42 protein-coding genes, 1 other RNA gene and 1 pseudogene (1 of these 44 running past the window's edge) are annotated in these 49,719 nt (G+C 55.8%); 15 read left to right on the plus strand and 29 right to left on the minus strand.

Annotation, left to right across the window (positions count from 1 at the left end; genetic code table 11):
- From carA to grpE, 5 genes are all read right to left on the minus strand, one after another.
- Nucleotides 1–162, minus strand: the 5' portion of a protein-coding gene (gene carA / locus JFV30_RS03485) for a glutamine-hydrolyzing carbamoyl-phosphate synthase small subunit (protein WP_010174309.1). Its footprint begins 975 nt before the window's first position; only the first 162 of its 1,137 coding nucleotides appear in the window; the start codon lies at nucleotides 160–162; its stop codon lies off the left edge, out of view.
- Between the two features lie 259 nt (nucleotides 163–421).
- Entirely contained in the window at nucleotides 422–1,228 is an 807-nt protein-coding gene (gene dapB / locus JFV30_RS03490; protein WP_010174307.1) for a 4-hydroxy-tetrahydrodipicolinate reductase, read from the minus strand.
- Between the two features lie 10 nt (nucleotides 1,229–1,238).
- The gene (dnaJ, locus tag JFV30_RS03495; protein WP_010174305.1) at nucleotides 1,239–2,363 is read right to left on the minus strand and encodes a molecular chaperone DnaJ; all 1,125 of its coding nucleotides are present in this window, start codon (nucleotides 2,361–2,363) and stop codon (nucleotides 1,239–1,241) included.
- A gap of 316 nt (nucleotides 2,364–2,679) precedes the next feature.
- Nucleotides 2,680–4,596: a molecular chaperone DnaK gene (gene dnaK / locus JFV30_RS03500; protein WP_003212222.1), complete on the minus strand. Its 1,917-nt coding sequence runs from the start codon at nucleotides 4,594–4,596 to the stop codon at nucleotides 2,680–2,682.
- A gap of 102 nt (nucleotides 4,597–4,698) precedes the next feature.
- Nucleotides 4,699–5,259 carry a nucleotide exchange factor GrpE gene (grpE, locus tag JFV30_RS03505; RefSeq protein ID WP_003212224.1) on the minus strand — a complete coding sequence of 187 codons (561 nt, stop codon included), beginning with the start codon at nucleotides 5,257–5,259 and terminating at the stop codon, nucleotides 4,699–4,701.
- 252 nt (nucleotides 5,260–5,511) lie between these two features.
- Here grpE and recN point away from each other — a divergent pair, with 252 nt between their 5' ends.
- A complete protein-coding gene (gene recN, locus JFV30_RS03510) occupies nucleotides 5,512–7,185 on the plus strand; it encodes a DNA repair protein RecN (RefSeq protein ID WP_201121908.1) in 1,674 nt (557 codons plus the stop codon).
- A 98-nt stretch (nucleotides 7,186–7,283) separates the two neighbouring features.
- On the opposite strand, the gene fur is transcribed toward recN, so the two are convergent.
- Nucleotides 7,284–7,688: a ferric iron uptake transcriptional regulator gene (gene fur, locus JFV30_RS03515; RefSeq protein WP_010174299.1), complete on the minus strand. Its 405-nt coding sequence runs from the start codon at nucleotides 7,686–7,688 to the stop codon at nucleotides 7,284–7,286.
- A 98-nt stretch (nucleotides 7,689–7,786) separates the two neighbouring features.
- On the opposite strand from fur, the gene JFV30_RS03520 reads away from it, so the two are divergent.
- Entirely contained in the window at nucleotides 7,787–8,314 is a 528-nt protein-coding gene (locus JFV30_RS03520; protein WP_201121910.1) for an outer membrane protein assembly factor BamE, read from the plus strand.
- A gap of 62 nt (nucleotides 8,315–8,376) precedes the next feature.
- Here the strand turns inward: JFV30_RS03520 and JFV30_RS03525 are convergent, their stop codons facing one another.
- Nucleotides 8,377–8,691: an RnfH family protein gene (locus JFV30_RS03525; RefSeq protein ID WP_201121912.1), complete on the minus strand. Its 315-nt coding sequence runs from the start codon at nucleotides 8,689–8,691 to the stop codon at nucleotides 8,377–8,379.
- A complete protein-coding gene (locus tag JFV30_RS03530; protein ID WP_003212236.1) occupies nucleotides 8,684–9,118 on the minus strand; it encodes a type II toxin-antitoxin system RatA family toxin in 435 nt (144 codons plus the stop codon). Before JFV30_RS03530 ends, JFV30_RS03525 begins: the two co-directional genes overlap by 8 nt.
- A 168-nt stretch (nucleotides 9,119–9,286) precedes the next feature.
- Between JFV30_RS03530 and smpB the strand changes: the two genes are divergently transcribed.
- Nucleotides 9,287–9,769 (plus strand): SsrA-binding protein SmpB, encoded by a 483-nt coding sequence (smpB, locus tag JFV30_RS03535; protein WP_003212238.1) that lies wholly within the window; start codon nucleotides 9,287–9,289, stop codon nucleotides 9,767–9,769.
- A gap of 55 nt (nucleotides 9,770–9,824) precedes the next feature.
- On the opposite strand, the gene JFV30_RS03540 is transcribed toward smpB, so the two are convergent.
- Nucleotides 9,825–10,592, minus strand: a complete 768-nt coding sequence (locus JFV30_RS03540) for a GntR family transcriptional regulator (protein WP_201121913.1) — start codon at nucleotides 10,590–10,592, stop codon at nucleotides 9,825–9,827.
- A gap of 261 nt (nucleotides 10,593–10,853) precedes the next feature.
- Between JFV30_RS03540 and JFV30_RS03545 the strand changes: the two genes are divergently transcribed.
- From JFV30_RS03545 to JFV30_RS03570, 6 genes are all read left to right on the plus strand, one after another.
- Nucleotides 10,854–12,548, plus strand: coding sequence for a lactate permease LctP family transporter (locus tag JFV30_RS03545; protein ID WP_010174290.1), 1,695 nt, complete (start codon nucleotides 10,854–10,856; stop codon nucleotides 12,546–12,548).
- A gap of 70 nt (nucleotides 12,549–12,618) precedes the next feature.
- A complete protein-coding gene (locus JFV30_RS03550; RefSeq protein WP_201121915.1) occupies nucleotides 12,619–15,429 on the plus strand; it encodes an FAD-binding and (Fe-S)-binding domain-containing protein in 2,811 nt (936 codons plus the stop codon).
- A gap of 186 nt (nucleotides 15,430–15,615) precedes the next feature.
- On the plus strand, nucleotides 15,616–15,897 hold the full coding sequence (locus JFV30_RS03555) for a hypothetical protein (RefSeq protein ID WP_201121917.1): 282 nt from the start codon (nucleotides 15,616–15,618) through the stop codon (nucleotides 15,895–15,897).
- Between the two features lie 102 nt (nucleotides 15,898–15,999).
- Nucleotides 16,000–16,397: a transfer-messenger RNA gene (ssrA, locus tag JFV30_RS03560) on the plus strand.
- Between the two features lie 185 nt (nucleotides 16,398–16,582).
- The gene (locus tag JFV30_RS03565; protein WP_201121919.1) at nucleotides 16,583–17,839 is read left to right on the plus strand and encodes an integrase domain-containing protein; all 1,257 of its coding nucleotides are present in this window, start codon (nucleotides 16,583–16,585) and stop codon (nucleotides 17,837–17,839) included.
- A 217-nt stretch (nucleotides 17,840–18,056) separates the two neighbouring features.
- Nucleotides 18,057–19,121: a toxin-antitoxin system TumE family protein gene (locus JFV30_RS03570; RefSeq protein WP_201121920.1), complete on the plus strand. Its 1,065-nt coding sequence runs from the start codon at nucleotides 18,057–18,059 to the stop codon at nucleotides 19,119–19,121.
- 198 nt (nucleotides 19,122–19,319) lie between these two features.
- Here JFV30_RS03570 and JFV30_RS03575 read toward each other — a convergent pair whose 3' ends face one another.
- The 6 genes from JFV30_RS03575 to JFV30_RS03600 all read right to left on the minus strand — a co-directional run bounded on the left by JFV30_RS03575 (nucleotide 19,320) and on the right by JFV30_RS03600 (nucleotide 29,163).
- Nucleotides 19,320–22,214 carry an ATP-binding protein gene (locus JFV30_RS03575; RefSeq protein ID WP_201121922.1) on the minus strand — a complete coding sequence of 965 codons (2,895 nt, stop codon included), beginning with the start codon at nucleotides 22,212–22,214 and terminating at the stop codon, nucleotides 19,320–19,322.
- A 599-nt stretch (nucleotides 22,215–22,813) separates the two neighbouring features.
- The gene (locus JFV30_RS03580; protein WP_201121924.1) at nucleotides 22,814–24,646 is read right to left on the minus strand and encodes an ABC-three component system protein; all 1,833 of its coding nucleotides are present in this window, start codon (nucleotides 24,644–24,646) and stop codon (nucleotides 22,814–22,816) included.
- A gap of 106 nt (nucleotides 24,647–24,752) precedes the next feature.
- Nucleotides 24,753–25,556 carry a restriction endonuclease gene (locus JFV30_RS03585; RefSeq protein ID WP_201121925.1) on the minus strand — a complete coding sequence of 268 codons (804 nt, stop codon included), beginning with the start codon at nucleotides 25,554–25,556 and terminating at the stop codon, nucleotides 24,753–24,755.
- Between the two features lie 655 nt (nucleotides 25,557–26,211).
- A complete protein-coding gene (locus JFV30_RS03590) occupies nucleotides 26,212–26,898 on the minus strand; it encodes a hypothetical protein (protein ID WP_201121927.1) in 687 nt (228 codons plus the stop codon).
- The gene (locus JFV30_RS03595; protein ID WP_201121929.1) at nucleotides 26,895–28,067 is read right to left on the minus strand and encodes a hypothetical protein; all 1,173 of its coding nucleotides are present in this window, start codon (nucleotides 28,065–28,067) and stop codon (nucleotides 26,895–26,897) included. The genes JFV30_RS03590 and JFV30_RS03595 overlap by 4 nt, the downstream gene beginning before the upstream one ends.
- Before the next feature lie 7 nt (nucleotides 28,068–28,074).
- Nucleotides 28,075–29,163: a hypothetical protein gene (locus JFV30_RS03600; protein ID WP_201121931.1), complete on the minus strand. Its 1,089-nt coding sequence runs from the start codon at nucleotides 29,161–29,163 to the stop codon at nucleotides 28,075–28,077.
- A gap of 356 nt (nucleotides 29,164–29,519) precedes the next feature.
- Here JFV30_RS03600 and JFV30_RS33400 point away from each other — a divergent pair, with 356 nt between their 5' ends.
- The 4 genes from JFV30_RS33400 (at nucleotide 29,520) to JFV30_RS03610 (ending at nucleotide 31,810) form a co-directional block, all read left to right on the plus strand.
- Nucleotides 29,520–29,654, plus strand: a complete 135-nt coding sequence (locus JFV30_RS33400) for a hypothetical protein (RefSeq protein WP_274610265.1) — start codon at nucleotides 29,520–29,522, stop codon at nucleotides 29,652–29,654.
- A 507-nt stretch (nucleotides 29,655–30,161) separates the two neighbouring features.
- Nucleotides 30,162–30,491 carry a hypothetical protein gene (locus JFV30_RS32970; RefSeq protein WP_207201803.1) on the plus strand — a complete coding sequence of 110 codons (330 nt, stop codon included), beginning with the start codon at nucleotides 30,162–30,164 and terminating at the stop codon, nucleotides 30,489–30,491.
- A gap of 91 nt (nucleotides 30,492–30,582) precedes the next feature.
- Entirely contained in the window at nucleotides 30,583–31,551 is a 969-nt protein-coding gene (locus JFV30_RS03605) for a DUF932 domain-containing protein (protein WP_201121933.1), read from the plus strand.
- A 67-nt stretch (nucleotides 31,552–31,618) separates the two neighbouring features.
- The gene (locus tag JFV30_RS03610; RefSeq protein ID WP_155584205.1) at nucleotides 31,619–31,810 is read left to right on the plus strand and encodes a hypothetical protein; all 192 of its coding nucleotides are present in this window, start codon (nucleotides 31,619–31,621) and stop codon (nucleotides 31,808–31,810) included.
- A gap of 29 nt (nucleotides 31,811–31,839) precedes the next feature.
- Here JFV30_RS03610 and JFV30_RS03615 read toward each other — a convergent pair whose 3' ends face one another.
- Nucleotides 31,840–32,148: a helix-turn-helix domain-containing protein gene (locus JFV30_RS03615; protein WP_201121451.1), complete on the minus strand. Its 309-nt coding sequence runs from the start codon at nucleotides 32,146–32,148 to the stop codon at nucleotides 31,840–31,842.
- A gap of 121 nt (nucleotides 32,149–32,269) precedes the next feature.
- On the opposite strand from JFV30_RS03615, the gene JFV30_RS03620 reads away from it, so the two are divergent.
- Both JFV30_RS03620 and JFV30_RS03625 read left to right on the plus strand, forming a co-directional pair.
- Nucleotides 32,270–32,926, plus strand: a complete 657-nt coding sequence (locus JFV30_RS03620) for a hypothetical protein (protein ID WP_201121452.1) — start codon at nucleotides 32,270–32,272, stop codon at nucleotides 32,924–32,926.
- 863 nt (nucleotides 32,927–33,789) lie between these two features.
- Nucleotides 33,790–34,377 (plus strand): EAL domain-containing protein, encoded by a 588-nt coding sequence (locus JFV30_RS03625; RefSeq protein WP_342215024.1) that lies wholly within the window; start codon nucleotides 33,790–33,792, stop codon nucleotides 34,375–34,377.
- A 9-nt stretch (nucleotides 34,378–34,386) separates the two neighbouring features.
- Here JFV30_RS03625 and JFV30_RS03630 read toward each other — a convergent pair whose 3' ends face one another.
- From JFV30_RS03630 to JFV30_RS03685, 13 genes and pseudogenes are all read right to left on the minus strand, one after another.
- Nucleotides 34,387–34,827 (minus strand): response regulator, encoded by a 441-nt coding sequence (locus JFV30_RS03630; RefSeq protein ID WP_446739843.1) that lies wholly within the window; start codon nucleotides 34,825–34,827, stop codon nucleotides 34,387–34,389.
- 14 nt (nucleotides 34,828–34,841) lie between these two features.
- A complete protein-coding gene (locus JFV30_RS03635; protein ID WP_201121454.1) occupies nucleotides 34,842–35,963 on the minus strand; it encodes a fimbrial protein in 1,122 nt (373 codons plus the stop codon).
- The gene (locus JFV30_RS03640) at nucleotides 35,960–38,470 is read right to left on the minus strand and encodes a fimbria/pilus outer membrane usher protein (RefSeq protein ID WP_342215017.1); all 2,511 of its coding nucleotides are present in this window, start codon (nucleotides 38,468–38,470) and stop codon (nucleotides 35,960–35,962) included. The genes JFV30_RS03635 and JFV30_RS03640 overlap by 4 nt, the downstream gene beginning before the upstream one ends.
- A gap of 120 nt (nucleotides 38,471–38,590) precedes the next feature.
- The gene (locus JFV30_RS03645) at nucleotides 38,591–39,337 is read right to left on the minus strand and encodes a fimbrial biogenesis chaperone (protein WP_201121455.1); all 747 of its coding nucleotides are present in this window, start codon (nucleotides 39,335–39,337) and stop codon (nucleotides 38,591–38,593) included.
- 72 nt (nucleotides 39,338–39,409) lie between these two features.
- Nucleotides 39,410–39,958, minus strand: coding sequence for a fimbrial protein (locus tag JFV30_RS03650; protein WP_201121456.1), 549 nt, complete (start codon nucleotides 39,956–39,958; stop codon nucleotides 39,410–39,412).
- Between the two features lie 289 nt (nucleotides 39,959–40,247).
- Nucleotides 40,248–40,847: a response regulator gene (locus JFV30_RS32975; RefSeq protein ID WP_342215018.1), complete on the minus strand. Its 600-nt coding sequence runs from the start codon at nucleotides 40,845–40,847 to the stop codon at nucleotides 40,248–40,250.
- A gap of 5 nt (nucleotides 40,848–40,852) precedes the next feature.
- Nucleotides 40,853–42,553, minus strand: coding sequence for an ATP-binding protein (locus JFV30_RS03655; protein WP_242486999.1), 1,701 nt, complete (start codon nucleotides 42,551–42,553; stop codon nucleotides 40,853–40,855).
- Nucleotides 42,550–44,940: an ATP-binding protein gene (locus tag JFV30_RS03660; protein WP_201121457.1), complete on the minus strand. Its 2,391-nt coding sequence runs from the start codon at nucleotides 44,938–44,940 to the stop codon at nucleotides 42,550–42,552. The genes JFV30_RS03655 and JFV30_RS03660 overlap by 4 nt, the downstream gene beginning before the upstream one ends.
- Entirely contained in the window at nucleotides 44,937–45,602 is a 666-nt protein-coding gene (locus tag JFV30_RS03665; RefSeq protein ID WP_201121458.1) for a response regulator transcription factor, read from the minus strand. Before JFV30_RS03665 ends, JFV30_RS03660 begins: the two co-directional genes overlap by 4 nt.
- A gap of 150 nt (nucleotides 45,603–45,752) precedes the next feature.
- Complete coding sequence (locus JFV30_RS03670; RefSeq protein WP_201121459.1) at nucleotides 45,753–46,418, minus strand: response regulator transcription factor; 666 nt, start codon at nucleotides 46,416–46,418, stop codon at nucleotides 45,753–45,755.
- A 241-nt stretch (nucleotides 46,419–46,659) separates the two neighbouring features.
- Nucleotides 46,660–48,132 (minus strand): EAL domain-containing protein, encoded by a 1,473-nt coding sequence (locus JFV30_RS03675; protein ID WP_201121460.1) that lies wholly within the window; start codon nucleotides 48,130–48,132, stop codon nucleotides 46,660–46,662.
- A 262-nt stretch (nucleotides 48,133–48,394) separates the two neighbouring features.
- A pseudogene (locus tag JFV30_RS03680) lies at nucleotides 48,395–49,070 on the minus strand (inovirus Gp2 family protein).
- Between the two features lie 425 nt (nucleotides 49,071–49,495).
- Nucleotides 49,496–49,684 carry a helix-turn-helix transcriptional regulator gene (locus JFV30_RS03685; RefSeq protein ID WP_133836645.1) on the minus strand — a complete coding sequence of 63 codons (189 nt, stop codon included), beginning with the start codon at nucleotides 49,682–49,684 and terminating at the stop codon, nucleotides 49,496–49,498.
- Between the last annotated feature and the right edge of the window lie 35 nt (nucleotides 49,685–49,719).

Below are 49,719 nucleotides of genomic sequence, written 5' to 3' on the forward strand. Positions count from 1 at the left end.
GGTAACGATCTGTTGGGCGTAGGAAGGATCGGTAAGGATTTCCTGATAGCCGGTCATGGCGGTGTTGAACACCACCTCTCCAACGGTCTGACCGTCGGCTCCAATGGCTTCGCCGCGAAAAATGCTGCCATCAGCAAGGGCGAGTATGGCTGGCTTAGTCAAGAAGACCTCCCGTAAATAAAGCCTGAAAGGGCGATCGCAGGTTGTAAAAAAGCGGAGTGACGTATGGACACGTCACCCCGCTTCTTCACCGAATTATTCTGCGCGCTTTTAGTGGACACACTAAAGCTGTAGCTTACAGAAAAAGGCTTTTTTGGTCCACCGCTAATGAGCCTTAAAGGCAGGGGAATGCGACAGGACGTCGCTTAGCGGGTAAAAACGGGGCCTTAGAATAGTCCTGAGGCCCCGTTTTAGCTACTTCTTAATGCAGATCCAGCACGTCACGCATGTCGTACAGGGCCGGCGTACGACCCTCCAGCCAAAGCGCCGCACGTACGGCACCCTTGGCGAATGTCATGCGGCTCGACGCCTTGTGAGTAATCTCAAGACGCTCGCCCTCGGTTGCGAACAGCACCGTGTGGTCGCCCACCACGTCACCGCCGCGAACAGTGGCAAAGCCGATGGTGTCGTGAGCACGAGCGCCGGTGTGACCTTCACGGCCATACACCGCGACCTTCGACAGATCCCGCCCAAGGGCATCGGCAATCGCCTCGCCCATGCGCAATGCCGTACCCGACGGCGCATCGATCTTGTGCCGGTGATGAGTCTCGATGATCTCGATGTCAGCCTCATCACCCATCACTCGCGCCGCCATGTCGAGCAGCTTCAGCGAGAGGTTGACGCCAACGCTGAAGTTGGCGGCGAACACGATAGGAATATCCTTGCCCGCCTCCACCAGCAGTTGCTTCTGCTCGGCATTCAGGCCGGTCGTACCGATCACCATGGCCTTGCCCGCCTTGCGGCAGAACGCCAGGTTCTTCAGCATCACTTCCGGCAGGGTAAAGTCGATCAGCACGTCGAACTCGTCGGCGACCTGCTCCAGGTTGCCGCACAACGAAACACCGATCCGCCCCAGGGACGCCAACTCACCCGCATCTGCACCAATCAAGGTGCTGCCGGGACGAACAATCGCCGCTGTCAGCCCGGACGCCGGCGAGCGCGCCTGTACGGCCTCCACCAAGGTCTTGCCCATGCGCCCGGCAGCGCCCATCACCGCGATACGTCGCATACTCAATTCCTTACAGGTCGCCGAAGAAGCGCTTCACGCCTTCGAACCAGCCAGTGGTCTTTGGCGAATGAGTATCGTCGCCCGCCAGGGAGCTGCGGAACTCTTCCAACAGTTCGCGCTGACGACGCCCCAGATTCACCGGCGTCTCTACCGCCACACGGCACATCAAGTCGCCAGCACCGCCACCGCGCACCGGCGCAACGCCTTTGCCACGGATACGGAACTGCTTGCCGGTCTGCGTACCCTCAGGAATCTTCAGCTTGACCCGGCCGTCCAGCGTCGGGATTTCAAGCTCGCCACCCAAGGCAGCATCAACAAAGCTGATCGGCACTTCACAGAACAGATGCTTGCCGTCGCGCTGGAAGATCGAGTGCTCACGCACATTGATCACCACGTACAGGTCGCCCGTTGGGCCACCCTGAGTGCCCGCCTCGCCTTCGCCCGACAGACGAATGCGGTCGCCGGTATCAACACCCGCCGGCACCTTCACCGAGAGGGTCTTGTACTCTTCGACACGCCCTTCGCCGTGGCACGAGTCGCACGGGTCGGAGATGATCTTGCCCTGGCCATGGCAACGCGGGCAGGTTTGCTGCACCGAGAAGAAGCCTTGCTGCATGCGCACCTGGCCGATACCGCCGCACGTCGGGCAGGTGATCGGCGAGGAGCCTTTCTTGGCGCCCGAACCATCGCACGGCTTGCAGTTGACCAGCGTCGGAACCCGGATATTAACGCTGGTGCCGCGCACCGCTTCTTCCAGGTTCAACTCCAGGGTATAGCGCAGGTCGCTGCCACGCTGGGCACCGCCACGCTGACCACCGCGGCCGCCGCCAAAGAAGTCGCTGAACACGTCGCCGAAAATATCGGAGAAGTTCTGGCCACCAAACCCGGCACCGCCGCCACCCATGCTCGGGTCGACGCCAGCGTGGCCGTACTGATCGTAAGCGGCTCGCTTGTTTGGATCACACAGGCATTCGTAGGCCTCGTTGGCCTCTTTGAACAGGTCTTCGGATTCTTTGTTATCCGGATTACGGTCCGGGTGGTGCTTCATTGCCAGGCGACGGTAAGCCTTTTTCAGGTCCGCCTCGCTGGAGCCGCGCTCCACACCCAACACTTCGTAATAGTCACGCTTTGCCATAAGTCTTTGCACTCTTAAGGACGTCCGGCAAAACCCTCCTGAGCCTTGCCAAACTCGTTGAGCCCCAATACAGGCCCGGACCCAACTCACGTCAATTCAACGATCCTGGTCGTTACTGCTTTCAGCCGGCAACCGGCCAAAAACGCGGTGAATGTCGTCCGGAAAGCAGGAGCATTCCCGATCACACCGCCAGCATCCGAGCGTTGTCGCATGCTGTAAAAATTCGCGTACCCCAGACACGCCAACGCGGGAGCAAGCTCCCGCGCGGCGACATCCTACCAGTCACCGCTTGTGAGCGGTCAACCGGGCGACCAAGTTACTTCTGGTCTTTAACTTCTTCGAACTCGGCATCGACAACATCGTCGTGCTTGGCTTCAGGTTCTGCCTGGTGTGCAGCACCGTCAGCCGGCTGGCCTTGTTCGGCGTACATCTTCTGAGCGACTGGCGCGGAGACTTTCGACAGTTCTTCAACCTTGGCTTCGATAGCGGCCTTGTCGTCACCTTTAACGGCGGCTTCCAGGGCAACTACTGCGGCTTCGATTGCAGTTTTCTCTTCGGCAGTCACTTTGTCGCCAGCGTCAGCGATCATTTTGCGAGTCGAGTGAACCAGCGCGTCGCCTTGGTTGCGGGCTGCGGCCAGCTCTTCGAACTTGCGGTCTTCGTCGGCGTTGGCTTCAGCATCACGGATCATCTGCTGGATTTCTTCCTCGGACAGACCCGAGTTAGCCTTGATCACGATCGACTGAGTCTTGCCAGTGGCCTTGTCTTTGGCGCCTACGTGCAGAATGCCGTTGGCGTCGATGTCGAAGGTCACTTCAATTTGCGGCACGCCACGTGGTGCTGGTGGAATCTCGGCCAGGTCGAACTTGCCCAGGGACTTGTTCTGACCCGCTTGCTTACGCTCACCTTGCAGCACGTGAATGGTCACGGCGCCCTGGTTGTCGTCGGCAGTCGAGAACACTTGCGATTTCTTGGTAGGAATCGTGGTGTTTTTCTCGATCAGCGCGGTCATCACGCCACCCATGGTTTCGATACCCAGGGTCAGCGGGCTTACGTCCAGCAGCAGAACGTCTTTCACGTCGCCGGCCAATACCGCGCCCTGGATGGCAGCACCCATGGCAACAGCTTCGTCCGGGTTCACGTCTTTACGCGCTTCTTTACCGAAGAACTCGGTAACCAGCTTCTGAACCAGTGGCATACGGGTCTGACCGCCTACCAGGATCACGTCGTTGATCGCGCCAACGTCGATACCCGAGTCTTTCAACGCAATGCGGCAAGGCTCGATGGTGCGTTGAACCAGGTCTTCTACCAGCGCTTCCAGCTTGGCGCGGGAGATTTTCACGTTCAAGTGCTTAGGACCGGTAGCGTCTGCAGTGATGTACGGCAGGTTCACGTCGGTCGAATTGCTCGAAGACAGTTCGATCTTGGCTTTCTCAGCGGCTTCTTTCAGGCGCTGCATGGCCAGCGGGTCACCTTTGAGGTTCATGCCGCTTTCTTTCTTGAATTCGTCAACGAGGTAGTCGATCAGACGAATGTCAAAGTCTTCACCGCCCAGGAACGTGTCACCGTTGGTGGCCAACACTTCAAACTGGTGCTCGCCATCGACTTCAGCGATTTCGATCACGGAAACGTCGAAGGTACCGCCACCCAGGTCGTAGACGATCACGGTGTGGTCGCCCTTGGCCTTGTCCATACCGTAGGCCAGAGCGGCTGCGGTTGGTTCGTTGATGATACGTTTTACGTCCAGGCCAGCAATACGGCCGGCGTCTTTGGTCGCCTGGCGCTGGCTGTCGTTGAAGTAGGCCGGAACGGTGATCACCGCTTCAGTCACTGCTTCACCGAGGTAGTCTTCGGCGGTTTTCTTCATCTTTTTCAAGATTTCAGCCGAGATTTGTGGCGGCGACATTTTCTGGCCGTTCACTTCAACCCAGGCGTCACCGTTGTCAGCCTTGGCGATTTTGTACGGGACCATCTTGATGTCTTTCTGTACGACTTCTTCGTCGAACTTACGACCGATCAGACGCTTCACCGCGTACAGGGTGTTATGCGGATTGGTCACAGCTTGACGCTTGGCGGACTGGCCCACCAGGATTTCGCCGTCGTTGGCATAGGCCACGATGGACGGGGTGGTACGTGCGCCTTCGGCGTTTTCAATAACTTTGGATACGCCGTTTTCCAGCACGGAGACGCAGGAGTTGGTAGTCCCCAGGTCGATACCGATAATTTTGCCCATGATTTACTCTCCCGAAACTTAGATTTTGTTGCCGCAGCAGTGGTGGCTAACTGCGGCAGTACTTAAACGCTTGACTTATAGATGGGGCCGTTACGACTTATTTCAAGCCTGCTCATCAATCGAAGGTGCAACCGGTGCAGGAGCCTTGCTCACCACAACCATTGCCGGGCGCAGAAGGCGACCGTTGAGCTGGTAACCCTTCTGGAACACCTTCAATACGCTGTTCGGCTCAAGATCAGCGTTTTCCTGCATCGCCATCGCTTGATGATGCTCGGCATTGAACGGCTCGCCGCCTTGCGGATCGATGGCTTCCAGCTGATAACGCTTCAGGGTGTCCTGGAACATTTTCAGGGTCAGTTCGATCCCTTCGCGCATTGGGCGGATGTTTTCGTCGTCCGGGTTGGACAGCTCAAGGCCACGCTCCAGGCTGTCGATGATCGGCAACAGATCACCGGCAAATTTTTCCAGGGCGAATTTGTGAGCTTTTTCTACATCCTGCTCGGCGCGGCGGCGGACGTTCTGCAGATCGGCGGCAACACGCAACGATTGATCCTGTGCGCCTGCCAATTGCTCTTCGAGCACTTGCACACGAGCGGCCAGGTCTTCACCTGCTGCCTGGTTGGCGTCTGGATTTTGCGTATCCTGCGTCTGTTCGTCAGCCATAGATTTCTCCTTTCAAAATCATGCGCGAACTCGACTCGCGCTTCTGTTCCGGTATATGGGGCCACAATTTTCAGGTTCAAGGGTTGAGGCGTTACCAAAAGTCTTCACTTGTCCTGGATCAATTCCTGCCGGTCATTCCTCGTCGCACTTAAAAAGACATCCATTCAAGCAAATCGGACTAAGCATCAGGATTGTCACCCTCAAACAAAACACTGTATAAATAACCAGACCTAAAGCCTGGGAGCGGCCGTCATGCTGGTGCACCTGTCCGTACATAACTACGCCATCGTTGAACATCTGGATCTTGAACTGGATCGCGGGATGAGCGTAATCACAGGCGAAACCGGCGCCGGCAAGTCGATCATGCTCGACGCCCTGGGGCTGACCCTCGGCGACCGCGCCGACAGCGGCGTGGTTCGCCCCGGCGCCGACAAGGCCGACATCCTCGCCACCTTTGACCTGGCTGACATCCCGGAAGCCGAAGCCTGGCTTGCCGAGCGCGACCTTAATAATGACGGGCCGTGCATCCTGCGCCGGGTGATCACTGCCGAAGGGCGCTCCCGCGGCTATATAAACGGTACGCCCTGCCCGCTCGGTGATTTGAAAGCCCTGGGCGAGCTGCTGATCGACATCCACAGCCAGCATGAACACCAATCCCTGCTGAAAACCGACACCCATCGCCGGCTGCTCGACGAATACGCGGGCGCCACCGACCTGGCGCGCCAAGTGCAATTGGCCGCCCAGCGCTGGCGCCAAACGCGCCAGGAACTGGAGCGCCTCTCCAATTCCGGCGACGAGCAGCGCGCCCGCCACCAGCTGCTCAGCTATCAACTGGAAGAACTCGAAAGCCTGGGGCTCGGCGAGACCGAACTGGAGCAACTGGAACAGGAACACAAGAACCTGACCAACGCCGAGACCCTGCTGGGTATCTGCCGGCAAGTGGTGGAACAGTGCAGCGAAAGTGATTCCGGGAATGTGCTCAACGCGCTGACTGCTAGCCTGAACCGCCTGTCCAGCGTGAATAACGCCTCAGGCTCGCTGAATGAAGCCACTACGCTGCTGACCAGCGCGCAAATCCAGGTGGAAGAAGCCGTGGGCGAGCTGAACCGTTTTCTTGATCACTTCGATGCCGACCCGGCTCGCCTGCAAGATATAGAAGAGCGCCTGGACACCATCTACACCCTGGCGCGCAAACACCGGATCCAGCCGACCGAAGTCGCGACCATGCAGCAAAAGCTGCTGGATGAGATCGAAACCCTGAACGCGAACGATGAGTCCATCGAGCGGCTGGGTGAAGAGCTGGCCTCCTTTGCTCGCCATTATCATGAGAAGGCCCGGGAGCTGAGCGACCTGCGCCATCAGGCAGCAACCGGCCTGGCCAGCGCAGTGGAACAGGAAATCCAGCGCCTGGGCATGCCCGGCGGGCGCTTCACCATCGAGCTGCACACCAACACCAGCAACGAGCTGCTGCCCAACGGCCTTGAACAGGTAGAACTGCTGGTCAGTGCGAACCCGGGCCAACCCCTCAAGGCATTGGCTAAAGTAGCGTCCGGTGGCGAGCTGTCACGGATCAGCCTCGCGATCCAGGTGATCACCGCGCAGACCTCCCGTGTGCCAACGCTGGTGTTCGATGAAGTGGACGTCGGGATCGGCGGCCCGACTGCCGAGATCGTTGGCCAGCTGTTGCGCCGGCTGGGCGATCGCGGCCAAGTGCTTACCGTCACCCATTTGCCACAAGTGGCCGCCCAAGGGCATCAACACTTGTTCGTGCACAAGGTGCGGGGCAGTGATGCGACCCATACTGCGGTGTCCAAGCTGAACAAGACCGAACGGGTAGAAGAAGTGGCGCGGATGCTGGGAGGCATCGACCTGACCAAGGAATCCCTGGCTCACGCGAAGAAAATGGTAGTGACCGCGAAGGTCTGAAAAGCTCGGCTTACTGACCCTTTTCTTCCTATAGAAAGCACGAAGGCGACCCTAGGGTCGCCTTCGATCGTTTCGCAGAGCGAATCTGCGTAGCTTTCTTACTTTTTCTTACGTATGTACAGAACCAAATTGTGATCCACCAATTCGACTCCGTGCTCTTCGGCGATCGCCTTCTGGAGCTTTTCGATTTCCGGGCTGACGAATTCGACCACTTCGCCAGTTTCCACATCGACCATGTGGTCGTGGTGGCCGCTGTCGGCCAGTTCGAAGACTGCATGACCGCCGTCGAAATTATGACGAACCACCAGTCCTGCTGCTTCAAACTGGGTCAGTACACGGTAAACCGTGGCCAGGCCGACGTCCTCGTTAGACTCCATCAGTGCCTTGTATACATCCTCGGCACTCATGTGGCGCTGCTCAGCAGAATCGAGCATTTGTAGAATCTTGACTCGTGGCAGAGTCACTTTAAGACCGGCTTTGCGTAGTTCGCTATTTTCAACCATGGTTAGCTTTCTCGCGGATGCTGCTTCGCAGCTTCTCTTAATACGGGTATGATCGGCGTTTACGTTGTCCCAGCCAAGATAGTGGAAGTCGCCCACCGATGCAAAACACCAAGCTCTTGCTAACCAGTTTCACCTTTGTGGGACTGCTCGCACTCGCCGGTTGTTCATTCCCCGGGGTTTACAAAATCGACATCCAGCAGGGCAATGTCGTCACGCAGGACATGATAGACCAGTTACGCCCGGGAATGACCCGACGGCAAGTACGGTTTATCATGGGCAATCCCCTGCTGACCGACACATTCCATGCCGATCGCTGGGATTATCTCTATAGCATCCAACCTGGTGGCGGTGAACGTCAGCAGGAGCGGGTCAGCGTCATCTTCAATGGCAATGACCAGCTCGTCAGCCTGTCGGGGGACTTCAAACCGGGCGTAAGCCGCGATGAAGCCTTGCTGGGCAAGGACAACGGCACCACCACGCCTGCGCCCGCGCAGAACGAGGAGAAGCCCCAGTCCGAAGTACCGGCCAAGCCTGGCTCGTTGCTCGATCAGATCCAGAAAGGCGTCGACGGCGTACAAACCGTTCCGGTGCCGACTCCAGAACCTCTGGACGCCAGCCCGCAATAAGTTTGTAAGGCTCGATAAAAAGCCCGGCATGCCGGGCTTTTTGTTGCCTGCCATTTCGCAAGCTAAGAACTCTGCTGTTTTGCCTTGGCAGCCTTGGCCGCACGCAAGCGCCGTATCTCCATCGGATCGGCCAGCAATGGCCGATAGATCTCGATTCGGTCTCCGGCGCGCACAGCACGAACATCCGCATCCGCCATCACTTTGCCGAAGATCCCCAAGGGACAACTCTGCAGGTCCAGCTCCGGAAACTGCGCAGCCATTCCAGAGCCCAACACTGCCGCCCGCAGACTTGAGCCCGGCGCTACCGCCAGGCTCATCAACACCTGACGATCCACCGCGGCGTACACCACCTCAATCTCAACCAATGGCTCAGCCATGCATTTGCTTGGCGCGCTGGCAGAACGCGTCCACCAGGGTATTGGCCGCTTGATTGAACAGCGGGCCCAAGGTGGCACGCACGATAGGGCCCGCATAATCGAACGACAGGTCCAGGCTGATCTTGCACGCCTTCTCGTTCAACGCCTTGAACACCCACACACCGTGCAACTGAGTGAACGGGCCTTCTTCGAGGTTCATCTCGATGGACTGCCCGGGCACCAGCGTGTTGCGCGTGACAAAGTGCTGGCTCAAGCCGCCCTTCGCGACTCCCACGCTGGCGACCATGTGCTCATCACTGCTCTCCAACACCTCGGCAGTTGAACACCAAGGCAGGAACTCCGGGTAACGCGCCACGTCGTTGACCAGGTCATAGAGCGCCTGTGCCGGGTAAGGCAGCAGGGCCGAACGTTGAATATGCGTCGTCATGTGAGCGTTATTTCCACAGCTGAGCGGCAAACATCGCGAAAGGGCAACAGGATTCGCGAAAGAAAAAAATCAAAAATCAGCCTGCATTGTCCGGGATTCACTCAACACGCTCAAGCACGCAGGTTGACCGTAGCCGACGCGCTCGCAACTCCCTATAATGCCGCCCCTATGGCTAAACAAAAGAAACACCCAACAGGGACCATCGCGCAAAATAAAAAGGCGCGACACGATTACTTCATCGAACATCGGTTCGAGGCTGGTCTGGTCCTGGCCGGCTGGGAAGTAAAAAGTCTGCGTGCCAGCAAGCTGCAACTGGTCGACAGTTATGTGCTGCTCAAAGACGGTGAGGCATGGCTGCTCGGCAGTCATATCACGCCGCTGATGACCGCCAGCACCCACGTGATCGCCGACCCGGTACGTACGCGCAAGCTGCTGCTCAATGCCCGCGAGCTGGAAAAGCTCCACGCCGCCGTGCAGCAAAAGGGCTACGCCTGTGTCTGCCTGTCGTGGTACTGGAGCAAGCACCTGGTCAAGTGCGAGATCGCGCTGGGCAAGGGCAAGAAGGAATACGACAAGCGTGACACCGAGCGCGAGCGCGATTCCAACCGGGAATTGCAGCGCGCCGTGCGTAACAAGGGCAAGGAAGACTGACTTTCTTGTGACTTGATGTGGCCGAGGGAGCCCACTCCCTCAGCCACAACCATCGCTACATCCCCTTGCGTCGTTCCGCCCGGGCCATGCGCTGAACCTCCTGACGCACTTCCTCGAGCACTTCCTGCACATACAGCAGGTGACGTGTTGAGACTTCCCGCGCCTGCTCCGCACGCCCCTCGATAATCGCCAGGTACAAATCACGATGCTGATTGATCAGCATGTCCCGAGTCTCCGTACGCTGCTGGTACATGCCGCCAATGTTGGTCACCACGTTGCGCTTGAGCAGGTCGAACAGGCCACGAATGGTGTGCAGCAGTACCGCGTTATGGCTGGCCTCGGCGATGGCCAGGTGAAACTTCGCATCCGCCGCGCCCTCTTCCGCCCGGCTCACTTCATCTGACCGCGTGTAGCAATGCTGCAATTCTTCGAAAGCGGCGGTCAGCCGCTCACGGTCCACTTCAGTGGCGCGCAGGGCAGCGTAATACGCGCACGAGGCTTCCAGAGTCTGGCGAAACTCCAGAAGGTCGCGCTGGGCCTCGGGATTATTTTCCAGCAGATGCAGCAGCGGATCACTGAAGGTTGAACCCAGCGACTCCACCACATAATTGCCGCCACCCTGACGACTGACCAGCAAGCCTTTGGCCGCCAGCTTCTGGATCGCCTCACGCAGCGACGGACGCGACACCCCGAACTGCTCGGCCAGTGCGCGCTCCGCCGGCAAGCGCTCGCCCGACTTCAGCGTGCCCTCAAGGATCATGCCCTCAAGCTGCTCGACGATATCGTCAGACAAACGGCGCTGACGCACCTGATCAAACCCCATAACTCACTCTCCACCATCCCGACCACTCGCCGGGGCCCCTATTCTGGCCTATCGCCGCGCATCCGGCACCTATCAGAACACCCTCGTTTCAGCCAATCAGACCCCGCTCACGCCGACCTACGACCAAAGATTCACAAGCGGCAAATTGACACATCCCCCTGAAGGCTTTTAACCTAGCCAACGGTGATTGTAAATTGGTAATACCAATTGCCCAAATCACCCAAGCAGTGCCTGACCAACAACAATTAGGGGCCACCCCACATGCAAACCTGGCAACAGCTCTACAGCCCGCTCGGCAGCCTCGGCCTGTCCGCACTGGCCGCCGTTATTCCCATCGTATTTTTCTTCCTGGCCCTGGCCGTGTTTCGCCTCAAGGGCCACGTTGCGGGGAGCATCACCTTGGCACTGTCGATCCTGGTGGCGATCTTTGCCTTCCAGATGCCGGTCGACATGGCGCTCGCCGCCGCCGGTTATGGCTTTGCCTACGGTTTGTGGCCAATCGCCTGGATCATCGTCGCCGCCGTATTCCTGTACAAACTGACGGTCAAGAGCGGCCAGTTCGAAATCATCCGCAGCTCTGTGCTGTCGATTACCGATGACCAACGCCTGCAAGTGCTGCTGATCGGCTTCTGCTTCGGCGCGTTCCTCGAAGGTGCCGCCGGTTTCGGAGCACCCGTGGCGATTACTGCTGCACTGCTGGTAGGACTGGGCTTCAACCCGCTGTACGCCGCCGGCCTGTGCCTGATTGCCAACACTGCACCCGTAGCGTTCGGCGCACTGGGGATTCCGATCATCGTGGCCGGCCAGGTGACCGGCATCGACGCATTCAAGATCGGCGCCATGGCCGGTCGCCAACTGCCGCTGCTGTCTTTGTTCGTGCCGTTCTGGCTGGTGTTCATGATGGACGGCCTGCGCGGCGTCAAAGAAACCTGGCCAGCCGCACTGGTCGCGGGCCTGAGCTTTGCCGTCACGCAGTTCTTCACCTCGAACTTCATCGGCCCGGAACTGCCGGACATCACCTCGGCCCTGGCCAGCCTGATTTCCCTGACCCTGTTCCTGAAAGTCTGGCAGCCCAAGCGCAGCGCCAATGCGCAAATCGCTGGCGCAACGTCCGGCACCGCCGTCACTGCCAGCGCCGGTGGTTTCGGCCTGCCTCGCAACACCCTGGCTTCGCCTTACAGCCTGGGGGAAATTTTCAAAGCCTGGTCGCCGTTCCTGATCCTGACAGTGTTGGTCACCATCTGGACCCTCAAGCCCTTCAAGGCGATGTTCGCCGCGGGTGGCGCGATGTACAGCTCGGTGTTCAATTTCGCGATCCCGCACCTGGACCAATTGGTGATCAAGGTTGCGCCAATCGTTGCTGCGCCTACCGCGATCCCGGCGGTGTTCAAGCTTGACCCGATTTCCGCGACCGGCACGGCGATTTTCTTCTCCGCCCTGGTGTCGATGCTGGTGTTGAAGATCGACTTCAAAACTGGTCTGACCACCTTAAAAGAAACCTTCTATGAGCTGCGCTGGCCGATCCTGTCCATCGGCATGGTGCTGGCCTTTGCCTTCGTCACCAACTACTCGGGCATGTCATCGACCATGGCCCTGGTACTGGCGGCTACCGGCGCGGCATTCCCGTTCTTCTCGCCATTCCTCGGCTGGCTCGGGGTTTTTCTGACCGGCTCCGACACCTCATCCAACGCCCTGTTCAGCTCACTGCAAGCGACCACCGCGCACCAGATCGGCGTCAACGACACCTTGCTGGTGGCGGCGAACACCAGCGGCGGCGTAACCGGCAAGATGATCTCGCCGCAGTCGATCGCCGTGGCGTGCGCCGCCACTGGCCTGGTGGGCAAGGAATCCGACCTGTTCCGCTTCACCCTCAAGCACAGCCTGTTTTTCGCGACGATTGTCGGGCTGATCACCTTGGCCCAGGCCTACTGGTTCACCGGCATGCTGGTGCACTGAGTCCCGCGTGTAATAGGGTAAGAACCGACGCCGGACAGCGATTCCGGCGTCTGCTATTTCTGGAGGACCGATGAGCCTGCCTGCTGCTTTTCTGAGCGACGCCGCACAACTGATCCCGAAAGATCGTCGTTTCGACGATCCACTTTCCACCCTCGCCTTCGGCACCGACGCCAGCTTTTACCGACTGATCCCACAGTTGGTGATCCGCGTTGAATCGGAAGATGAAGTCGTGGCGCTGCTGCAACTGGCCCAGCGCGATCGCGTCCCGGTGACCTTTCGCGCGGCGGGCACCAGCCTTTCCGGGCAGGCCATCAGCGACTCGGTATTGATTGTGTTGGGGGACAATTGGAACGGGCGCGAGATTCGCGGCCAGGGCACACAAATCCGTCTGCAACCCGGCGTGATCGGCGCCCAGGCCAACGCCTGGCTGGCGCCTTTCGGGCGCAAGATCGGACCGGACCCGGCATCGATCAACGCCTGCAAGATCGGCGGCATCGTCGCCAACAATGCCAGCGGCATGTGCTGTGGCACGGCCCAGAACACTTATCACACCCTGGCGGGGATTCGCCTGGTACTGGCCGACGGCAGCCGCCTGGACACAGAAGACCCGGCCAGCGTTTCGGCCTTTCGCCAGCGTCACAGCGACCTGCTTGAACGCCTGGCAACACTGGGTCGCGAGACGCGGGCAAATGCCGAATTGGCTGCAAAAATCCGCCACAAATACCGTCTGAAAAACACCACCGGCTTGTCACTCAACGCCCTGGTCGATTTCGACGAGCCGCTGGATATCCTCAGCCACCTGTTGGTGGGCTCCGAAGGCACCCTGGGCTTTATCAGCGCAGTGACCTACGACACGGTGATCGATCACCCGAACAAGGCCTCGGCGCTGATCGTGTTCCCGGATGTAGAAACCTGCTGCAACGCAGTGACTGCACTCAAAACCCAACCTGTCTCGGCGGTGGAGCTGCTGGACCGTCGCAGCATGCGCTCGGTGCAGGACAAACCCGGCATGCCGGCTTTCGTACAACAGCTGTCGGAAAACGCCTGCGCCCTGCTGATCGAATCCCGCGCTGCCTCGCCTTCGTTGCTGCATGAGCAACTGGCGCTGATCATGGCCTCACTGGCCCGCTTCCCGGTGGAGAAACAAGTCGACTTCACCGAAGACCCGGTGGAAAACGCCCGCCTGTGGGCGATCCGCAAAGACACCTTCCCAGCCGTGGGCGCCGTGCGCAAAACCGGCACCACCGTGATCATCGAAGACGTGACCTTCCCGGTGGAACAACTGGCCATCGGCGTCAATCGCCTGATCGAGTTGTTCGACAAACATCACTACGACGAGGCCATCCTTTTCGGACACGCCCTGGAAGGCAATCTGCACTTCGTGTTCACCCAAGGCTTCAACAGCGCGCAAGAAGTCGCACGCTACCAGGCGTTCATGGACGACGTCGCCCAGTTGGTGGCGGTAGAGTTTGGCGGTTCGCTGAAGGCCGAACACGGTACCGGTCGCAACATGGCGCCCTTCGTCGAACTGGAATGGGGCAGCGATGCCTATCAGTTGATGTGGCAACTCAAGCGCCTGCTCGACCCCAACGGCATTCTCAACCCCGACGTGGTGCTCAGCGAAGACCCGCAAATCCACCTCAAACACCTCAAGCCGCTGCCCGCCGCGGACGAGCTTGTGGACAAGTGCATCGAGTGCGGCTTCTGCGAGCCGGTTTGCCCGTCGAAGGGGCTGACCCTGAGCCCACGCCAGCGCATTGTGATCTGGCGCGACATCCAGGCCAAAAAGCGCGCAGGTATCGACACCACCGAACTGGAAGCGGCCTATCAATACCAAGGCATCGACACCTGTGCGGCCACCGGGCTTTGCGCCCAACGCTGCCCGGTAGGAATCAATACCGGCGACCTGGTGAAAAAGCTGCGCAGCCGCGACGCCGACCGTACGAAAACCGCCGAATGGCTGTCGACGCATTTCGCCACCGCCTTGCAAGGGGCGCGCTTCACCCTGCACGTGGCCAACGGTGCGCGCATGCTGCTGGGCGCGCCGCGACTGACGAAGCTCTCGGCCACGGTGACCCGGCTGTCCAAGGGGCAAATCCCCCAGTGGACCAACGCCATGCCGCAACCGGAAAAAGCCATCCGTTTCAGCCCCGCCGTGAGCGATGAACGCCCCCGCGTGGTGTACCTCGCCGCCTGCGTCTCACGCGCGATGGGCCCGGCAGCCGGCGACAACGAACAGATGTCGCTGTACGACAAAACCCGTGGCCTGCTGGAAAAAGCCGGTTACCAGGTCGTCTTTCCCGACAATCAGGACAACCTCTGCTGCGGCCAGCCTTTCGCGTCCAAAGGCTACGCCGAGCAAGCCGAACACAAACGCCAGGAACTGATCGGCGCCCTGCTCCACGCCAGCCGTGGCGGCCTTGACCCGATCTACTGCGACACCAGCCCGTGCACCCTGCGCCTGGTCCAGGACCTGGCCGAAACCCGCCTCGACTTCTACGACCCCGTGCGTTTTATCCGCACCCACCTGATGGACCGCCTCGACTTCACCCCCCAGGAAGCCCCGATCGCCGTGCACGTCACCTGCAGCACCCAGCACCTGGGAGAAAGCCAGGCGCTGATCGACCTGGCCAGGCGTTGCAGCAAAAACGTGGTAATCCCCGAAGGCATTCACTGCTGCGGTTTTGCCGGCGACAAGGGCTTCACCACACCGGAGCTGAACGCCCACTCCCTGCGCAGCCTCAAAGACGCCGTGCAATATTGCAGCGAAGGCATCTCCACCAGCCGTACGTGTGAGATTGGCCTGACACAACACAGTGGAATTGATTACCACGGCCTGGTGTACCTGGTGGATCGAGTAACCCAGGCGCGCGCCCACTAGGGCCGCCCTCTTTGGGTGCAAAACCTAATGATTTCGGGGTTTTTCGACTAATCCAGCGACAAAACAGAACCCCTGCGCGCCGGCGTAGTCATCTGCATAGGCCTCGACAAACGAGGCTCATCAGTGACCTCGCTGGCTGCACGGAAAACCGGCAGCATCGAGCCCTATTTGCACAAGGAGATACCCATGAAGCGTTCCGCTCTTGCTGGTTTGTTCATTACCGCTGCGATGCTGGCCTCCCCCGTGTTTGCCGCCGGTACAGACAATCTGTGCCAAATCAACCTGGACAAAATCAACAACGGTAAAGCATTGCTCGCCACCGACACCAGCGGCAAATCTGGCGAAATTGACACCGCCGTTTCCCAAGCCAAAGCGGCCCATGCGGCAGGCGATGACAAGAAATGCATCGAGATCACCTCCGAAGCGCTGCAAAAGCTGCAGAACAGCGACAAAGGCGGCAATCAGTAACTCGCTGATTGCCCAAGGCCAACCTTCGGTTGGCCTTCTGTGACCGATTGGCGTACACTGCACAGGCTTGTCACTCACTAAGAAACAACGAGTTACAAGCACGGGGCCGTTTAGGATTCGACGCCGGTTGCGAAACTTTAGGTGCATGCCGAGTTGGTAACAGAACTCGTAAATCCACTGTTGCAACTACTTATAGTTGCCAATGACGAAACCTACGGCCAGGAATTCTCTCTCGCTGCGTAAGCAGCTTTAGATCCTGAGCTTCTGGTACCTTCGGGTCCAGCAATCACCAGGGGATGTCTGTAAACCCAAAGTGATTGTCATATAGAACAGAATCGCCGTGCAGTACGTTGTGGACGAAGCGGCTAAAACTTACACAACTCGCCCAAAGCACCCTGCCCTTCGGGTCGCTGAGGGTTAACTTAATAGAAACGGCTACGCATGTAGTACCGACAGCGGAGTACTGGCGGACGGGGGTTCAAATCCCCCCGGCTCCACCAAATTAACATCTAAAGACGTCCACGGACGTCTTTTTTTGTGCCTGAAGCCCAGCAAAATCAAGGCCTTAGGGTCTAATGGCGTCCATAGACGTCCCGCACAATCTATGACATCGGGTATTCCAAGTGGTATTCCAAGCCCTTCAGTGGTAATTTTTGGAATACCAATTGATGTCATGGAACACCTCATGTGCGCCCAAGCCACCCGCCTCTCTGACCGCCAGCTCAAAGCGGTAAAGCCGAAAGACAAAGACTACGTCCTCAGCGATGGAGACGGTTTACAGCTGCGCGTGAGGGTCAATGGTTCGACGCTCTGGAATTTCAACTATCGGCAGCCGATCACCAAGAACCGCATCAATATGGGCCTCGGCACCTATCCAGAGCTCTCACTCGCGCAAGCCAGGAAGAAGACGGTCGAAGCCAGAGAGCTTCTCGCCCAGGGCATCGATCCGAAAGAACAACGTAGTGCACTAGAGCAAACAAAAAGGCAGGCAACCGAGCACACATTCGAGAACGTGGCGTCTGCTTGGTTTGAACTGAAAAAGGATTCTGTGACTCAAGCTTACGCCGAAGACATCTGGCGCTCGCTCGCGCTACATGTCTTTCCGTCACTTGGAACAACACCTATCTCGCAGATCAATGCCCCGAGGGTCATCCAACTGCTGCGTCCTTTGGAAACCAAAGGTAGCCTGGAGACAGTGAAGCGACTGACCCAACGACTTAACGAGATCATGACCTACGGCGTGAACTCGGGAATGATCTTTGCTAATCCACTCACCGACATTCGGGCCGTTTTTAAGAAACCGAAAAAGCAGAACATGGCAGCCCTCCGCCCTGAAGAACTGCCAGAACTGATGGTCGCCATCGCCAACGCGAGCATAAAAAGAACAACGCGCTGCCTGATCGAATGGCAACTTCACACGATGACTCGCCCCACAGAAGCCGCTACGACATCTTGGGCTGACATCGATCTAGAAAAGAAAATCTGGACGATCCCAGCGGAGCGTATGAAGAAGCGACGTGCGCACGTCATACCACTGACCGAAAACGCACTCGCTCTGCTGGAGACGATAAAGCCCTACAGCGGCCACAGAGAATACGTGTTTCCAGCCGACAGAGACCCACGGGATCATTCCAACAGTCAGACGGCAAATATGGCCCTGAAACGTATGGGATTTGACGGTAGATTGGTGAGTCACGGTTTGCGCTCCATGGCCAGTACTATCCTCAACGAACACGGTTGGGAGCCAGAGCTGATCGAGGTAGCGCTTGCCCACGTCGATAAAGACGAGGTTCGCAGCGCCTATAACCGGGCGGATTACATCGAGCGCCGACGCCCGATGATGGCTTGGTGGAGTAACCATATCCAGGAAGCGGCTACAGGCAACCTGTCTGTATCAGCTATCAGAGAAAATCGAGATAAAAAAGTCGTTTCAATACGATAACCCCAAGGCGACTTCCACCCCAAAGCTGTCCTTTACTGAGGGCAGCGATCGCCCCTAAGCAGCAGCCCGTGGCCAACGGCTAACAGCCTGAAGCAGACCTTAGAAAAAGTATAGAAAATCAGAGGCGATTCATGCGCTGTTGATGATAACGGATTGTGACGTCGCGTGACTGGCCCCCTTCTTTAGTGCAAGACAATCACAGGCGTGGAATCTAACGTTGAAGCTCAACGATGTAATTAAAGACTGCATAACCCTCAAGCTCGATGGCCGCGCAACTGATGGCGCAATACAAGTCTTCGGCGGCAATTTCCTTTCCGAACAAAAACCGGTATTGCCGATTGAGATTCGGAGCAAGGAAACGCTGCTGTGGATGATGCAAGGGGCAGACGACGTTCATATTTACGTAGCCTCGGGAGTGTTTCATTTCAACGCCCTCTACAAACCGGCCGACAGGTTTCCTGCGGCGAGAATCTATTACCTAAAGACCGAAAACTTGCTAGACCTCGGCAGCGTTGGCGTATTTCTTGAGAGAAATGGATTAACCCTTAAGCCGATCAACGACGCTGCTTTCTCCAAGCTTATCGACGATCGTGACTATCCTCAGCGCTTCAGCACCTGGCGCCAGGAGCGCGACAGTGAGACCCGCTCATTTGAAGGGCTTTTTAATGGGCGGCGCAAAAATACGGCGGTGGACGGAGCGATCTGGCTTTCATCCAATGGCAAGTGTTTGGTGTGCCGAGCGGAAACAGATCGGGTGTCAACGACCACAGTACAGGGAGGCTCAGGTCTGTTAATCGGATTACAACTTTGCTCGACACATGAAGCCGAGGCGCAAGAGCAATCAACGTTACTGAACTACGTCGCCAAGCATCTGGGTGGGATGCTAATGTTCGACAATTTCCAGCGAGTAAGCGCGAGTGAGGCACTAGAACTGGCGTGCGACGCCCTCAAAACGGAACTCGACTGCACCATTGAGAAAGTGCATGACCAAGCCATCACAGCCAGAAGGCCTTCCGGGGTGGCCGTTATCGTCAGGTACGTATCGCCCATGAATTACGCTTACAACGTTCAAGCGCCCGATGGAACGAACTTGTCGCGAGTCGACTCGGCTAACCACCATAAAGTGCCCTACGGTCCAGACCATCTCCATCCTGACCTGAGAAAGTCCAAGAAGAAGATCGTCGAGTCGAGCTTTACCTATGGGAACGTTGGGATGGATGTGAAGCTGATCAGAAAGATGATCCTGGACGCCGAAACTAAATTGATGGGGTCGAGTGAATGATCTGTACGCTGCCCTAGCGCGCGAATTGAGCACCATCTTGATCGCCGCTCGCTAACGGTCAGCGAATTCGAGCAGACTAGCCATGTGCAGATCAAATGCAACACAACGGTCATCGGAGATGATCTAGCCCCCCCCAACGCAGCCGTGAGCACTCGGGGTGATGTATTGAAGATCGTACCTGCACTAGCAGTTCCACGCCTAACTAACCGCAACAGTCATTCCTTCCAACGGATAAACGGTACTCAGCCGGATCCCGCTTCGACCATTACCGTCTAATTCCAATATTCGAAGAGGCGGCTGCCGCCCACTTGGTGTCTCTACTAGACCTACACCAGCAAACTTTTCTATGAGGTGTCGAGCCAATGCGCGACTAGAGGTGGTAATGACGAGGTTAAGCGCATTACTGCTTTCTAAGACAGCCGCTCGCAAAATGTCGAGAAGACCGACACGATTCAAGTCGTCCAAATGGACGATCGGCTCGTCAAGAAAGAATGTCCCGCCGAGGCTGCGTGCCCGCGCCAAGAATAATGCGAGGGCAAGATCTTGTCGCTGGCCTTGGCTAAAATCTTTGCCCGGATCGAGCTGCTGGTCCCCTGCGTCGGCGAGCCAGTGCAGAAAATCAGTATCCGCACCGAGGTTTATCCGGTCAAAAACACGATTAGCATGCATCCGCGCGAAGAGCGGGTTTACCACTCGGCTCAGGTCTTGAACCTTTTGACGGCTAATCGTGGTGTAGGCCTCATAGAACACTGCACGCGCGCGGTTCGCGGCGTCCAACCTACCCGCCATCACCCTTGATTCATCGATTAAAAGTTGGGTCGCCTGCTGAAGCTCCAACAGACGAGAGCGACGAGATTCGGCTGCCCATGCTGCCCGAGCCGCCGCAATGTGTCCTTCAATTACAGTAAGGCGAACGTTTTCTTTTGTGAGTTCAGACATCAGTGTATCGAGCTCGGCGTTCGACCATTCAATATCTGGCGAAGCTTCTTGCCATGCCGATTGCAAAGAAGCGAGCTCCGCTGACTTTTGCTCTAAGCCCAGACGGCAATCCTTCAAATTTTGCTGCGCCGCGGCATACTTTGCGCGTAGATCGTCACGATTACTGATCGCAGCCTCGATAGACTTCGCAAGCTCAGCAAGCTCAAGCTGTACCACACGATTTCTTGCCTCGAAGACGGTATCCAAATGTTGGTGCAGGTCTGCGACCTGACCCTCCGAAGCGGGCATGCGAAATTCAGAACCGAAAACTGTAGGTAAAATCCCATCGCGGGCTGACAGCAGTACGGAAATAGCGTCGGCTACATCCAGATGCGCAGCGAGAAACTTGAACTCCTCTGCCGTGGCACCTTGGCTGACACCGAGCCTCTCCAGCTCGCGACGCTGAACAGCATTGGCCAATTGCAGATCCGATTGCTCTTTTTCCAGTCCGTGTAGATAGTTTTGCTTTTGCAGAGCAGCATTGAGCTGGGAGTGTGCTAGCGTGGCCGCATCATCGGCTGCGGCAACTCCAGACCTGGCGACTACAACTAACTCTGGGGCGGCGGAAAGCGTCGCATTGATTGCTGATCTTAGATTTTCAGCGTCGTTCCAGTCATGAGAGCAAAGAGGGCATGTTCCAATGTCCACACCATGGTCATGACCTAAAAGCTCCCTAGCAGCAGCTTGTAAGCGAGCCACAGGGCTCGCCACGGCATCTAACAGCTTGGTGGCAGCTTTGGCGTGTGAAACGGTCTCAGCGGCTTTTTCCTGCAAATGCTCCAGCTCCTCACGTGAGGGAGCATCGGAGCGAGCGGCGCTAACTTCGAGGTCCAGTTCCGCTAAGCGCTTGGCCTCATAGGTGGATCCGGCGCTAGATAACTCGAGCCCTTTCAATTCATGACGACGTTGTTGTCGTGCGCTCGCCGGCCATTGGTATTCAGAGTATTTATGCAAAAGTTCTATGACGCTTAGAGAAAGATCATCGGCAAAACCGCCATCCAGAAGTGTGGCGACTACCATTGCACTCAGATGAGTCAGTTCATCCTTAGCCTTCGCGAGTTCTTGCGCCAGCAGATAGGTGGTTTCACGCCGAGAATTAAAATCAGTGAGCTCAGTAGCAGCTTGCCGTCCATCCCTTTCAATCTGGGCTAAGGACTGCGCCAACGCGGCCTCAAGATTGATCCCTTCAGTGACAGCCATTTCTAGGCTGCTACGAATGCTCCACTTCGCCTCGACACGCTTAGCTGCGCGTGAGCGTGCATCGAATAAGTGTTTGTAACGACTGTGCAACGCGGTGAGAGAGGCTAATTGATCGTCGAGGTTGGGCTGCTCTACGAACCACTGAGTATCCTCGGCCGCAAGGAGATTCGCGGCAGTATCCGCCTCGAGACGCGCCGAGCTCGAGTGCGAAGTCCAGGCCGCTTCATCAGGGCCAAGAGCGAGCTCCAGATCAGTAACTTCAGCTGATCTCGACTCAGTCATTTTTGTAAGATTTCGCAGGCGTCTACCGATCTCAACAATGTATTTTTCACACTGCCGCTCGGCATCAAGCAGATGCCGAATTCCGAGCAAATCCGCGAAGACTTGAGTTCGTCGCTCGATAGTTTCTTCGTCGGTATCGACCAAGGCCGCCAGCGCTTCAGAACTCAAAAAGCGCGTTCCTTTAAGCCACCGCTGCCGTAAATTTATAGCCGTTATGGCATGCGCTTCGTCTGCGGCAGCGACCGGAGCCAAGAGAGCCAGAAGTTCGTTGGGACGAAGGGTAACTGCTGCCCCTTCATCGGCACCATATGCTGCAGAAGACTGCGATCCATCAACATCTCTTCGGACAAATTGTTGCGCTCCATCAATATAGAGGCTCGCAGCGGCGGAGGTAGTGGCGTCATTTTGGCTGGGAAACTTCGGACTCAGAACTAGAGCGTCGAATCCATTACCTTCCTTCAACCTTTCTACTTGGCCTGTAAGCAGCCATTCTGCAGCCTCGCACATTGTTGTCTTGCCAGTGCCGTTTGGAGCGTATACCACAGTCAATGGTGAGCTGAAATCAAAGCTGACAGAGTCGTTGAGCCCACGAAAATGAGACACATTGAGAGTGTTAAGTCTAATTCCGCGCATTCGGCGGCCCCTCATGACGTAAAATTGTCCCATTAACGCCAAGCGTTGAAAGCTCGGCCCACAGTGCTTGAGCTTCAGAATCCAGCTCTGGCCATTGGAGCTCATTACCCGAGGGGGCAGCTGAATCTGGCAGTCCCAAGACCGTTATGTCGGCTACTCGTTGCCATAGGCCCGGTTCATAATTGTAATCTACAGGTGATGAAGGCCAAATCATGTGCTTCCGGCACACCTGCGCCGACAACTCCAGTCGGCGAATCTCCTCTCGGGCATCTGCCTCAGGGACCTCGGGGAGGGCGAGCACTAGATAGCCATCTATTGGGCTTCCAGGAGACAACCTTTCGTTCCGGACGAGAACTTCATCAAACCAGGCTTGGCCTTGCGCCGCTGCTCGCTCGATGGAAGTATGGTCACTTCCACTGCAGGGCCATAGTAGGACAAGCGCGTAAGACGAAGACCAAAGCGTTGTTCCCACAGGCGCGGAAATCATTATTCCCGGCGAGGGAAGCTCTGGAGCTTGGTCGAGACCTACTTTGACGCACAGCTCATTAACCTGCTGGCGGGCGGAGTTCCAAAACGCAGAGTCTTCATTCATCGCATCTTTACTCCCTAAAAAAAGAGGCGATCTGACCGAGCAATTCCGCGACTCGCTCGTCATCTTCTGATGCCACGTATTCTGTGTAGACCGCTGCAGCTTTTGACAATCCGAGACCCGCTACTCTGCGCATGCCTCTAAGCCCCCTTATGTCCCCTATCACGGGTGCAAGTGACCCGCCAGCACGAAGATCAGCATTGCCCCTTGGAGTGGTGCTGATGTCATCGCGCCTCTCTGGTGCGATCTCTCCGCTGTCTAGGTCGCCATAGCGAGTTGCTCCTAGAACGATTAAAGGCGGATGTGGACCACCTCTATCCCGCCATTCTCCGAGAGAACGTTTTAGCGCTCTAGGTGACTCGTTATGAGAGCGCCATATTAGTAAATGCCGGTTTTGAGCGCGGACGATGAGTTGACCAGTGGCACCAGGAGAGTCTTGCCAATCTATCCCATCAATCGATTTCAGCGTTGCTAGCGCGTGAAGTCCGGCTCGAAGAGCGCTGATCACTTCAGGATCATAAAATGCGTCAGGATCGACCGGTTTGAGGGAGCTTGTGCCCTCCAAAATGGTGTTGAGCATGGAGCTCGAGCCGGCTGAATGGATAGTGCGCAAATGTTCGCCGATTTCGGCTATGCCTGCATCTAGCCGAGGAGCTGCATTCATGTCAGGGGGATATCTACGTAAAAAGCGCTCAATCTCATAGGTGACCTTGTTAGGAGCAGCCGGCACAGGGAGCATCATCCCTGTGTTCTGAATAGGGCAAACCATATTCCCTCTCCAAATCAGCAAGCTGTTAACAGGGGTGTATGGCGGCCAATACACAATACCTGCAGTTACTGATGGGTGTGTCGCTCGTACCACAGCTCCCACAATGCCCTGAGAACTCAGCGCCCGCGTCGCAGTGAGACTTTTCTGACCGTGAGGCATCTCAGTGAATGATGCAAAAACACCACTGAGACTTCTCCATTTATCGTTCGTCTCATCTGCTACGGGCCTATCGTGAGACACGTTGCATAGGGCGACTACTCCCTGTCGACCCGCAAGAACGTGGTTCAAAAGGGAGTCAATAGCGATTCCCCAATTCTGGTTGTATCCCGTCTGGAGCAAGGAACCTACGATGAGCGCTGGGCGGTCATTGTTCAGGCTCTCGAGTTTGCGGTGGATACGTGCTTGGGGTGAACTCCCATTCTGCCCTGCAGGCATTAGTAAATCAGCACAGATAAGAGGAAATAGGTCCAAGTCGTTGAAACGCAGATGCAAAAGTGTGTCATGGGCCTGCACATCGTCTAACTCGATTGCCTCATAACTTTGCTGGAGAACATTTTTAAGATAAGTGATGCAGTGCGTCTGACCATTTGGCTCGTGAATCCAACACCAACCGCCATTCACACGCATAGCTGGGCTGATGCCATTACGAGCCTGCTCCCAGGCGAGGTGCCTAACCGTACCGTCTTCGGAGGGCGTCCCATACCATTCGAGTACAGCTTCACCCGACGAGACGCCATATCCGCTGACCAAAACGAGTGTTCGATCGACACCTCTGACAAGAGCGTCAACAGCGTTCCAGTCCACTGAGCCCAATGCCCACTCCGGCGCTACAATGAGCACAGGGTCACCACCTGGCGCTATCGTGGACAGGGCGGGTCTCGTCCCATCTGGCCCAGCCTCGAGCAGATTGCGCAGAACATTCAACGCAGTCGTCCGGCTTAGATCTTCTAAGGCCTCATCAATGGATGCAGGCAGCTGCAGCAGGCATAGATTGAGTCCACCTCTGGGGCGAAGCGAACAATTAACTTGAACGCTCGTATAGTTTTCTTGAAACTCAAAATTCAGGTCGGGCACGATAGTGCAGCCATTAGCCTAGGGCATCGAAGGGGGACGGTAGAGCAGCAATTTTGGCGAGTCAATACGCCATCATCTGCAGAAAAGTTACCGCCGGGTGAATGGTTCACTTCGGGTACAGATCGCGAACGCGAATGAAGGGGGAACCGGTCTCTGCCGCGCGGCGGACTTTGATCTTGAGGAGTTCGGATAGCGAAATCTCCCGATCTAACATTTCGTACAGATCTAATCCATCCATGCAAATCACCCGCCTGCCTCGGCCGAAGGCGGCAAGACCATCCTCTGTGAATCCGCTATTGCTTACAAATAGTCCTCGAGTCCAAGCAGCCTTCTGCTCGATCTTCCCATGAAACGTATGCAAGTCGGCGACACCAATGGGTTGGCCGTGCCATTTCGCTTCGAGCAGGTAAACCTCGTTGTCCAGCTCAAAACTACCGTCTATTTGCTCACCTCTAAGCCGAAATGGTTCTCGGGCTGCCAGCTGAAATGCATCGAAGAGGTTTTTGAGAAATACCTCGAAAGCATAGCCACGAGCGTGAGGCAGGAGCGTACCGACTTCTAAAAGGACATTTTTGAATGTGGCGAATTTACACGCTTCAATTACCGGCTCGTCCGGTTTCGCTGCCGTCGATGCTGCCTGCGGTTGGCCCGACAGCCGACTTAACAATGCGTTATACCTCTGCTCTGCATTGGCGATTGGGTCTGGGGATGCAGCTCGAATGAGATGCTCGCTCCGATGCTCCCAAAGGGCAGCGAGTAGCCGAACGGCATCAGGGTCATTGCAGCTCTGTAGAAAGTACTTTAAACGCTTGCCCTTTGAACGACCATTCACCGCAAATTTAGGATCGTCAATATCAACATTCAGCTCCGCCGCGAAAAAAGCCGCAAAACTGATATCCGAAAAGTCCAAGACATAACCAGCACCACGGACAAATTCGACGAGGTCGTCTACGAAACGTAAGTCGAGAGATCTGATCGAGCTAATGTTGGACTCCTTCCTATTGCTCAAACTTCTACTAAGCCCAATCTTCCTTCAACACTTCAAGACAACGCAAGATCGTTCAACTCAGGGGGAAAAATGGTCCTCCGGAAAGCTGCGTCTATAGGGCCGGCAAGTAAGTAGCCTAAACGTCGAATTACACCAACGTGCGAGCATTGACGTCGACCGTTTTAGCGAACCCCGCCTGGGACCACAGCAACAGTTGCCCTGACATGAGGCAGACGTTGCCAAAATTTAGTCCTGTCCAGGTCACTCAATATCAGCACAATCCGGATCAATGCCGCCGACGTCTAAGACCGGGGTATCCTCGAATGTTCAAGGCCTACCTGGAGTTCAACCTCGTTTAAAATCTAGGTTTTTTAAAAAACTTTCACGAGTTTTGACGGAGCCAGCGCCCCTCCTCAATCGGCCAAAAGGGGAAACTAAAGAATATAAAGCCGTCCCCTTTCTTATTACTAACAGTCAAGGGTGTGATGGCGAAACAGGGGGTTGTAAACGCCCCAAGCGCCGAGCCAGCCGACACAGGCCTGACATATCCGCTCGACCTCTCGTAGCCTCCGTCTGCCTACCTGATCAAGAGACCTGTGAGCAGATGCAGGTGCTCCTCATCATTCCATGACACTGCAATCGAACCTGAACGCGAGAGCTCAATCTGAACGGGCCTTGAGTCGTAAGTGTAGACGATTTTGATCTTGTCGATCGGTGCCGTGCGCCCCCCCGTGATCTCCAACAACTTCGTCATAGCGTTCCCCGTCGATGCAATATCAACTCGATAGCTGCTTTCGATATCAAACGTCACAGCTCCAGAAACAATCCGCTTGGCCATGACTCTCGTGAAGCGCTTGTCAGCCTTGAGCTGCTGATAAACTGAAGATATATCCGGCTTCACGATCTCCAGCGCGAAGTTCGTCCCGGTTGCCGCCCGCATGAGCTCAACGAACGGCTTCAAATCCTTCGGTGGCGAACCCATGCAGATCGAATACCGGTCCGGCCCAAGCATTTCGAAAAACATGTCGAAGCTGATGAGCGTCGAGTAACTCGATTCGACGGTTTCGCCCAAAGGGTTCGTGAACGACTGGGTGATATCCCGCTGCTCGTGGTACCGAAAGGTTGCCTTGCCATCCAGGATCTCGATAGCCTCGACACCAACGCGACTCTGGTCATTGAATGGCTGTTGTCGAAGCCCATGCACAAGGGTCTGAAAGTCAATGCGGGCGGTCAGAATCCAGAGTTTCAGCCGCTTTGACTTCATTTCGTCAGACTCCTTTCGATGTCATTCAGGGTCTTCTGCGCCGCCTCCTCCAAGCGGATCTTGAGCTTCTGCTCGAACACTGGCTCGGCACGTACCAGGTTTTTGGCGTATTTCCCGTTGTTGTAGTTGTAGACACCTTTGACGATGTAAGAGAAATCGCAGTACTTAGCCTGGTTACCAAATTGCGCCTCAAACAGGACTAGCTCAGACCCAACGAGCTTCTCACGAGCTTTCCATCGAATCTTCCACATATAGAACCCGTGGCCTTCAAGCTCAAGCAACTGCTTCGACTCCAAGACCCCCTTACCCTTCAGGGACGCCTTATCGATGCGGATGATCTTGTGAATCCTGGCTTCAGGCTGCGGCCTGGCCAGTTCGGCTTCAGGGTTGCCATCCTCTCCCTCCTCACCCTCATCGTCTGACTCAACCTCAATCGAATCCTCGATCACCAACGCATCGTCACTGAGATCAAGGTCATCATCTTCTTGGTCTTTAGGGTTGAACATGGAGACGTCGACAACATCGACCACCTCCATGTCCTTGAGATTGCGGATCAAGCTGCGAAGGAAATTCGTTCTAATGCCCGCATCAGGGATCGCCTCCAAGGAAATGGTTCGGGTCGCCACGTCCTTATCAGTGACGATCTCGATCTGGGAATACAACTGATCTGTAATGTCCTTGAACTTGTCGTTCATAGGGCCAGTGATCTTCCAGCCACTGCCCTGCTTCTCAAAGGTAACCTCCGCCGTTTTCTCAACCACCTGGCGGAACTCTGCCTGACTCAGATCGAGCTTTTGGTATTTAACGGTGAGCTTGAGTTGATCACCATGGACCGCCACCTCAGCCTGCTCGTGCTGGTCATCCACCAGCCATTCCTTGACGGAGGTGAGAGCGTCGGTCAACTGGTCTTTAGTGACCGCTGTCGTGACGACCACATTGGTGGTTTTCTCACGACTGTCACGCCCGCCCACCAGGAGGGACAGGTTTCGATAGTCGTAGTAGTCATGGAATAGGGCACTGAATCGATTGGCTAGGAATTTTTTGTCCGATTCATTGGAGATCACAATCCCTCTTGTGAGGAAGACCTTCCTGAGCTCAGCGCTCGTCAGGCTTCGCTGCGTGAGCGCATCGTAGATCGCTTTGTCAGATGCAAAGTACAAACTACCCATTCTCATGTCAGTCTCGCTCCCATCCGATTACTTCGGGCTTATAGTTTGGAATAGCGTGATTCACGACTTCCAGCTCGATCGCCTGCAGTTTCCGCTTGCGGTTTTCGTCTTCGCCCCACTCGGTCACATAGCTATTAATGGCAGCATTGAAATTGCTGAGGATGCTGCTGTGATGGTAGCGATTGGCAACCCTGATTCGGATCTTCAAGTCCTTGTTGGCGTTAAGGATCTGGAACCTAGACAGCGCGTCAAAAAGGTACCTGAACTCGATCTCGGAGCTGCCATCGCGGCGATAATAGATCAGATAGCCTTCTCTATACGTTTCAGTCACGTCTTTGGCTTTCTCGCAGTACGACATCACCTCTTTGTGGTGAATGATCATATACGGCGAGGCGATCAGCTCTGCGGTTGCCGCACGATCCCAGTACTCGCCACTGGCCTTGTGCAAGACGAGGTCAGGGTAATAGAAGGTGTAATTTTCCTTCGGGAATTTCCCTTCCGCTCTGAGGGTGTTTACATCGAGCTGCAGCGTCTTCAGGTAATTGATCAATGAAGGTTCGACGATATGAACCTGTTGAGAATCTTTGATGTGCAGATTCTCACCTTTGTAATCCTTGAAGTGATCGTAGAAATTCTTGTCGTACTCGTCATCGTGGTTAAAGACGAATAGCATCCCACGAATTTCATACTTCTCACGCTTGGCCAAATGGTAGCGAGTCTGCCATTCCGGCGAAGCACGGGCACAGTCGATGGTCTTGCCCAGGGACTTCAGGGCCTTCTTGATCGAGTCCAGCGTGATGGAGCCAACCGCATAGCTTTTCAAATCGGTATGAAGGTAGATGGCTTTGTTCAGGTAAGGATCTGCGTACTTGAATACCACGTCAGTCGGGTGCGTGTGCTCAGACTTCTTCAAGGGCGCGTGTGTTTCCTTCTTCACACAGGCGAAGTTGAGGTTGGCAGGCCCCTCTTTCTTCCAGCGGAAGAAGTTGAAGATGTCGCTGGAAACGAGCTCCGCGAGCCTCGCAATTTTTTCGGTTTCGCCGCCTGACATAGTCGTTCCTGTCACGAAATGAATATGCAGGAACAGTACCGGCAAGGAGATATGGTCCTAGCCGTGGAGGTGCTTCCTGCTGTGAATATGGCCTCATGCCAGCACAAAGTACCGTAAAACATCGTGCCCGACCACCAACTGATGGGAGATTATCCGTGCGTCAAGTGTTGCGGTGGAAAGAAGGCCCGGAAGAGGCATTCAACACAAGTAGAGAGCAAACCTTAGAACCCAGTTAAATCAGGGTTGCGGATTAGGGATACCATTCGCTTAGAAGGCCATTTACGCCCCTTTTACTTTGACAAAATGGACACGACCGGAAAACTATAAGAACTTAATTTACATAGCTTTTCCTTATCCATCTAGCCTCTAAAAATTGGGTGTGAGCATACCGAAAATGCCCGATGCCAGCACCATCGAGCGCATCGAAGTGCTGTGCGGCCCGACGCGACCCCGGAGGCATCTTCAATATCCTCAGCAACCAGATCAGCACCCTGGATACCAACGGCACGCTGGATGAGCAGGCAACCTTCACTTAGCACCTAACCAGATCACCGAAGGAAACAACAGCTTCCGCGATCAAGTAGTTAGTGAGCGCTACAACGTCGAGTTTTAGCTGCGCTAGCAGCTCAAAAACGCCGCCCTGACTAACCTGGAACGGACTATCTGCAAACCGCCACCGCGGCGTAACCTGCTATGCCGCCAGAAGGTACAGCTGTCCCCTCCTGGCCGTCTTTTTCCTGTCGCCAGCGATGGCTTATGACCAAGGTAGGTATACAAATCTGCAAGCGGATGCAGTGCTCGAAACGGAGCAATATCTCTCCTTCTGCACAAAGCCCAAGTCTATTTACTAAGCGAAAGGGCACGGATAGAACGTAGAAGTGCAACTTCAAAAAGGCATCTGCGTTTCTACATAGTCTGGGCCGACTTCTGCTGACAACTCATAGCTGCGCCGAGTCGTTTACTGCCGTACCGGACGTTATTCGATTCGAAATAAAATCAACCACATATCACTACTTTGACATCCCACCATGGAGCTTCGAACCATGTCATTGCAGTGCCCTCGCTGTCATTCCCTAAAAGTCGCTTCTTTCCATCACGCAATGAAAATTGGCGCTACCATTGGCACTCTAGGCGGCGCTGCTCGTGGCGCCAGCGCCGCACTTGCTGGCAGTCAGGCAGGGGCGCTCGTCGGAGCTATTACCGGCCCGCTGGGAGTTACCCTCGGAGCCGTTTCTGGCGCGATCCTCGGTGGGCTTGTTGGCGGCGCTGGCGGCTGTGCATTAGGCGCTCAACTCGGCGACAAGCTTGACCGACATGTACTCGCCCACAACCTCTGCCTGATCTGTGGGCATCGTTTCAACCTCCCTGCTTAAACCGTTTCCCACTTCTCTCTTTTAATACGTCCGGACGGGGCCACGCGATGCGTGGCCTTTATGCCGGCTCGCACCCTAAGGAATCGTAATCATGGCTCATCAAATCGAACAAATGGCTTACGTTGGTGCAACTCCGTGGCATGGCCTCGGCAGTCAGCTGACTCAAAAACAACCTATCGAGATCTGGCAGCGTGAAGCCGGTATGGACTGGCAGATCCAGGAAAGCCCCGTCCACTTCAAAGCCGACGCTATTGGCCATATGGGCAGTATTCACTCATTCCCAGAGCAAAAGGTACTGTACCGTTCCGACACCAAGGCTCCGCTGTCCGTGGTATCCAACCGCTACCAAATTGTCCAGCCGCGTGAGGTTATGGAGTTTTACCGTGACCTGACTGAAGTGTCCGGCTATGAGCTGGAAACGGCAGGTGTTCTGAAGGGAGGGCGTAAGTTCTGGGCATTAGCGCGAACTGGGCAAAACGCCACTTTGAAGGGCAACGATCAGGTTAATGGCTACTTGTTGCTGGCGACCTCGTGTGACGGCACCCTCGCGACAACAGCCACGCCGACCACCGTTCGCGTGGTTTGCAACAACACGTTGAGCATTGCCTTGAATGGTATCCCCCATGCAATCAAGGTCCCACATAACACGCGATTCAATCCGCAGACTGTGAAAAAGCAACTCGGTATTGCCGTCTCGCAATGGGACGAATTCATGTACCGGATGCGCGTGCTCTCCGAACGCAAAGTTCAGTGGCCTGAGGCGATGAGCTTTTTTATGGAGGTGCTATGTGAGACCTACGCCCAAGATCCCATTCCCGACGTACTACCCAACAAACGAGCGCTGGAGAAGGTGCAAAGCCTATACGAAGGCAAAGGGCGTGGATCAGGCATGGAGTCCACTCGCGGCACCGCATGGGGCCTGCTAAACGCAGTAACTGAGTATGTCGATCACGAGCGTCGTGCCAGGAGTTCAGAATACCGGATGGACTCAGCTTGGTTCGGGCAGGGAGCGCAAATCAAGCAACGCGCACTCGACTCGGCTCTTCGACTAGTTGCATAAAATTGTTTTCGACCAACATGCCTGAGCGATCACCGCTCAGGCATTTTTCCGCCTGAAGGAAAATACGATGAATTTCATACGCTTTGTCGGTCTGCTTTTCATGTTTTTCGGCATTCTGGCCAGCTGCCTGTTGGCAGTAGCGCTTGCTGTTCTCATGGCTCGCTCCTGGCCAATCCTGATTGCAGTGCTGCTGGCGGGTTTGCTATTCGAGTTGATCACGACAGAAGCCGGGGTCGAAGTATCTTTGAACCCATGCTGAAGGTAGACCAAAGGCGCATTGCTGAGTTGCTATTGAGATTCCAGCAGCAGGTCCAGGTGTTGCATAAGCTGCACGCGCTCGTCTGCACCCAGCTTACTAAACTTGATAAGCAGCTCAGCTTCGTCATCTTCGACCGCGTAAAAATACGCCGCAGGAACACTGAGCACCTCGCTCAGACGCTCGACCAAATCCGGTGCAGGAACACGCTTCCCCAACTCGTACCGGTTCATACGGGTGCTTGCAGACATCTCGTCTAAGCCGGCATCCAGTCCTAGTCGTTCTTGCGACAACCCCGCCCGAATACGCGCCTGCTTTATCCGCTTTGCCAGTACTGACATGCACACACCCAATTTCCAAAGGGGCATCGTGCATGCGCAGCTTTTTCCAAATACTACCGTTTTGGTAGTATTCGAATATCATACGAACTCAATCCAACCATCGACAAAACCGAGCACTCAGATGAAAGTCAAAATCTCGCTGATCAATGCAATGCTTTTTGCCGCTTTACAGGCAGGTGTGTCCCTGACAGCTGCCGCAGACCCGAACGTACGTGTATGCGATACGACCCCCACTCCAATGCCTATCCTTGCGATCAAACACATCGACTGCTCTATCCCCAACTCTCCGTCTTCAGTAAATAGGGCCTACGTCGATCAGAACGGCAACAAAACTTTGCAGCGTGTTGATGGAAGGCGAATCGTCAACTGCGACAGCGCAGGGACCTGCGCGCACCGTGGTGAATTCATGGGCAATGCTCCTGAAGGGATCTACGGGATCACAACCGGATGGTATCTGGGCACAGATACGTCGGGGGCCGTTGTGGCTTACAAGGAAGGTACAGGTCCAGGCTACGGAGGAAAGCGTTACGAACGACAGGCAACGAAAAGCCCATCATCAAGCCCGATAGACGTAAGCAAACTTGAAGTTGTGTGCATGGCAACGGCGGTTTTCAACTGTTCGATCAATGGGCAAGACATCGAAGATGAGGATTTACCTAAATATCTTCCGTTGGTGGATAAAAAGGATGTAAAGACAAAAGGTGGAAACTGCGACTCAGTACCACTTTGCTACGATAAGAACATGATGCTCCTGGGTCTCAACAAAGACCTATTTTAAAACTTGCGAATAGCACAAGCGAATGGAGACAAAATGGACATCAGTGTTTATTCAGCCAGCAAAATATCTAACGAGGAAATTTCCTCAATGATCGCAGAAAAAAGTCTTTCAAAATAAAAGAAATCGAGTCTGATTTTTTTGGTGACACTGTGGAGACCATAGAAAAGCTAATTGAGTCTACAAGGACTACACGTGCAGAGTATATACCGCTGGCCGCATAGCAGCCCTCGGAGTCGGAGCACTTACTATCGTTGGTGGAATAGCAGCCGGACTTACAATTGCAGCTCACAACATTGCAACCTACAACCCAGACTACGAAATAGCCAAATTTTATCCGACAACGCTAGCCGTCATCTACAAGAAATAGAAACCTCCACCCAGCATAAATCAACCTTACGCCTTCCTTAGCAAAGCTGAGAAAGGCATAATGATCAAAAGTTTTCTTTTTGGGTAGCAGCTGAACCTTTACCCCACTCGTGCTTCTCCTGATTCACTTTAAATAAACTGAGAGGTATTTATTAGTCGACTATTATATCGACAGCATCTCGCATAGCTCTCTCCCTCATAACTATTAAAGAAAAGAGGTACCAGCCGTATGCCGTGTAATTTAGGGCATCTGGGAGGAGTCGACCACACTGACCTTTAGCCACAACATCAGTCCCTAAAGCTTTTGCATTTCAGCATGCCCAATAGCGGCCCTTCAATTTCCGAATCGCTCCGAATTATCCAGGCTTAAAGGCTATGCGTCGATACGCCAAGACAGGCCGCGTCATCAGCGACAGAGAGTTTCTTTTCGTTCACTTGATTGACAAATTGTATTTCGAACTCTTCGAGACAACGCTGGTTGCTCGTGGCACCTCCTAATTGGCCTCAGTTTAAGGCAAAGAGGTGTCTACGAAACCCGGGGCGATTCATCTAGAGCAGGGCCAACTCATAGGCATGGCATTCAACCTGTCCCTTGGGCATTGATGAGCGAAACACTTGTCGAGCGCTTGGAGACTCGGTTGCGCCAGCACCCTCTGCCACTTTCATCACTAACCATCGAAATCACCGAGGACGGTCCTAGCGGTGCTTGCGCTAGCAGCGTTGAAAAGCTTAATCGCCTGCGCCTATTGGGCATACGCCTATCGATTGATGACTTCGGCACGGGCTGTTCGTCACTTTTACGACTATGCCAGGTACCGTTTAGTGAAATAAAACTGGCGAAAGAGTTCATCCAATTTATCGACGGCCCCGGCCACTGCCGTGCAGTCATTCGCAATACACTGGTTCTGGCCGGCAATTTGGGCATGCAACTGGTGGTGGAAGGTATCGAAACCGCAGCTCAGCAGGATCATTTGTATGAGATGGGGGTGCAGATTGGTCAGGGCTTTTTGTATGCTAAACCGATGGCGATCGATGTATTTGAAAGGTGGATACAAGAACCGATGACAGAAGCCTGTTTCCAATAACGGTTTTCATTAGGCACCGACTTCTCCGTTTCGCTCCTGCGCAACAGGACAGGTCTCGACCTTTGCCATCAGGTGGGTGAGGGTTTCGAAGTCCGGCAATGGCAAAGCGCTGATCAGCACCTTGTCTTGACGGCATACCAGAAGCGAGGGTACGCCCCGTTGCTGATCATCGTAAATCAATGCATAACGAATATGCGGGTTGTCCATGCAGAAAGAAAACAGATCAAATTTCACCCCCTTCACCAATGAGGCGTTGATAATCAACAGGTCCAGAGGCTCGCGGTCGTACTCCACCGCACTAAATACCTGCACCAGTTGATGCAAGGGCGCAATTCGGTAATAACCCAAATGGTTCAGGTCCCGTTCAATCCTCAACCGGTAAAAGTGTTGTTCATCTGCGATCAGAATTCGTAGCGCTTTATTCGGCCTTATTCGCATCCTCGCGATCACTCTCAAGTTTTCCATCACTGATAAATAATCGTAAACGTCGCCGACGCATTGGCCGGCCCCGGCGTGACCTTGGCCTGTGTTTGCAAATAGCGGGCACGCAGCCGGATTGAATAGCTGCCCTCAGTCGTTCGCAGGGTCAGGCCACTGTTTTGATTGGTAGACAAAGGCAAGCCGCTGCCGTTAGGCGTCCCGACCTGCACACCTACGCCGGTGGCGGCGGGTGAACTGCCGGCAGTCGTAGGGTCCAGGCTTAGCACACCAGTACCGGCGTTGATCGCCGTCCTTGCCGGGTCAACGCGGTATTGCAGGGTGTTGTTGACCAGGGTGCCACTGGTGCCCGTACCGGAGGGTGAATTACCGCTCTGGGAGCTCCAGCCTGGTCCTGTGGTGCTAAAGGTTCCTGTAAACGCCGGGCAATCATTCAATTGAATGGCAAAATCAACCCAGCCGCTGGCCGTGTTTATTCCGGTAAATGTCTTGGTCTGATGCGTGCCCATAGGGACTGTCACATCCGGCGTACTGCAGGTGCGCGAGACAATCTGGATACTGCCGGAGATGCCCATCTTGAACCCCAACATTCTGACATCGCCAAAATTGCCAAACAGGCTCACGGTCGGCAACGTGCTGCCCATTAACACTCCCGGTGAAATATCGCCTATCTTGATGAGGATCAATTCATAATTGGATGGACCATCAAAAGGAACCAGGCACCTCCAGCCCGCCGAACACGTGGTCCATGATGGGCTACTTTGCCTTGGTAGCGGGCCGCCCGTGCTGTTAAAGGCGACCCCGAGCCCCGGAATCCTGGTTCTGTAGACTTTGTTGGCGTAGGTTCCGCTGGACCAACTGGCCAGTGAATTGTTCTCAAGAGTCATCTCCATCCATTGTTGAAACGGGGCATACAGGCACTCTAGCTTCACTGCCTGGCCCGCCGCCATGCTGAACTTCTGTCGATACACCTCAGTGCCCACCGGCACATCGCGCCCAACGCTGATGGAGGATATCTGCAACGGCATGTCGCCCACCGCCGGCTGAATACCGTTCATGTAGGTACAGGTGACTGCCATGGCCGTGTTGGCAGCGGCCCACAGCGCCATGACGGCCAATCCCGATTTGATCAAAGCCCTGATGCTCATAACGGTACCTTTTGCGTAGTGTTGGGCCGCACGCTGTTCGCGACTTGTTTGCCTGCCGCACACACGGCGTCCAGCTGTTGCAACTGCTGCCCCTCACCTGGGCCCGGCGGAATGGCCAACGCGCACTGCTGATGGGCTTTGCTGCCCCAGTTGATCAGCAATTGACGGGTGTCCGGCTTGATCCGCGCATAGAGCTGGCCACCCTGCCCGACCATGCCCACCGTGGCGCCTTCGCCATCCGTTACGCCGGCGCCGAACGGCAAGCTGCTGCCATCGTCCAAGCGCACATTGAGCAGCACCGCACGGCCTTGGTTGGTGGTGTATTTAAGGTGCACCACGGCACCGGCACGTGGTGCGACTTGCTGGCTGGTTTCGCTGAATTCGACGTCCAGGGAGCTGCCGGCCGGGTCAATGGCCACTTCATTCAACTCATATGGGCGCAAGTACGGCACCACGGCATTGCCACTCCCGTCGAGCCTTAGGCCTGGGTAACCGGAAACTTTGGCGCCCTGCGCACCGGGCGCACTGATCACGGCCATGGTTTCGCCGCGATAAGGCGACAACGTCACACCTTCGGAGTGAGCCACCACCGTGCCGCTGGCGCCCAGGGACGTGCTGGTATACCCATCGCCATAGCCCAATGCGGCATTGAGCATGGCCCGGGCGCCGGTGTACTGCCCGTTGAACGCAGCGCTCTTGCTGCTACTGCCGCCATCGTGCCCGAAGGTAGCGCCGTAGCCATACTGGCGGTCTTCGCCGGCAGTACCACTGATACCGGCCTGCTCGCTGTAGTTGCCGCGGGTGTCACGGCCAACCTGGGCGGTCATCTGCGGGCCATAACCTGAGCCGCCGAATTCCAGGGGCATGCTCATGGTCAGCAGAAAACTGTTCTCCATGTCGCCCATGCCCACACGGCTGCGGTTGGCATTCACACTGAAACTCACGCGGTTGAATTGCTTGCTATAGCTGAACTGGTATTGCACGTCGCTGCCCGGCTGGTTCCAGTAGTTCTGGGCATAGCCGCTGATAGTCACTTGGCCCCAAGGCCCGAGCGTCTGGTCGGCGGTGATGGACAGGCGGCTACGCGGGCGCCCAAATAAGCGGGTATCCCAGCCATTTTTCTCGGCATCCAGCAGTTGCACTGCATTACTGAAATCCAGGTAGTCACCGGTAGAAAACCGATAAGCCGCCACCGAAAAGTTACTGCCGGTGCTGAGTACGTTCTTGCTGTAGGACACGCGCATGCTCTGCCCTTTGGCGGTACCGCCAGCCAGCTCGGTCTGAGCATGAGTCACGTCGACCGCCATGGCACCGATGGGCGTACCGAACGCCACGCCCGTGAGTAACGCCGTGTAGTGGTCGCTCGATTGCATACCACCAAACCCGGTGAACGTGTTGTTCAGGCCGTATTGCAAAGTACCTTGCAGCAGGCGTACCTGTTGGTCGACATAGTTGTTGCGGGTTTCACCGGCGGTAAGGCTGAAACGCGCGGTTCCTGGGCGCAGCAACTGGCTGACCGAGGCATAGGGCACGATAAAGTTCTGTTCCGTGCCGTCTGCCTCGGCAACGCTCACATTGAGGTCGCCGCCGTAGCCGGTGGAGTACAGGTCGTCGATCACAAAGGCACCGGGCGCTACAGTGGTTTCCAGCAATACGTTGCCGGCCTGGCGGATGGTGACCCGCGCGTTGGTGCGCGCAATGCCACGGATAACCGGGGCATAACCGCGCATGGAGTCGGGCAGCATGCGGTCGTCGCTGGCCAACTGCACGCCGCGAAAGGACAATGTGTCGAAGATCTCGCCGCTGGTGTTGGACTCCCCCGCCGTGAACTGGCTTTTCAGCGCAGTGATATCGCGCTGTACGTAAGTGTCCAGGGCTTGGTATTTGTTGCCCTGGCGCGACTGCCAGCTCATCGACGCGTTGTGGCGCAGGCGCCAGTCACCCAGATTGAGGCCGGCGTTGAGGCCCATGAAAGCCGAGTCATAGTTACCGGAGCGGGTGCGGTTCCGATTAGCGTTAAAGTTGTAACTGAGCATGCCTGCCGTAACCCCGCGGTCCCACAGTTCAGGGCTGACATAGCCCCGGGAATTACGCTTCAAGGCCGCTTGGGGAATGCTGAGGTCGAGCGCCTGGTTCTCGGGCGAAAAGTTCGCGCTGGCGCCTTGGATCAAACTGCCCAATGCCACGCAGCCCTGACTACCGAGCGCCTGACTGGCCTCGGGTGGCAACTTGGACATTTCCACGCCCTGGCGCTCAAGCAACCCATGATCCATGCACACCACCGGCTTGCTGCCGTCGGGCTGGGCCTCAATGCGGATGTCCTGGCGGCTGTTCAACTGGCCATTGAGCAAAACGTCGGCGCGGTACTGTCCTGGCGTCACCGGGTTACCGGCCTGGTATTTACCGAGGTCAAGATTGCGTGAATCCTCAGGCAAAAACGCGTCGTTGAATTGCACCTCTTGCGCCAACGCGCCTTGCACCCCCAATGCACCAGGAGTAACGGCCAATACCCTGAGTATCAAGGTCGTAAGCGGATTCAAGGCAAAGCGAGGCTGCGCCCTCAGGGCAAGCCTGGAGCTGGAAGAGGTTGGCATAATTGACTCGCGGGTAAAAACGTCAGGGATTGATCAGGGCTTGAGTGCTTTCCGAGTCGGGATCAGCGCGCCGTAATCATTGATGGCACTGAACTCCACTTGGGCATCGGCGGCAGGTCGAGTCTTGAGGGTTGGCAGCGGGAACTGCCGGGTTTCGCCCGGGGCAACCATCCCATCCTCACTGCGAGCGCGCGTAGCACCTTGCACCAGGTCCAATTCGACCATCGACACGTAGAACGCCGACGGGTTGAACGCTTGCAACGCCAGGCCCACGCCATCAGGGGTCGACACCACTTGCCATTGCACCTGTTCAATCGCTTCAGTGGCGGTTCCAGGCAACCCGGTGGGGCGGTAGAACAGCTTGATACGCGAGCGGAATGCCATTTGCAGGGTGTTGAGGTCTGCGCCGGCTTCGGGCTTTGGCGGAATCTCCAACACGTTGAGCCAGAATATTGATTCTTTGCCTGGGGCAAGTGCAGCGCCCGTGAACATTACCCGCAGGCTTTGGCCTTTGGCCGGGTCGATACGCGCCACCGGTGGCGAAAGCAGAAACGGCGCCTTGGAACTGGTGGGGGTGGAGGTCACACTGCCGGTGTCGATCCACGCCTGCATCAGCGCAGGTTGCGTGCCGTTGTTGTTGAGTTTTACGGTGACTTCCTTCTGGCCTGCCGGGTAGATCACCCGAGTGCCGGTGATCACCACACCTGCATTGGCCTGAAAACTTGCCAGCACCATGAGGCTTGCCAGCAGTAACTGTTTGAATGGAAGTTTGTAATACATGACGTTGTCCCATCGCTGCCAGAAAACACGCCCTTCACATACCAATCAGGGCGTGTGCTCATTGCGCGCGGCTTACTGATAGTTGATAGAGTACGTAACGTTACTGATAACAGTACCTGGCGTAGTTGCTGCCTGTGCGTAGTACTGAACGGAGTACGGCAGGTCTGCACTTAGGGTGGTCGAATTGATGCTGATACGGCTGGTAGAAGCAACTTGCCCGGTATCGCCGGCCTTGATCGGTTTGCCATTAGAGGCGTCAACTAGTTGCAGTTGAGCCTTGGTGGCAGTGCCGCTCAAGTTCTTCAAATTGCCGCTGGCCGGGTCAACTGAAGCGCCGGCTTCAAAGAACGCAGAAGCGGTTTTCAGTGCAGCAGAGCACTTGCTCAGTTGAATGCTGAAACCGGTCTGGCCTGCCACTTGGCCGAGCGAGGCAAGCGAAGCGGTGGAGATCGTCGGCAACGTAACAGTGCTGCCCGCGGAGCCGGCAGCACCATTGACCGCAACCTGGCAGGTTTCAGCTTTCAGTTCGCCGTTGAAATTGATGGTGCCGTCCGACGCCATGGCGGCGGAGGTGGCGGTGGCTGCGACCAGTACAGCGAGGGCGCGGGCTTTGTAATCCATGAGGTAACTCCGAAAGAGCAAGGGTCTAAGTAAGTATTGGAGTTTCCTTTTGCAGGATAACTCCCTGTGCTGTTGCGGGGTTAAGTTTAAGGCGCCGACTGAGCCATCCAAATAGGACTGCTCCGAAAAAAACAACTAGCCAGCGTAGATTTCCAACAATTAACTATTCGCGCCCCACGCCTAAAAAACCACAAGTATCGGTTATTGTTTTTATTGATCACGCCGACACTTCGTCAATAGGAGCACTCCTAAAAAACTTGTGCCACCAGAGAGCAATTTGCAGCAAAACTCAAGAACTTAGTCCCACCCACTGTTCAACCAAACAACTGAGATGGCCCGCAATAACCACAGTGGGCCAGCGCCCTTCAGCCTGTAGCTCAGGCTCGAGCATTTTGGCTGTGGCCGCGAGATCCGCCCAACCCACCGCTAACGCAACCGCATGCAGGCGCCGCACGGCCTGCAGCGCCAGGCTGCGATCACGCAGGGCCACCGCCTCAAGCAAACTACTCAGGTGCTTGCGCAACGTCTCAGGCCCTGGGGCATTGGGTGACTGATCGGGCTGCGCCAAGATGACTTCGCACCACAGCTCAATGGTTTGTTGCAATGGCGCCTGGTGAATAGGCTTGCTCAGTGCACCATCCATACCGGCATCAAAGCAACGTGCGAGATGTTCATTGCCAGCAAACTGCGAGACCCCGATGATCGGGCAATACGTCCGCTGCTGTTGGCGCTCAAGTTCACGAAACTCGCCGGCCAGGTTATATCCATCGGCCTCTGGCAGATCACAGTCCATCAACACCAGATCAACTTCGTGTGCGCTGAAGAGGCTCAAGCCTTGGGTAATATCAGCCGCTGACAACGGCTCACAACCCAAGTCATGCAGTTGCACCTCCACTACGTGTTGATCGACTTTCGTGCCCCCACTACCAAAACCCGCAACCCCACAGATTCGGGCGCTATCGCTAGCGCCGGCGAATCGAGCGGTTCAGCCCATTCGATGGGCAACATCACCCCGACTTGGGTCCCTTTGCCCAGCGTGCTACTGAGCGTGAGCTCGCCCTGCATCAACTTCACCAACCGCCGACAGACCACCAACCCGAGCCCAGTGCCGCCCTTGCGCTTGTAAGCGTCCTTGTCCCGGACATAGGGCCGAAACAATGAACCTTGCGCCTGTTCAGACAAGCCGATGCTGCTGTCAACTACCCGAATCATCAGTTGCCGATCCCCCTCAAGCACTTGAAGCTGAACCTCTACCCGACCGACGTCGGTGAACTTGATGGCATTGAAGATCAGGTTGCGCAAAATCTGGGCCACGCGCAGCTCATCGAGTAACAAAGGGGCGACAGGTCGCTCACTCGTCACTGTCAGTTCAAGACCTTTTTCCTCGGCATACGGACGCTGGCTGTCCACCACGCGCCGGGCCAGTACACCGAGGTCCACGGCTTCCACGTTGAGCTTTAATTGCCCGGCCTCCATCTTGGAGATATCCAGCACATCGTCCACTAACCGCAACAAGGCGTTAGCGCCATTGTTAGCGAGATACGCGAAGTGGCGTTGATGTTCATCGAGCGCGGTATGCTCCAACAATTCGACAGCGGCCAGTACCGCGTTCATGGGCGAGCGAATTTCATGGCTCATCACCGCCAGGAACATCGCCTTCTCTCGCTCGTTATGGGTGGCGCGTCGACGCTGCACGCGACTTTGCCAAACGAGTGTGACGAGTATCAGCACAACGCCCAGCAGCAACCACAACTCACTTTCGTAATGATCGGTGATGGCCTCGATGGTCGGTATATCCAAGTTCATGTCTGCGAACCAGGCATCGTAGATCGCCTTGCGCTCATCCCCGGTGATGGAGGCCAGCGCCTTGTCCAGAATCGACAACAGGATCACATCGTCATCGCGTACCGCCATGCTCACCCCGGTATGCTGCTGGGGCACCACTCCGGAAACCTGCAACACGCCGTGGTACTGGCGAGACAGGTACGGAATCAGTAACCATTCTGAAGCAATGGCTGCATCTGCCTTGCCGTCCTTGACCATTGCCATCATGTCTACTGCGTTCTGGGCCGAAATGATCGTGATACCAGGCACCTTTTCCTTCAAAAATGCCGAATAGCCTTCACGTCCCAACATCACCAGCCGCTTGCCGGCGAGTTGCTCAAGATCGGCAAAAGGTTCACCGTCAAAACGACTGACAAGGATGGTCGAACTGGTGTTGTAAGGCTGGGTATAGAGGATCCCGCGATCCTCAGCGGGGTCATCGGAGCGACGCCGAGTAGGCAAGATATCGACCTCACCGCTGATCAGCATGTCTTTGCGGGCACTGCGTGTAGTGGTCGGCACAGACGTGAAATGCAACCCCGTACGGCGTGTGATCAATCCCAGGTACTTGGCCGACAGCCCTCGCAGCTCGCCACCGCTGATGTACTCGAAGGGCAACAGATTTTCGAACACACCTACGCGCAAGACCGGGTTAGCCGCAACCCAGTCGAGTTCCTGTTGCGTCAAAGTCAGTGGCGGCGGGTTCGCCTGTGCACCCACCAGGCCAGCGCAGCCCACCAGGACCAGTACCAGTAAAAGACGCCACATCATAGTTGCATCCGATGTGCCCGGATTGCCGGCAGCGCATCGAGCTGCGTATCGCCGTCCAAATCATTCCATTGCTGGAGCAATGCTCGCAGGGCTTGCGTGTAAAACGGGTTATCCCACTCCGCCTGCGTGCGCAGCAGGTTCTCCACATGCTCCGTCGCCCGGCCCATTGCTGGCCACTCCATGATCAGCGCTGCACCGTGCAAGCGATGAGCCACGTGCAGGGCGGACGGGCGATCACACAGGGCTATCGCCTTGATCAGGTTCCCCAGGTCAGCGGCCACTTCCCGGTTGATCCCGGCCTGGTCGAGCACGGGAGCCATCAAACTCACCGCGGGATCTGCCAGTGTGACGTCGCACCAACGCTCAATGACCTCGCGCAATTGGCCCAGGCCAATGGGCTTGCTCAATGCGGCGTCCATCCCGGCTTCCAGACAACGCTGAAGGTGCTGCCCACCGGTCAAGGCAGAGATAGCGATGATCGGGCAACGCGTGCGGCCCAGTTGCTGCTCGAATGCGCGCAACCTACGGGCTAGGCCATAACCATCCTCGTCCGGTAGATCGCAGTCCACCAGGATCAAGTCGTACGCGGCTTGCGCAAACAGGGCGCGGGCTTGGGCAGCATCGGCGGCCACCACGGGCCGACCACCGTAGCTGCTGATTTGTGCACGCAACACCTCTTGATTTGCCAGGGTGTCCTCCACCACCAGGATCTGCAATCCGCTGGAGGCCGGCAGCGCTGACGTGGCTTCTACTTGTGGCAGTTCAACAGGTGACGGTGCGGCCGCTACGGGCAAGCAGATAGTGATTGTGGTGCCTGCACCCAGCTCGCTCCTGAGTGTCAACGTGCCGCTCATCAAGTTGACCAATTGCTGGCAAATCACCAATCCTAATCCGGTTCCCCCTGAACGTTTGTATGACTGGCTGTCTTGTGCATACGCCCGGAACAGCGACGCCTGCACTGCGGCTGAAATCCCGATCCCGGTGTCACGCACCTCAATCTGCAATTGCCCGGCGTGGTCGGTAAGCCCCACCACCCGCACGTCGATATCGATACCGCCTGCATCGGTGAACTTGATGGCATTGGAAAGCAGATTATGAAAAATCTGCGTCAGGCGGGTGCTGTCGAGCAGCACCAAGGGTAACTGCGCTTGGATGTGGGAATTCAGCACCAGATGTTTTTCTCTGGCGCGCAAGCGGTGTAGGCCGACGACGCCTTGCACCAACGCCGTCACATCGGTCGATTCAACTGTCAGCTGTATGGGCTTCACCGTCGACCTCGACGTCTCCAAAATGTCATCCAGTAAACGCACCAACGTGTTGGCGCCACTGTTCGCCAAATGAGCAAAATGACGTTGTTGCAGGTTGAGCTGGGTGTGCCCCAGCAGCTCCAACGCCGCCAGCACGGCATTCATGGGGGAGCGTATTTCATGGTTCATGACCGCCAGGAATCTCGATTTTTCCTGCTCATTGCGTAGCGCGCGGCGCCGCAACCGATGACTGCGGTAGACCAGCGCGCACAGGCCGGCCAACGCCAGTGCACCAATCGTGAGGACATGCATGTAGTGGTTGGCGATACTCAACAGGGACGGAGCGTCTACATCCAGGTCGTGATACCAGTTCTCATAGATGGCATTGCGTTGATCCGCCGTAATGGACCCGAGAACTTTTTCAAGTATGGAACGCAGCATGACCTGGTCTGCGCGGACCGCCATGCTCACCTCCAGCACCTGGTGCCCAACCACACCCGACGTTTCCAGAACGCCCTGGAACTGTCGATACAGATAGGGCATCAGAAAGGTTTCTGAGGCGACCACCGCATCGGCCCTGCCCTCCTTGACCATGGTCAACATCTCCATGGCCGATGTGCTTCTGATGAGATGGGCCTTGGTCGCCTTTCCCCGGAATATCTCCTCGTAGTGCTCCACATCGGGAATCATCACGGTTTTGCCCTGCAGCTGTTCCAGGTCAAAAATCCCGGGACTGTCGACACGCGTGACAATAATGGGCGAGGTGGTGTGGTAGACCAACGCGACCAGCCCCTGAGTCGCGGGCTCGGACCTGAAGTGCAGGTAAGAGGACAGCAGATCCACCTGGCCTTCCAGTAGCATCTCTTCACGCGCGGCCAGGGTCTTGCCAGGTACATAAGTGAATTGAAGGCCCGTAGCGGCCGTCACAAACTGCAAGTACTGCATTGATCGACCGCGCAGTCCCCCGTCGCTCATGTACTCGAAGGGAATCAGGCTCTCCACCACCCCAACACGAAGTACCGGGTGTAGGGTTATCCAGTGCAATTGCTCTTCGCTCAGCTCAACAGAACCAGCCCAGATAAGCGGCGACCCCAGCATCAACAACACGAGAAGCCCAACACTCCACAACCTGGCTTTCATGACGTGCCGATGATCCTATTAAGCTTGAACAGTTCGTTGTTCGACGTCACGCCCAATTTGCGAAACGCTGAGGTTTTCTGGGTGCTGATGGTCTTGATACTGCGATTGAATTTCTCGGCAATTTCACTCACGGTCATACCCGCGAGATAACAGCGAATGACTTCCTGTTCTCGACTGGTCAGCTCCGCCTGGAATAACGCATCCTGCGCATTGCCCTGGCCTTCGCGGGTATCGCTGGTGACCGTTTCCGCCAAGCGGTAGGTCATGTCGGTGCTTAGGTACGCCGCACCCGCGGCGACCTTGCGAATGGCCTTGACCAGTTGGTCCATGTCTTCACCCTTGCCGACAAAACCACGGGCGCCGACCCGCATGGCCAGGCTAACTGTCGCCGGGTCGTGATGCGTGGACAAGACGAGGATATGACAGAGGGGAAACTTGACCCGCAAGGCCCGAATCAGTGATACCCCGTCCAGTTCGTCGGGATTCAGGGAGAAGTCCAGCAAGAGTAAATCCGCAGGAGACGTGGCGAGACCCGCGATAAGGTCACGGCTGCGTGCGTAAACGCCAACCACTTCAAAGTTCGCCTCACACGCCAGGGTGTTGGCGAGTCCATGCCGTACAACCGCGTGATCATCCAACAACGCAATGCGTACAGGTTTCATCGTGATCGACCCCACTCTGCGGACCGCACACAGTGCGATCGGAACACAGGAATAGCCTACCGATACAACGTTCAGCCCGTAGTTGAGTATATCCAGTGATCGGTAAATCACATCCCACTCGTGCTTTTTTCCGAGCAGTGCGTAGTTGAATCAAATACCCTCAATAATGTGCTTGATTCTGAATAACTCATTGTTCGATACCACACCCAATTTGCGAAATGCCGCGGCTTTTTGTGAGCTGATAGTCTTGATGCTACGACTAAATTTTTCGGCGATTTCCGTAATGGTCATGCCCGCCAGGTAACAACGGATCACGTCCTGCTCACGTGCTGAAAGGCTCACAAAACGCAAAGCTTCATCCCGGTTACTTTCTTCACCGTGACTATTCACGGCCGTGGCTTCCGCTACCCGATAAGCCATGTCGGGACTCAGGTAGACCTCGCCCGATGCCACCAACCGGACAGCGCTGATCAACTGATTGATGTCTTCACTCTTACCCAGAAAGCCGCGCGCGCCGACACGCAAGGCGAGAATCACAGTCGCAGCGTCGTGGTGGGTGGAAAATATCAGGAGGCGGCACTGCGGGTGCTTTACCCTCAATGCACGAATCAACAAGATGCCGTCTAACTCACTCGGCCCGAGCACAAAATCCAGCAACAATACCTCCGCCGGCGCCACCGCAAGCCCAGCCATGGCGTCACGGCTGCGGGCATAGACACCGACCACTTCAAAATCAGGTTCCTGCTGCAATCGATTGACCAACCCATGTCGTACGATTGCATGATCATCCAGCAAAGCAATTTTCAAGCGTTTCATAAATCAGAAGGCACTCTTTATAACGAGCAAAAGGATGAGATATACAGTGCCCTCATCTTTAGTAAGTTCTCGTCATCTCAGACGAACCTATAAAATCAATGACATCCGTGCTATTGACCAATCGCACATAACTACACAAGCGAACGAAAAGAGCGGCAAATAACCCAGAAAGCCAGAGGCCATAAAAGCTAATGTGATCGCGCCAGAATAAACATCAGAAAACTCTTAAAAGCGGTCAGTGCTATAGATTATTTTCCCGTTGAATAACGAAACTCAAGAAAGCATCAATTTCCATCGGGCGTGCCAACGCGTAACCCTGCCCTACCCGGCAACCCAATCGGTACAACAGCGGAATAGTCGACTCATCCTCGATCCCTTCTGCCACCAAATTCAAACTGAGCAGGCGTGCCCAGTTGACGATTCCGGCGATGACTTTACGTGACGACGAATGCAGCTCCACACCACGGACGAACGACCCATCAATTTTCATCTCATCAAACGACAGGTTCGCCAACAGGTTCAACGTAGCGGCACCCGTACCAAAATCATCCATCGACACTTGGAAGCCCTTGGCTCGAATAGCCGTCAACGAGGCCGATAAGTAGAGTTCGTCGGGCTCGGGTACATCCTCGGTGAGTTCAATTTTGAGCAGTCGACTCGGCAGGTCAGCCTGACGCATACGTGCCGCCAGCCGGTCAGAAAAGTTAGGCGTACAAATGGTCTTTGCCGACGCATTCACCGCAATGGGAATCTCGATATTTTCGCGTTTTAGCGCAAGCATGACCTTGATCGTCCACATCTCCACCAGGCTGAAAAGCAGCAAGTCCAGGCCCAACCTGTTGACCAATGGCATCAATACAGAAGGCGGTATTTCCCCAAAACGTGGGTGCTTCCAACGCACCAGCGCCTCAGCCCCCACAACGCGTCGGCTCCGCAACTCAAATTGCGGCTGGAACACAAAGCGCAGGCCCTCCCCCGTCGTCAGCGCATTGATCACCTCATCTTCGGCCAACGAATCGAACGTATTCATTCGCAACGTGGCGTCCGGTTGCGCACGCGTCAGTACCGCCGCTCGCAAGGCGTCGCCCAGGGCCAGGGTGGCACCTTCGCGCAGGATTTCCACCGAAATGCCTGCCGTCCGTGCCAATCGGGCATGGGACTCCAAAGCACTGACGGCAACCCCACCCATGTACTTGATCCAGAGCGGACTGGTCGGCGTTTTGTGGCACAGCGAGTGCCCCCCTTCAACGACACTGGAGGGTGCATCCAAGGCAGCCTCCCCGGTCCAGAAGATACTGGGGAACTGGGTCAGTGTGCCCACCTCATGCATCCCCCTGAGGAGGCTCGGCAACATCAGCCCGTCGCCACACTCAGGACGGAGCTCACAGACAATAACGTCGACTGGATATTCGCCCAACCAGGCCTCAACGCCACTCAAGGATTCGAGGTTGACGATTGGAGTCACCCCCATTCCACTCAAGGCAGAAGCCAGCCGGTGTGCACATACAGCATCGGACGCCAACGTGATGACACGTAATGCGCTGAACTCGCTGGGCACGGCGGCATTCAAGATCATGATAAAAATTTCCTGAGACTGTTTCAGGAAAAAGCTTATCAGCGCAAAAAAGAAGCAAATAGGACTGGGACTAAAAGTACACCCGCGCAGCTCAGGACAACTGATGCCCCACCCAAGCGGGTGTTGGGTTTCCCACATAAAAGCGTCGTTCTAACACGCTGTCAGAAATAGGTAGCTACCGGTAATCCGTAGAGTGTTGAACCGGGCTTTGATTTTCCTCCCTGCATCTCCTTTCTCATCAGCTGACCTACTCGCCTACATCAGCGACAGACAGTTTCATTTCCGGGCACTTAATTGACCGCTTGGCTTTTTTGAATCTTCGGGGCAGCGTAGGTTGCTCATGGCGCCTCCTGATTCGCCTCAGTTAAGGCATGGAGGTGTCTACGGAATGAGGGGCGATTCACCCTCTACTGCAACCGAACCCATGCTGATTGCTTCCGTAGACCTTGGTAGCCGATTTGCAGAGGTAGCTAGCCCTTCTGAAAAGCGAACCAAGCTCATCGTCACCAAATCCTCTCGCAGATTTTCCTCTGGCTACTCGGTAGGTCGCGTTATCTGGAATTTCTACCAGTCCTACAACTAGATCGGCTGGGATCCCCAGCGCGCTCGCCCACGCCTCGTTCAAGCGACTGAACATGTTGGTTCGGTCTGAGGCGATTTTGCCTACGGTGTAAAAGGCGTCTCGGTTTAGCAAAATCAGCAGATGGTAGTGCGGCCTTCCACGCCACCCTTGCTCTCGTGCCCACACATACCGAACTTTGCAGCTATGAGCGTGCTGGTACCGCCGTGAAGCCATTTCGCGGTTATGCTTCACCTTTGATTTGAATGAGGCAAAGAACCTACTAATGACCTCGTTGGAATCTATGTAATCGTCCAGTTCAATGTCACAGGGAAGCCGTAGGTCCACCCTGAATGCGAGCACCCTTGAGATATTGGTCAAAGGTCAAATCCATGGTTCGCTTTAAATCAGCCAGGTACTCGCGGATGAATGGGCCTTTCTCCACCATCACTGGCAGCCCTTCGAAGGTGTCGTCGTAGTGGAAGTGAAGATTTCGGTTATCGGGGTGACGAAGCATGATTACTACTCTTGGAGTGGAGGTCATAACCTCTGCACCCTGAGTAGTTTTTAACCCTGCCTCCTTCCTGCCCCAGATGCATTCGCCTTCAGGGTGTGCCCCTTCTGTACAGGTCTATAAAGCATATTACCCGCACCGAGAAAGTGACCTCCGAAAGGTGCGAAGGCACATCACTGAAATCCCAATGAGACGTTGATTTTTTGATAATCCCTGCACTCTGGAAAAAAAGCATCTCCCATGCATGGGCCTCCTCACACTGTCGCGAATCACGCTATCAGCAATAGTGATCAACTCAACTTCGACGTAGTCCATGACTCACTGAAGCGACCGCAATGACCCGCACACCCTCCGGCATAAGCGCCATGGTCGGAGATGATCCGACCATGGCGCTTATGCCGGTTAGTCAACACCCTTCACGCAACAAATTATTCGGCCGTGTCGCGCTCTTCGATCCGAGCCAAAATCCACTCGTGTACCTCCTCCTCCACCCAACCAACACTGCGCTCTCCCAGTGAGACCGGCTTGGGGAAGGCTCCTTCGGCGATGTACTTATAGATGGTAGAGCGACCCAGACCGGTTGAGTCGATGACGTCTTTCAGGCGAATGATCCTCATGAACGGGGCTCCTCTGTTCGTTCAGAGGATTGGCA

The sequence above is a fragment of the Pseudomonas sp. TH32 genome (genome assembly GCF_016650855.1).
GTDB lineage: Bacteria > Pseudomonadota > Gammaproteobacteria > Pseudomonadales > Pseudomonadaceae > Aquipseudomonas.

Bases quoted from the DNA above. Each gene is read 5' to 3' on its own strand.
- dapB (WP_010174307.1), bottom strand. From the start codon at position 1,228: ATGCGACGTATCGCGGTGATGGGCGCTGCCGGGCGCATGGGCAAGACC.
- dnaJ (WP_010174305.1), bottom strand. From the start codon at position 2,363: ATGGCAAAGCGTGACTATTACGAAGTGTTGGGTGTGGAGCGCGGCTCC.
- dnaK (WP_003212222.1), bottom strand. From the start codon at position 4,596: ATGGGCAAAATTATCGGTATCGACCTGGGGACTACCAACTCCTGCGTC.
- grpE (WP_003212224.1), bottom strand. From the start codon at position 5,259: ATGGCTGACGAACAGACGCAGGATACGCAAAATCCAGACGCCAACCAG.
- recN (WP_201121908.1), top strand. From the start codon at position 5,512: ATGCTGGTGCACCTGTCCGTACATAACTACGCCATCGTTGAACATCTG.
- fur (WP_010174299.1), bottom strand. From the start codon at position 7,688: ATGGTTGAAAATAGCGAACTACGCAAAGCCGGTCTTAAAGTGACTCTG.
- JFV30_RS03520 (WP_201121910.1), top strand. From the start codon at position 7,787: ATGCAAAACACCAAGCTCTTGCTAACCAGTTTCACCTTTGTGGGACTG.
- JFV30_RS03525 (WP_201121912.1), bottom strand. From the start codon at position 8,691: ATGGCTGAGCCATTGGTTGAGATTGAGGTGGTGTACGCCGCGGTGGAT.
- JFV30_RS03530 (WP_003212236.1), bottom strand. From the start codon at position 9,118: ATGACGACGCATATTCAACGTTCGGCCCTGCTGCCTTACCCGGCACAG.
- smpB (WP_003212238.1), top strand. From the start codon at position 9,287: ATGGCTAAACAAAAGAAACACCCAACAGGGACCATCGCGCAAAATAAA.
- JFV30_RS03540 (WP_201121913.1), bottom strand. From the start codon at position 10,592: ATGGGGTTTGATCAGGTGCGTCAGCGCCGTTTGTCTGACGATATCGTC.
- JFV30_RS03545 (WP_010174290.1), top strand. From the start codon at position 10,854: ATGCAAACCTGGCAACAGCTCTACAGCCCGCTCGGCAGCCTCGGCCTG.
- JFV30_RS03550 (WP_201121915.1), top strand. From the start codon at position 12,619: ATGAGCCTGCCTGCTGCTTTTCTGAGCGACGCCGCACAACTGATCCCG.
- JFV30_RS03555 (WP_201121917.1), top strand. From the start codon at position 15,616: ATGAAGCGTTCCGCTCTTGCTGGTTTGTTCATTACCGCTGCGATGCTG.
- JFV30_RS03565 (WP_201121919.1), top strand. From the start codon at position 16,583: ATGTGCGCCCAAGCCACCCGCCTCTCTGACCGCCAGCTCAAAGCGGTA.
- JFV30_RS03575 (WP_201121922.1), bottom strand. From the start codon at position 22,214: ATGCGCGGAATTAGACTTAACACTCTCAATGTGTCTCATTTTCGTGGG.
- JFV30_RS03590 (WP_201121927.1), bottom strand. From the start codon at position 26,898: ATGAAGTCAAAGCGGCTGAAACTCTGGATTCTGACCGCCCGCATTGAC.
- JFV30_RS03595 (WP_201121929.1), bottom strand. From the start codon at position 28,067: ATGGGTAGTTTGTACTTTGCATCTGACAAAGCGATCTACGATGCGCTC.
- JFV30_RS33400 (WP_274610265.1), top strand. From the start codon at position 29,520: ATGCCAGCACCATCGAGCGCATCGAAGTGCTGTGCGGCCCGACGCGAC.
- JFV30_RS32970 (WP_207201803.1), top strand. From the start codon at position 30,162: ATGTCATTGCAGTGCCCTCGCTGTCATTCCCTAAAAGTCGCTTCTTTC.
- JFV30_RS03605 (WP_201121933.1), top strand. From the start codon at position 30,583: ATGGCTCATCAAATCGAACAAATGGCTTACGTTGGTGCAACTCCGTGG.
- JFV30_RS03610 (WP_155584205.1), top strand. From the start codon at position 31,619: ATGAATTTCATACGCTTTGTCGGTCTGCTTTTCATGTTTTTCGGCATT.
- JFV30_RS03615 (WP_201121451.1), bottom strand. From the start codon at position 32,148: ATGTCAGTACTGGCAAAGCGGATAAAGCAGGCGCGTATTCGGGCGGGG.
- JFV30_RS03620 (WP_201121452.1), top strand. From the start codon at position 32,270: ATGAAAGTCAAAATCTCGCTGATCAATGCAATGCTTTTTGCCGCTTTA.
- JFV30_RS03635 (WP_201121454.1), bottom strand. From the start codon at position 35,963: ATGAGCATCAGGGCTTTGATCAAATCGGGATTGGCCGTCATGGCGCTG.
- JFV30_RS03645 (WP_201121455.1), bottom strand. From the start codon at position 39,337: ATGTATTACAAACTTCCATTCAAACAGTTACTGCTGGCAAGCCTCATG.
- JFV30_RS03650 (WP_201121456.1), bottom strand. From the start codon at position 39,958: ATGGATTACAAAGCCCGCGCCCTCGCTGTACTGGTCGCAGCCACCGCC.
- JFV30_RS03655 (WP_242486999.1), bottom strand. From the start codon at position 42,553: ATGATGTGGCGTCTTTTACTGGTACTGGTCCTGGTGGGCTGCGCTGGC.
- JFV30_RS03660 (WP_201121457.1), bottom strand. From the start codon at position 44,940: ATGAAAGCCAGGTTGTGGAGTGTTGGGCTTCTCGTGTTGTTGATGCTG.
- JFV30_RS03665 (WP_201121458.1), bottom strand. From the start codon at position 45,602: ATGAAACCTGTACGCATTGCGTTGTTGGATGATCACGCGGTTGTACGG.
- JFV30_RS03670 (WP_201121459.1), bottom strand. From the start codon at position 46,418: ATGAAACGCTTGAAAATTGCTTTGCTGGATGATCATGCAATCGTACGA.
- JFV30_RS03675 (WP_201121460.1), bottom strand. From the start codon at position 48,132: ATGTGGGAAACCCAACACCCGCTTGGGTGGGGCATCAGTTGTCCTGAG.
- JFV30_RS03685 (WP_133836645.1), bottom strand. From the start codon at position 49,684: ATGAGGATCATTCGCCTGAAAGACGTCATCGACTCAACCGGTCTGGGT.